The organism is Tessaracoccus pujii (assembly GCF_055326215.1).
The window spans coordinates 1-54,757 of record NZ_JBUZNP010000011.1; the positions used below are offsets into that span (position 1 = coordinate 1).

The window sequence follows — 54,757 nt, forward strand, 5'->3', positions numbered from 1 at the left end:
GGCTCATCACAATCCAGGGTGTAGTCGGGGTCTGAATCCGCCGGTCTCGAGCAGTGATCTGGCGATGTAGTTGGTGAGGTTCCGGAAGCCGAGTGCTGATCCGCGGAGATGTTCCAGGCGGCCGTTGAGGGCCTCGGTGGGACCGTTCGAGGTGCCGGGCCGGTCGAAATAGGCCAGCACGTCGTCGGCTCGCTTCTTCAGCGTTCGGCCGAGTGTGATCACCTCGCTCAACGCGGCGGGGACGCCCTGGCTGACCGAGGCGATCAGGCTGGTCATCAGGGCCCGGCCTCTGGTCCGATCGGGTTCGCGGTAGGCGGCGATCATGCGTTGGTAGATGCCCCAGGTGGCTTCGACCTCGACATGGTCATCGCCGGCGAACAGGGCGGTGAGCCGGTCCTTCTGTCGGTCGGTGAGGAGGTCGGTGCCGGTGTGGAGGGTGCGGCGCGCCGAGTAGAGCGGGTCGCTGGTGCGGCCTCGGTGTCCGTGGATGGCTTGTTGGACGCGTCGGCGGCATCGGTCGAGGGCGTCGCCGGCGAGGCGGACCACGTGGAAGGGATCCATGACGGCGGTCGCGTCGGGCAGCTCTTCGGCGGTGGCGGTCTTGAACCCGGTGAACCCGTCCATCGCGACGACCTCAACTCTGTCGCGCCATGCCTGGTCGCGTTCGGACAGCCACTGCTTGAACGCCTGCTTGGAGCGCCCTTCGACCATGTCGAGCAGCCTGGCAGGCCCTGTCCGGGTGCGGATGCCGGTCAGGTCGATGATGACGGTGACGTACTTGTCACCGCGGCGGGTGTGGCGCCACACGTGCTCGTCCACGCCGATGGCCGTCACCCCGTCGAACCTGGTCGGGTCGTCGATCAGGACCCGCTTGCCTTCGGCCAGGACCGCCGTGTTGGCGGTGTTCCACGACACCCCCAGCCCTTCGGCGACCCGGGCGACGGTGAGGTGCTGCACGACCAGACCCTCCAACGCCCACCGCAGCCCGCGGCGTGACAGCTTCGCCCGCGGCTCCGCGGCGAGGCTGGTGTCTTGCCGCCACACATGCCCGCAGCCGGTGCAGCGGTAGCGACGGATCGTGACCAGCAACGTGGTCGGCCGCCAGCCGAACGGCTCGTGCGCCAACGGCCGGATCACGGTGTCACGCGCGAGGCCCTCGCAGTCGCAGCGTCGGCACCACTGATCCGGTTCCACGACCCGGCAGGCGAGCACCGCACGGCCCGGCTCCAGCAGTTGGCCGGTGACCTCCAGGCCGAGCTCGTCGAGCCGGCAGAACCGGGTCAGGTCAGGGCAGGCGAACCCCGCCTCAGGGGTAGCATCAGACACGTCGAGGTCTTCCAGATGGGCAGTGTGAGAACTTCCATCATCGGGAGACCTCGACCCCTACCCGGCCCGACGCGCCGACCATGCCCTACACCCTCATCTGTGATGAGCCCGTTTGGCGGCGCTCCAGCACGTCGCCTACATGCCGCAGTCCGGCGCTGTCCCCCGCAATCTCTCGGCTTTCGAGTTTGTCAGCTATCTCAGTTGGATGCGCGGCCTGAGCCGGCCAGTGGCTGAGGCCCGCACGGCCGAGGCGCTTGAGGCGGTCGGGCTCAGCGCCCGCAGCGGAGACAAACTGGGCAAGTTGTCAGGAGGAATGGTCCGTCGAGTGTGGTTGGCGCAGGCCTTGGCCGCGGAGGCTACGGTCCTGCTGCTCGATGAGCCAAGCACAGGTCTGGATCCGCGCCAGCGGGCGACCATGGTTCAGCTGATCCGAGAACGAACGAGCGGCACCGTTGTGCTGTCCAGCCACCTGATCGAGGACGTTTTGTCTTTGGCGTCCTCTGTCATCGTGCTGCGGAGTGGTCACATTGTGTACCAGGGGGCCATCTGTCCTGAGATGAATGAGGAATGGCTCCTTGGCATGATCGGGGAGGCCGAGGAGTGAGTGCTATCGGCATGTGGCTCCGAGCGACGTGGAAGTTGATTCTTCCTGTCCTTGCTTTGGCTCAGTTGGCGGTGATGGTCAATGTGCAGCCCGTTGACGGAGTCCCCTTCGGCTGGAGGCTTGACTGGGCCTGGATGCTCTCGGTATGGAGTGGGGCGACACTCCTGCTGTCGCCTGCATCGGCTGCTGCGGTTGTGGCGCTTGTGCTGCTGAACATCGGCCCCGACGTTCAGGAAGGGCTCCCTGCGAGTGTGCCGCGTTGGCGCCCTGTGGCGCACATTTCGTTGGCAGTTGCAATCCAAGGTTTGATCGTTCAGGCCGTGGCGCTGGCTGTGGGTAGTCTTACCTGCTGGTTTTGCGCAGCTGACGCCCGTGGCATGACGCTGCCCTGGCAGTTCTTCACCGGGCCAGCAGCATTGCTGGCCGGCGTGTCAGTTGGCTCGGCAGTTGCCCTGCTTGTACCCACTTTCTGGAGCATCCCCGGGGTGCTGTTCGCCCTCTTCCTGGGGCATCGGACCTTCTTCTGGAGGGGTTGGCCCGAGTTGTTCACAACCGAGATGGCGACGTGGATGGTGACGGGAGGCCGACCGATCCCCAGATTCCTTGCCGCTACGACGTTTCTCAACCTCGTCACCGCCGTCGCGATCTGCTCCGGCCTGGTCTTCATTGTGCACAACGGCCGCCGTCACCGTCCCTGGGTGGCCTTGTTCCTGTGCATCGGCGCGATCGCCACAGCATTGGCGATCTACCTGCCGTTCGTGTTCTCAGACGCCATGGACACCTATGAGCCACAACAGTGACCGTGCAGATGTCGGCACGACTATGGCGCTGGCCGCTGTTCCTCGCCGCCGTGCTCGTGTCAATGCTGTGCGTGTGGCTGTTCAAAGACCAGTCGATGCACATCCCAGTTGCTGACGGGCCGCGCTATACGCGGCAGTTCGTCGTGGCCTGGATGCCCGTGTTCGGATCCATCCTGCTGATCGACCCAACGCCAGACATCACAGCCACATTGCCCAGGGCCCGCCTCGTCTATCTATGCCTGCGCTGCTTGATGCTCATCGGCACCCTCACCCCTCTCATGGTGGTCTGGAGCGACTCAACCGACATCAACCACAACCTCTACGACGCCTTCGCCGCCGGAGCGCTACTCACCCTGGCTATCATCACAGCCTCCCGCTGGCACGCAGCCGGCCTGTTGACATCATCGCTGGTGTCGGTCATCTGGCTCCTCATCGGTGACACCCTCGCCACGGCTCTCCGGTTCTCCGACATCACGGGCCAGCAGCTGACACCAGGACCCTTCAACTGGCTACTCGCAGCCAGCACCCTGGGCACGGCCGGACTCTTCGTCCTCAGAGGATCGGGATCAACCAACTGGCGCTGACAAGACGACACACACTCGCGGACAATAGACAACACCTCGCTAACGTCCGCTCATACCGCGGTGAGACGGTGGGTCGTGTTGACTGCACATGCTAGCAGAGTGCTAGCATGGTGTTATGACGACCCTATATATCCGTGACGTCTCCGACGATGTCGCCGCTACCTTGAAGGAAAGGGCGGCCTCAGAAGGCATGTCGTTGTCGGCCTACGTCGCCGCAGAGTTGGCCAAGATCGCCACACGGCCCACCAACGAGCAGATCGTTGCTCGGCTCAGGGCGCGGGACCGCTCCAGCGGGCCCAGTTCCGACGACATCGTCGCTGCCGTGCAGGCGGGCCGCCGGTGATCGTGCTAGACGCCTCCGCGATGGTCGAGGCGCTGATCGGCAGCGAGGTGGCCGACGAGCTGCTGGATGCTCTCACCGGAGACGTGCACGCGCCGCACCTGCTCGACGTCGAGGTGTTGTCAGTACTCCGGGGCCTGCTCCTGGGCGGCAAACTCGATCCCGCTGTCGCGGAGGAGGTTCGTCGCGACCACTTCGCGTTCGCCATCAATGGCTACGAGGTCGCCCCATTGGCTGATCGGATCTGGCAGTTGCGTCACCAGTACACGAGCTACGACGCCGCGTACCTCGCTCTGGCCGAGGCGCTTGATGCACCGCTGTACACCTGTGACGCGAAGCTCGACAGCGGCGGCCACCACGCCAAGGTGCATCTGCTCCACCGAACGCACTGATCTGCCGCCCTCGGTGGTGCCCGATTCGCTCGTCGAAAGGCGACCGCGTCCCGTCCGCGACATCGGACTGCTCGACTCCGCGGTCCACCGCCCTGCGTGACTGTGACCCCAGCACGGGAGACCCGCTGGTGTTCAATGCCAAGAAGCTAGGCGCGCCGACACTGCCCGATTATCGCGGTCGCGCCGACGACCGCGATAACCAGGTCGTTCGCCTCGCCGTCAGGCGCGTCGAAGTCGGTGCCAACGAAAGTGCACCTCGATGCCCGTATCACAGGGGCCTGGTGCCGCCTCCTGAAGCGTGCACGGTCGGAACAGCCGGCCAGTCCGCGGGAGATTGCCATGATTGCCCAGTCCACGGAATCCGCCCCCAGCGCTGCGGCGGACGTACCGGAGAGCCGCAGCAGGTTCACCACGTTGCTGGCGGTGAACCCGAACTACTTCGGCAAAGTCGTCGACGGTCCTTTCGACGTGGTCGACGAGCAGAAGTCCAACACCGTCTATGAGGAGATCGGCTGCCTCGGTTACCACCCGGAGCGCAACCGTCTCGAGGCGACGATCGTGATCAAGCGCGCCTTCGGCTATTCCGGTGGCCCGTGCACCCCAGGCTCGACGCAGTACGTGCGGTTCTTCGTGCTGGAGAGCGGGTCGTGGGTCGACGCCGGACTGTCGGCGACCCAGGTCCATGACATCTCGATCGGCAAGGATTGCACCGGCGATCCGGACCACGCCTTCAGCCACGTGGTCGGGGTGACCTACGCACCGCGCCGACGTTTCTGCTTCACCCCGCAACTCCCGCGGGTCCGCGCGATCTTGTCGTGGCAGCAGGTGCCGCCCGCAGGCGACCCGGACTTCGTGCCAGTGTGGGGGGAGGTGCAGGAGGACACCATCCAGGTCCGTCCGCGCCCACTGGTCCGCTGGCCGGAGTTGGTCGAATTGCACCCGGACCTGCTCGACAAGGTCAAGGACCTGAACCTCCTCGAGGAACTCATTCCGGACCTGGATTTCGATCTCTTCGGCCCGGTGCCTCCCTTGCCTGACCCCATCGGCCCTGTGTCGCTCAATCCTCAGCCCCTGCCCCCCAACCATGCCGGCGCCGCGTTGGACGCCGTCCAGCTGGCCAAGGTCTACAGCAAGGAGCGGTTGCGCAAGCTCTCCAAGGACGCCGTCGACAACTCGGTTGCCAAGCTCGTCCTCCAACCGCCGCCACCGTCGCGTCTGGCCGCGCTCGAGGCCGCGCAAGTGATGTCGGCCTCGTTGACCGCGTCAGAGCTGTCCAGCCTGTCGATCAAGCTCAAGGACGTCGGCATCGCCTGGCAGGACCTCTTCGAGGACAACGAGGGCCTGGGCAACACGAGCTACGAAGAGCTCACGTGTGTGGGCCTCGACAACAATGCGGCCGAGCTCGTCGCGGCCTTCAGGGTCAAGCTGCCCACCGGCTTCAGCGGCGCTCCTTGCACGGCGGGGAGCACCGAATACGTCGCGTTCTGGGCGGACTGGGATGACGACTGCACTTGGGAGTATGTCGGCACGGTCGAGATCAACGCCCACGACTTCGTCACCATGCCGGCCGGCGGCCTAGGCTACGCAGCCACCCTGCCCGTCGATCTGAACAAGGTGCGACGGCACTGCGACAAGCCGGGCATTCACAAGGTCCGGGCCGTCCTGTCGTGGAACGCCGCTCCGTCCACCACCGACCCGAACTGGACTCCGCACTGGGGCAACCGGCTCGACGCGCATGTCCACGTCCACCCTGGAGCGGGCTACGACGGCACCGCCAGAATGACGATCGTCGGCGGCGTGAACACGTCGTTCATCAACCCGTCAACAGGCGTGACCATCCCGGGCGCGGTGTCCGCCTACAACGGCATCGCGGCCGATGTCCGGGGCTGCCCCTTCGGCGGCCGGGTTGTCGTGCATGGTCCGACCGACCCGGCGCTCGCGGGCACGACGTACCGGTTGCAGGTCAGCAAGAACGGCGGTCTGTTCGAGCCGGTCACCACCAGTTTCTGGGCCAGTGACAACCTGGGCGGTGGGGCGTGGGTGACCCCGGCGGCCGACGGCTCAGTGCAGTGGCCCGTGTGGTGGACCAACGGGCTGGGCGTGCTCGGCTACGTCGACACCGGTGGCGAGGGCAGCTGGCTCATCCGGCTCGAGGTCGGCTCCCCCTTCCTGGTGGCGCAGACTCAGCGCATCCGGCTCGACAACACCGGGCTCGGGCGCGACGGAAACCTGGTCAACGGCGCCCACGTCGCCGTCAACCCGGGACAGCTCGGACTCCAGGCGTGCGGGAAGTTCACTCAAGGCATGGTCATCAAAGGGACCTTCGACGCCAACGACGAGTGGCTGGACCGCTGGAGCCTCGGCCTGACCCCCGGCGGCAGCGTTGTGGTGCCTCCAGGGGCTCTGACCACGTCCACGACGCTGACGACCGTTGGTGCGCCAGGAGGGTCGACCTGGAAACTCGACACCTCAGCCCTCGAGCCGTGCGGCTACGTGCTGCGGATCTCCACACACGACCGGGCGATCGTCAACTCGGTGGTCGGGAGCGGGCACTACGCGTACGACGACCTGGGCTTCTGCATCGACAAAGCGTGAGGACGCCCTCTGGTCGAGGCGCGGCGGTTTCCATACGCCTCAGGCCTCGGCCAGGGAGCCTCGCTCGGCGGAAGGTGGCGGTGAGTGTCGACGCTGCCCTGGCGGTGGTGGACAACCAGCGGCACCGACGCGGGATCCGCGCTTGCGAATCCTGCCCTACTGAAGAGGAGTAGACATGCCCCTGAGTAGCGGCTACGGCTTGGTCATCGGGGCCAAGCACGACTACTTCCGGGATCCGCCTGACAACTTCGGGAGGTATTACCACGGAAATCTCGTGGTGCACACGCCCCTCGGCAACTACAAGTGCGCGATCGACGTCGATCCCAAGAACTTGCCAGACGGCATCCAGTGGCGGAAGGTGAGGATCCGCACCAGCGACTTCAGTGGCCTCAAGACCCTCGCCGACGGATGGCACGACCTGACATCGACGCCGACCTCCGGTGCCCTTGACTACATCCGATCGGCCCCGCTGCATCCACCCATCCTGATCTACACCGTGCGCTACGCCAGTTGCCTGTCCCGCCTGCTCTCGTGGCTCCGCTGGAACCCGCGCTGGAACAGCGGCACCGGAATCCAGGCGCTCACCGATCTGGAAAAGATCATCAACCAAGGCATCCGCTTCTACGTGTTCGGCGAACCGTTCACGAGCGGCTTGGGAGTCCACAACATCCACCAGAATCAGGGCGACCCCATCGGCAGTGGCCACGACCTGGAAAACGCCATCTGGCAGGACGGCGCCACGATCGTCGAGACCAGTGCCGGAGAGTTCTGGGCGTTTTTGAACAAGTTCAAGACCCAGTCCTTCAAGACCGATTCCCTAGGCCGCCCACTCTGACCCGCGCGACGGCGTCACGCCGCCGTCGACATCGACGGGATCAAGCACATGCACGGGATCATGTCCTCACCCAACAGGCGGGCAACAAGTGGCAACCCCAGGTGCCTGCCGGACTTCATTCGAGAGACTCACGGTCAAGATCCGCAGTTGGGTCGCGCTCGCGAATGTTTCCAAAGGAGTAGATCATGAAGCGCTCAAAGCCGCTTTCCATCGGTGCCATTTCCATCCTCGTGCTCGGCCTCGCCGCATGTGGTGGCGGCAGTGGTGACGTGGTGGCCACGTCCGCGGCCCCCGAAGACGGTGGCGGCAAGGCCATGCGCCTGTCGCTCAACCAGACCGAGGAGCACCCCTCGACCATCGCGCTCGAGTCGTTCAACGAGCGCCTCTCCGAGGCCACCGATGGCCGCTGGAGCATCGAGGTCTACCCAAACGAGACCCTGGGCGCACAGCAAGAGGCGCTGCAGATGGTCTCCAACAGCTCCGTCGACATGGCCATCGTGTCGGGCACCCAGCTGGAGAACCTCAACGAGGACTTCCTCGTGTTCAACATGCCGCTGGCCTTCGACAGCGTCGAGCACCAGATGAGCGTCATACAGAACGAGGAGATCGTGGGCGAGCTCTTCACCTCGCTCGAGGACGAACAGTCCATCACTGTCCTGGGTGGCTTCACGCAGGGCGCACGCCACGTCTACAACACCGAGGGTCCGATTCAGACCCCCGTGGACCTCGCCGGTAAGAAGCTGCGCGTCCAGGAGTCCGACCTCCACTTGGCCATGGCCAAGGCGCTCGGCGCCGAAGGCACCCCGATGGCCTACGGCGAGGTCTACACCGGTCTCCAGTCCGGTGTGCTCGACGCCGCCGAGAACAACGAGGTCTCGTACTACACGGTCAAGCACTTCGAGGTGGCGCCGTACTTCTCCCGCACCACCCACCTGGTGGGCCTCGACTACCTGATCATCAACACCGACGTCCTGGCTTCCATGTCGGAAGAGGACCGCGCCACCTTCGACGAAGAGTGGAAGGCCACCATGGATGAGCACGTCGAGATGTGGAGCGAGAAGACCGAGGAAGCGGTGACCCAGGCTGAGGCCGGCGGTGCACAGTTCAACGACGTCGACACCCAGGCATTCGCCGCGGCACTTGAAGGGCTGCAGGGGCAGTTCCTTACCACCGACTCGCAGAAGGCCCTCTGGGACGCTGCGCGCGGCGCCGCCTGACGTAGCCCATCGCGTGCGGTGGTGACGGCCGGTGAGGTCGTCTCCACCGCATCATTGGAAGGAAACAAGTGACTGCAGTCAAGAAGGGGATCGACCGGCTCCTCGCCGTCCTCGTCGCTCTCCTGTTCGCTGTGCTGACCCTCGTGGTGGTGTGGCAGGTCTTCGCGCGCCAGGTGCTGAAATCGGCACCTGCGTGGACCGGTGAGGCCGCCAACTACCTGTTCGTGTGGACCTCCCTGATCGGTATCGCCTTCGTATTCGGCGAACGCGGCCACATGGCGGTGACCTTCGTCGCAGAGCGGGTCCCGAAGCCCGTGCGCTACGTCACCGCGGTGGTCATCCAACTCATCATCATCGGTTTCGCCGTGTTGGTGCTGATCCTGGGCGGCTGGGAGAGCGCGATGAACGCCTGGCTCCAGAACTCTGTTTCCCTTCCGGTCAACATCGGCTGGATGTACCTGATGATGCCCGTGGCCGGGTTGTTCATCGTGTTCTACGCTCTCAACCACATCCTCGAGGACCTCCGCGGAGAAGGACCGCTTACCGTGGAGGACCCCACCGCTGCGCTCGAGCCGAAGCTGCCCGTCATCGCCGACGAGACCGTCATCACCCTTCTTGAGGAAAGTCCCGAGGACACCACCACGAAGCTCGACGAGCTCGAAGAAGAATCCGCCCATCCCGAGGCCCACAGGGCCGATGAGGGTGACCAGGAAGGGGATCGCTGACCATGGATGCAGCAACACTTGCCACAATCGTGCTGGTCGCGGGCGTTGTCGTCGGAATCGTGATGTCGCTGCCCATCGGTGTCACCATCGGTGTGCCGTCATTCCTCGCCATGATCGTCGTCGTTGGCGACGTCACGTTGGCGGCCGAGAACTCCGCGTCCCGGATGTTCACCGGCATCAACAACTTCACACTTCTCGCCATCCCCTTCTTCATCCTCGCCGGTGTGATCATGAACAAGGGCGGCATCGCCGGCAGACTCGTGGATGCGGCAAAGGTCTTGGTCGGCCGGATGCCCGCCGGCCTGGCGCAGACCAACGTCGCCGCCAACGCCATGTTCGGCGCCGTGTCCGGAGCGGCCGTGGCGGCCGCTGCGGCCGTCGGTCAGGTCATGCACCCTCGCTTGGTCAAGGACGGTTACAAGCCCTCCTGGGCGGCCGCGGTCAACGTAGCGTCCGCTCCCGCGGGCATGCTGATCCCGCCCTCGAACACGTTCATTGTCTACTCGCTCGTGTCCTCGACGTCCATCGCGGCGCTGTTCATGGCGGGCGTCGGGCCCGGTCTCGTGTGGACCCTGTCGGTGGCGCTGGTCGTGTGGCTGACCTACAAGAACAACCGCGTGGCAGACGCCGCGGCCGACGTGCATCCCACGTTCAGTCAGGCGATGCTCGTCCTCTGGCGGGCCGTCCCGTCGCTGTTCATGATCTTCCTCGTCGTCGGCGGCATCCTGATCGGCTGGTTCACGGCCACGGAATCCTCCGCGATCGCCGTGGCGTACTGCCTGGTGTTGAGCTTCATCTACCGCACCGTGAAGGTGCAGGAGATCCCCGGCATCCTCATCGATGCAGGTCGGACGACCGCGATCGTCATGCTGCTCGTGGGTGTCTCATCGATCCTGTCCTTCGTGATGAGCTTCGCACGGATCCCCCAGATGATCTCGGAGGCCCTCCTCGGCCTCACGGACTCCAAGACGTTGATCCTGATCATCATGATGGTGATCCTGCTCCTGGTCGGCACCTTCATGGATCCCACCCCGGCGATCCTGATCTTCGTGCCGATGTTCATCGGCATCATCGACCAGTTCGGCATCGACCGGGTGCACTTCGGCACCATGATCGTCTACAACCTCTGCGTCGGAGTCATCACTCCGCCTGTCGGCAACGTGCTGTTCGTCGGTACACGTGTGGCGGGCATCCGGCTTGAACCGGTCATCGGCAAGCTGCTGTGGTTCCTGCTTGCCATCGTGCTCGGCCTGTTCGTCGTGGTCTTCGTCCCGGAGATCTCGATGTGGCTGCCGCGCACCCTGGGTCTCTGATCCTTCGCCGCGGGCTCTTCGGTAGCAGTGCGGCGACTTCCCAGAGTGGGCGACGAGCCGACCCGTCCATCTGCGGCTGGGAGCCAATTCGGTACAGTCGATCACATGCGATCCGCCCCGTTCGTGCCCGTCGGCTTCGAGCCACCGAAGTCCCTCGTGACGAATCAATTCGTGCTCGAGCCGCTCGGGCCTCAGCACAACGAGGCCGACCATGGGGCGTGGACCTCCAGCATCGAGCACATCCGCGCTACGCCCGGTTATCCGAAGGGCGACTGGCCGCCGGTCAATGCCATGTCACTCGCGGCCAACCACGCCGACCTGACCCGCCATGCCGAGGATTTCTCCTCTGGCAAGGGGTTCACCTTCACGGTTCTGGACCCAGCGGACGGGAGCGTTATCGGATGTGTGTATCTCTATCCGGCTGAGGGGGAGGGCGACGTCACCGTGCGGTCGTGGGTGCGCGCCGACCGGTCACATCTCGACCGACCGCTGGCTGACAGGGTCGCGGAGTGGCCCTGGCAACGCCCCGACCGTTGCGGCCGTTGACGGCCCGCTGAGCGTCACCCCGCCTGACCGATCTCCATCGGCCGACTGAGAGACCCAGGGGCGGAAGGAGCCGCCATTCTTGAAATCGGATCTGCCGGTCCCCCTGCGCTAGAATAGTGCGGGTGAGCGATTGAGTGCGGGACGGCGGGCAGCGGGACATCGCTGCGCTGTCGGCCTACTCCGCGGCGAGCGTTCCACCACCACCGAAGGCACGTTCCGGCGGTTCCGATGGGTGGCCGTGCTGATCTCCCTGGCCATCCTCGTGCTTGGCGTGGCACCCGAACTGGCGCGCGCCGCCGGGCTCACACCCCCTCAGCGTAGGGAGCGTCCTGCTGGTTCTTCTGATCGTGCTCGCCCACGACCTGACGGGGGTTTCCTCATGGAGCCGGACCCCGCTCCGGATCCAGCACGCCCCACGGAGCCCGGCGCGTAACCCGGCCACTCCGGAGGGGACATACGGCGTCGGCAGCCCCCGGACGGCTGCTCAGCCTGGCTGGTCGCCCCCCAGGACTTCGATCTCCACGCGGTGACGCCGCTCCCACGTCAACACCGCGCGAACGCCCTCAGGGCCCCGGCGCACGTCCGACAGCAGCACGGCCGCTCCACGGAGCACTGCGACTGCCGCGAAGCCCAGGCCGCCCCTGCCGTCACCTCGTGCCAGCACGGTGGTGCCGTCCGCGAATCGCAGCCGGACCGCGCCGTCGGAGCCGAAGCTCTCTGCGCCGCGCAGAGGGGTGCCGCGGTTCTTGACGCGGGACAGCGCCGCGAACAGGTGGGTGGCGAGCGCCGCACTGTGCTCAGCCGCAGTGGCGTCCAGCGCGGCGGATAAGTCGCGGTCGAACAGGTCGTCGAACGAACCGTGGGGAGGGCGTTCCCGCATGATCCAGTATTACCTCCGGCTCCCCGTCACAAAAGGGTCCGCGCGAAAGGGGTTCACAACGAAACGCCGTCGTGTGAGACTGATTCATGGCCCAAGACCCAGCCGGTCGACAGTCCGGCACCCTCTTCTCCCGTAGAGTTTTCTTCGTAGGCGGCGCCGCGGGAGTCCTGACGCTCTACAGCGTCGGCACGGGGGGAGTGCCCCAGGCAGTGGCCGCCCTCCCAGGTGGGACTCTCGCCCCGAACAAGATCAGGAAGTTCCGGACACCCCTCCTTGTCCCCCCTGCGATGCCGAGGGCGGATACATCCGCGGACATGGACGTCTATCGGATCTCGATGCGGCAATTCAGGCAGCAGATTCTTCCCGAGCCGCTGCCCAACACCACCGTGTGGGGATACGGCCCCACCGACGGCGGCATCTTCCACGCGCCGTCGCTCACCATTGAAGGCGTCGTCGACAAGCCCATCCGCGTCACGTGGGCCAACGAGCTGGTCTCCGCCGACGGGACGCCACTGCCGCACTTACTGCCGGTTGACCCCACCCTGCATTGGGCGAACCCGCCCGGCGGGCCTGAGGGGCGCGACACGGCCCCCGATTTCGACGACAAGACCTACGTACCCACCGGCACCAAGGACGAGGCCGACGCGCTGTCTGAGGACGAGTACACCCGCTACTGGGGCCCAGTGCCGATGGTGACGCACGTGCACGGCGCGGTCGGCGTGCATGAGGAGAGCGATGGGTACCCGGAAGCCTGGTACCTTCCGGCGGAGGTCGCTCCGGAGGGCTACGCAGCCGAGGGCACGTGGTACGAGACCTTCGCGGACGAGGCGAAGCAGCGCTACGGGGCGACGTGGGCCGCGGGGACCGCCGTGTGCCAGTATCCCAACCACAACCGGGCCTCAACGCTGTGGTTCCACGACCACACCTTGGGACTGACGCGCCTGAACGTGTACGCCGGACCTGCAGGGTTCCTGATCCTGCGAGGCGGCGACTCCGGCGAGGACCAGATCACGGTCGGCGGCAGCGGGAATCCGGCGGTACTGCCAGGACCTGCGCCACAGGTGGGCGATTCGCCGGACACCACCTACTACGAGATCCCGTTGGCCATCCAGGACCGCTCTTTCAACGCCGACGGCTCGCTGTTCTACCCCGACGCCCGGGCGTTCTTCGACGGCGTCACCACCGATTTCATTCCTGACGGTGAGATCCCACCTATCTGGAACCCCGAGTTCTTCGGCAACGTGATCATCGTGAACGGGCGCGCCTGGCCGTTCCATACCGTCGAGCAGCGGCGCTACCGGTTGCGGCTGCTCAACGGGTGCCAGTCGCGGTTCCTCATCGCGGACTTCTCTCCCGTCAAGGGCGTCTCCGTGTGGCAGATCGGCAACGAGGGCGGCCTCCTGGCGGCAGCAGTCGACCTGACCGCAGCCCGGAAGAACCAGGTCCTCCTCGGGCCTGCCGAGCGGGCCGACCTCATCGTGGACTTCACCGCGGTCCCGGTAGGGGATTACCCGCTGAACAACGCCGGCCCCGACGCGCCCTTCGGCGCCCCGAAGTTCAAGGCCGCCGACCGCGCCTCGACCGGCCGCATCATGCAGTTCCGCGTCCGCCCCGCAACGTCGACAGACCCGACGACGCCGCCGGCACTGCTGACGCTTCCGGCGGTGCCCCCGGTGCAGGGCGACCCCACCGTCCGACGCCTCGCGCTGCTGGAGGTGATGTCCGACGCGCTGGGCGTGCCGATCGCGGCGATGCTGGGCACACTCCACGAGGGGAACCCTGCTGAGGAGCCCGTCGAGGCCATGCACCACATGTGGGGCGAGGACGAGGTGGCGGTGACGGTCACGGCCGGCACCACCGAGATCTGGGAGTTCTACAACACCACGATGGACGCCCACCCGATGCACGTTCACGAGGTGACGTTCGAGGTGGTCGACCGGCAGGCCATCACCGTGGGCGTGGGGACCGGGATGTCTCCGACGGTCCGGCTCGTCCCGGGAACAGCCCGGCCACCCGAACCGTGGGAGACGGGGCGTAAGGAGACCGTGATCGCCTACCCCGGCGAGGTGACCCGCATCAAGGCCCACTTCGGCGTGGAGGGGCGGTTCGTGTGGCACTGCCACATCGTCGAGCATGAGGACAACGAGATGATGCTGCCGTTCGTCATCGAGCCGGCATGATCACCCGGGGCTGACGCCTGTCCCTGGAGACAGTGCGACCCCCCGCCGGACATCAGTCCGACGGGGGGTCGCGGTCAGGCAGACTCAGAGGGCCCGGATGTTCGCGGCCTGGAGCCCCTTGGGCCCGCGCTCGGTCTCGTACTCGACCTTCTGATTTTCTTCGAGGTTCCGGTGTCCCGAACCAGCGATCGCGCTGAAGTGCGCGAACACATCGGCCGAGCCGTCATCGGGAGCGATGAAGCCGAAGCCCTTGTCTGAGTTGAACCATTTGACAGTGCCAGTGGCCATGACATTTATTCCTTCTTGCCTGGACCACGTGTGTGGCCGCTGGTCAATCTTATGCCATCGGAGGCCCTTTGCGGTATCCGAGCAGTGAAGAGACCTAGAATCGGCGCATGCGGCTCACTCGATGGCTGGGTCATCCCGCCCGTGTCATCCCCGCCGTGTACCTCATCGCGGTGCTAGTGGGCACGGGTTTGCTCCTGCTTCCGGCCGCCACCGCGACGGGAGAATCCGCCCCGTTGATCCATGCCGCATTCACGGCCGTGTCGGCGATCTGCATCACCGGATTGACCACCGTTGACACCGCCGTCTTCTGGAGTCCGTTCGGTCAGGTGCTCATCATGGGCCTCATCCAGGTGGGCGGTTTCGGCATCGTGACCCTGGCCAGCCTGCTCACCCTGGTGGCGACGGGGAGGATCTCGCTGCAGGGCTCCCTGGTGGCAGGTCAGGAGCTGCACGGGGGGGTCGGTTCGGTCCTCCGGGTTCCCAAAATGATCGCGCTGGTCATGCTGACGGCTGAGGCGCTGACCGCCGCCGTCCTCACCTTCTCCTTCCGCCCATACACCGACGGCTGGGCCTCTGCCGTATGGCAGGGCACCTTCCACGCCGTCTCGGCGTTCAACAATGCCGGGTTCGCGCTCTACAGCGACAACCTCATGAGCTTCGTCGGCGATCCGGCCGTCATCGTTCCCATCTGCGTGGCGCTCATCGTGGGCGGCCTGGGCTTCCCGGTGATCCTCGAAGTGGGTCGACGGATCTTCCGGCGCGGGCGCCGCACCACCGGGTGGAGCGTGCACACGCGGCTCACGATCCTCGTCACGGTGTCGCTGCTGGTGCTGGGGGCTGTGGTGTTCGCGCTCGCCGAATGGAACAACCCCCGCACTCTCGGCGGCATGCCCGTCGATGACCGGGCCATGGCCATCCTGGCAGGAGCCGTCTTCCCGCGGACGGCCGGGTTCAACTCGATCGACTACGGGACCGTCAACGAATCCACCCTGGGCCTGTACTACGTCCTGATGTTCATCGGAGGAGGCTCGGCCGGAACCGCGGGTGGGATCAAGGTGGGGACGATCGGCATCATCCTCGCCACCGTCGCGGCTGAGTTGCGCGGTGAGCCACAGGTGGTGGTGGGGAACCGAGCCATTCCCGCGACGGTGCAACGCGCGGCCCTCGCCGTCGTGATGCTAGGTGCGACAGCGGTGGCCCTGGCTACCTTCTTCATCGTCGTCCAGGAGCGCTTCACCCTGCAACAGGTCCTGTTCGAAACCATCTCGGCGTTCGGTACGGTGGGCCTCTCCACAGGCATCACGGCACACCTCACACCGCAGTCGCTCGTCGTCCTCATGGTGCTGATGTACCTCGGCCGCGTGGGCACCGTCTCAGTAGCCGCGGCTCTGGCCATCCGCGCGCGCCACCGTCGTTACGTCCTACCGGAGGAGAACCCCATTGTCGGCTAGAGCAGATCGCAGAATCTCCGACGACACCGTCCTGGTGGTAGGCCTGGGCCTGTTCGGGTCCGCCACTGTCCGGGCGCTCGAGGACATGGACGTACCCGTCATCGCCGTCACGGACGACCACGCGTTGGCGACCCGGTACGCCGATGAGTTCACCCACGTCATCGAGATGGACTCCTCGGACCGGGACGCGCTCGACCAGATCGGGGTCCAGCAACTCCGTAAGGCGGTGGTCGCGCTCAGCAAGGTGGAGCTGTCGATCATGACCGTGCTCGCGCTGTCCGAGGCGGGCGTCCAGGAGATCTGGGCGCGCGCAGCCACCCGCGAGCACGGTGCCATCCTGGAGAGGATCGGCGCCCACCACGTCGTGTACTCCGAGGCCTCCACAGGCCGTCGGGTGGCGCACGCCGTGTCGGGCTTCATGATCGACTACTTCGAGTTCGAGGACGGGTTCGCCATCGCACGCACGCGCGCACCGAAGATGACGCTGCACAAGACGTTGCGGGAGTCCATGGTGCGCACCCACAACCGGATCACGGTGGTGGGGGTCAAGCGGCCCGGACAGGACTTCATCTACGCCATCCCCGAAACCGTCATCGAGGAGGGCGACGAGCTGATCGTCTCGGGCCGCGTCGACCACGTGGACGCGTTCTGCCGGCTCAGGTGAGCGTCAGCTGAGGCCCTCCTCCACCAGCCAGGTGGCCGCGATGTCGGCGGCGGGGAGCTGTTCGCTCACGCTGCGGGCGTTGAGGGCGATCAGCTCATCGGGGCTCATGGCCGCGCTGACCTCGTCGATGATCGCTGCAGCGTTCTCGTCGACGTCCTCGCTGGCCAGCGGAACCACGTGGGAGGCCAGGAACAGGCCCTCGTTGTCCTCCAGGGAGACCAGGTCGTTCTGGGCGATCGAGGGGTCAGCGGTGTAGATGATGGCCAGCTGGATGTCGCCGTCCTGCAGCGCCTTGACCGTCAGCGGGCCACCGCCATCCTCGATGGGTGTGAAGCCCACCTCGATGCCGTACTTCTCCGCCAGCCCTGACGGACCGTTGGGCCGGGTCTCCGCCTCGGAGTTGGCGCCCAGCGTGAGGGGTGTGGTGACCTTTTCGAGGTCGGCCACCGTCACCAGATCCCACTCGTCCGCAAACGCCCGGGTCACCACATAGGAGTCCTGGTCCGTGGCCTCGGACTGGGCCAGCACGCGGAGGCCATCGGGCACCACGCCCTCGAGCTCGGCGTACACATCCTCGGGCAGCCGCGACGTGGCTCCCGGCTTCCAATACTGCAGCAGCGGGCCGCTGTACTCGGGGAAGAGGTCGATGCTGCCGGACTCGATCTCGGGCAGGTACGCCTCACGCTGCCCGATGCGCAGCTGGCGCTCCACCTCGTATCCCTCGGCCTCCAACGCCTGGGCGTAGATTTCGGCGATGATCTCGTTGGAGTAGTAGTCCTGCGAGCCGACCACGATAGGGCCGGACTGTTGCGCGGAAGTGGTGGTGGCCGGCGCCGCGGATCCTGTGGCGAGGGGGTCACCCGCGGCGCACGCCGTCAGGGCGAGCACCCCGGCGACGGCGAGCGGTACGAAGCGGGACACTGTGCGATTCATGAGGATTCCTTTTCTGTGGGACTCGGTGAGGGGAAGGTTCGGGGGGAGGCGCCAGCCGGATGGGCCACGCGTGAGGACCAGCGCTGTGCCGCTGCCAGGGCCACCTCCAGTGTGAGGGCGAGAACGATCACGATGAGGGAACCGCCGAGCATCTGCGCGTAGTCGCGGGTCTTGAGTCCGGCGAACAGGTAGCGGCCCAGCCCGAAGTCCGCGGTGTAGGCGGCCAGGGTGGCCGTGGCCACCACCTGCAGGGTGGCCGCCCGCAACCCACCGAGGGCCACTGGGAGCGCCAGCGGCGCCTCCACCTGCATGACGACCTGCATGGGGCTGAAGCCGATGGCGCGCGCCGCCTCTGGGACGGCCGCGTCGATGGCCTGAACCCCGGAGTAGACGCCCGCCAGCAGCGACGGGATGGCCAGCACCACCAACGTGAGCAGCGGCGCCTCGAGACCGATCCCCAACCACAACCCGAACAGCGTGAGGAGGCCGAGGGAGGGGATGGCGCGGGCGGCTCCGGTAACGGCCGCCACCGCGCCGGAACCCCGCCGGGTGTGTCCCACGGCGGCCCCGACAGGGACCGCGATGAGGGCGGCCAGCGCCACCGCGGCCCCCGTGATGAGGAGGTGCTCGGCCACTCGCCGCGGAATGCCGCCGGGGCCTTGCCAGTGGCTGGGATCGCCCAACCATGCCAGGGCATCAGCGACGAGGGTCATCGGCGCACCTCCACGACGGACACGCGCCGGGGGGACTGAGCGACCCATGGCGTGATCATCCGCCCAGCGGCGATCAGCACCGCGTCGAGCAGCAGGGCCAGGACCACGGTGAGCACCACTCCGGTGGTGACCTCCGCGACGATGCCGCGCTGGAACCCATCGGTGAGGAGAGTCCCCAGGCTGGGCACGCCGATCAGGGCGCCGATGGTCACGAGCCCCACGGTCGAGACGGTCACCACACGTACGCCGGCCAGGATGACGGGCGTCGCCAGCGGCAGGTCGACACGCCACAGGATGCTGGAGGGGGAGTGCCCGACGGCGACCGCTGCGTCGCGGACCTGCCGGTCCACGGACCCGAAACCGTCCGCGACACTGCGCACCAGGAGCGCGACCCCGTAGAGGCTCAGCGCCGCGATCATGGTGGCAGGCGAACGCAACGGCGTGCCGAACACCACCGGGATCACGATGAGCAGTGGAAGAGCGGGCACGGCGTACAGCAGGCTTGCGACCGCCAGGAGCGTCCCTCCGGCGCGCGGACGGCGGAAGGCCAGTCTCCCCAGCGGGAGAGCCAGCGCGATACTGATCGCCACGGACGGCACGGTCAGCAGCAGGTGGCCGAGCACCAGCTCAAGGACCTGCGGCCAGTTGTTCGTCGCCCACCTCACGTGATGATCCCGACCGCCTGGCCGCCGGCGTCCACCGCTACGCGTCGGCCCTGGATCTCCACGATGCGGAGGCTGCGCTGACCCCGGTCCGCCCCGATGAACGTGCGCACGAACAGGTCAGCTGGGTTGGCCATGATCTCGACGGGCGTGCCGCGTTGGGCGACGTCGGCCTGCGGCCGAAGGACCACCACCTCGTCTCCCAGCCGGAACGCCTCGTCGACGTCGTGGGTGACGAACACGATCGTCTTGCCGAGCTCGGCTTGCAGGCGGAGCAGCTCGTCCTGGAGATCACGTCGCACGAGCGGGTCCACGGCGCCGAAGGGCTCGTCCATCAGCAGGATGTTCGGATCCGACGCGAGCGCCCGCGCCACCCCCACGCGTTGCTGTTGGCCACCGGAGAGCTGCGCCGGGTAGCGGCGGGCGAGAGACGCAGCCAGCCCCACCCTCTCCAGGAGCGCCAGAGCACGGGCGTGCGCGTCCCGCCGGCCGGCGCCGTTGAGAATCGGCACGGTGGCCACGTTGTCGGCGACCGTGCGGTGGGGGAGCAGACCGCCGCTCTGCAGCACGTAGCCGATGGAACGACGGAGCTTCACCGGGTCCGCGTCGCGCACGTCCTCGTCGTCGATGAGGACGCTGCCGGAGGTTGGTTCGACCATGCGGTTGACCATGCGCAGGAGAGTGGTCTTCCCACTGCCGGAGGATCCCAGCAGCACCACGGAGCGGTGCGACGGAACTATGAGCGAGAAGCCTCGAACAGCCACGGTGCCGTCCGGGTAGGCCTTGGACACGTTGCGAAACTCGATCACGCCGCCAGCATACGAGCCGCTTTCACCTCGGCACCCGGGTTTCACCACTGGCTGACGGCAGGCGGGCTCGCTGAGGCGCCGACTCCACTAATCTGGGACACACCATGTGGCCCCGGCGCGAGGATGCGGACACGGCGCTCGAGCGGGAGCGCACTTTCCTCCTGCCCGAGGGAGCCGCACCGCCGCCGCTGGACGCGCTGGGGCCGTCGTCGCCGACCAGGACCCTGCGGCTGCGCGCGGAGCACTTCGACACTCCGGCTCGAGATCTTGCCCACTCAGGCATCACCCTGATGCGTCGCACCGGCGGCGAGGATGACGGCTGGCACCTCACGACGCCCGGCGCTGACGGTGCTCGGCTGGAGCATCACCTGCCGATAGGCTCCCCACGCCGCGTGCCGTCGTCACTGCGTGCCACCGTTGCCGACGTGGTGGGCGATCATCCCCTCCTCCCCGTGCTCCGCCTGCGGACCCGGCGCCGCGTGACCTCACTGTTCGGCGCGGGCGGGCGGGTCCGGCTGGGATTGGTGGTCGAGGAGGTCAGTGCCAGATTGCTGGGGGAGCCGACCAGCCGCGCGCGGCAGTGGCGCGAGGTCGAGATCGAACTGGCCTCCGGCGAGCCGGCGAGCACCCTCGACGATGCCGAGGGGCTGATGCTGGCCGCCGGATTGCTCCCCGCCGCCCACGGGTCGATGGCCCAGCGCGCCTTCGACCCGGATTCCCGCGGAGGCCAGAGCAGGAAGACCGCCTTCGACGCCCTCCTGGCGGCGCTCTGCCGCGAATACGGCGCATTTCAGGCCCTTGAGAGCGCCATCGCCTCGGATGAGCCGGATGCGGTCCATCAGGGCCGCGCGGCCCTGCGGAGGATCCGCAGCCTCCTGACCGTCTTCGCTCCCACAATCGAGTCGCGACAGATGCCCGCGCTCATGAGCGAGCTGAAGTGGGCTGGAGCCCTGCTCGGCGTCCCACGGGACCTCGAGGTACTTCGTGCCCTCGTTGACGACCTTGTTGCGGGGACGGGCATCGCCGAGGAGTCCGTCGGCCCACTCCGCACAGCCCTCGAGCATCGTCACGATGACGCCCGGGCGGACCTTCTCGCGGCAATGTCCACGCCACGCTGGGACGCCCTGCACGAGCGGTTGGTGGCTCTCCTGCTCACCGCGGGGGCCGGTCGGGTCGGTCGGCGGCCTGCGGCGACAGAACTGCGTCGACTCGCGCTCCGCGCCGAAGCCCGTGTGGAGCGACGCCGCCGCCGCGCTTCCCTCGACCCGTCGGATCCGACGCTGTGGCACTCCGTCCGCAAGGCGGCGAAGGCGGCACGGTACGCGCACGACCTGCTGGCCGACCTGCCCCACGCCCGCCCCGCGGACCGTGAGGCAGCGGAGTTCTGGAAGACCGTGACCGCCGCGTTCGGGCGCGTTCAGGACCTCGTCCTCGCCGCGCAGACGCTGAGTCAGGTGTCGGCGGAGATCCCGCCCGCCCTGACTGCGCTCGTCGCGGAACGCACCGAGGAGCGGCGTGCGGCCGCCGTGGCCACCCTGGGGTAGGTGATCCTGCCGTCGGGCAGGGAGCATTGGCGCTCCATCACCGATCAGGTGGGTGCGAGCGCCGCCGCCACGGCCTCGTCGACGGTGCGGTGCCGGAAGGAGAAGCCGGACGCCTCCAGCACGCGTGGCCGGACGTCGGCGTCGGAGGTCAGGAGCGAATCGGCTGCGTCGCGCCCCAGGAGGAGTCTCAAGGCGAATTCGGGGGCGGGCAGCCAGAAGGGCCGTCTGAGCGTCCGGGCCACGGCGCGGCCCAGATCCGACGCCGTGGCAGGGGTGGGGCCCGTGAGGTTCACGGGTCCGTCGATGTCGGAGTCGATGACGTGCCGGATGGCGCGGACCTCGTCGTCGAGGGAGATCCACGGCCAGACCTGCGTCCCGCGCCCGATCGGGCCACCCAGCCCGAACTTCGTGAGCAGGATCAGGGGTTTGAGTACCGCATCGGGGTGCACGAGCGGGGCAGTCCGCACCGCCGCGACCCTCGCGCCCCCGGCACCCTGCCTCGCCTCCGCCTCCCACGCGACGCAGAGCCGGGCCAGGAACGTGTCGCCGGCCGGCGACGACTCGTCGAGCACCCGGCCCGGCGCAGAGCCGTAGTAGCCGACGGCGGAGGCCGAGACCAGAGCCGGAGCGTCCGGCCCCAGGGCCCGCACCGCTGTGGCCGCCACCCTCGTCGGCACCAGACGCGACTGCCACAGGGTCTGGCGGTAGCTGGGGGTCCACGGCAGACGCCCGATGCTCGCCCCGTTGAGCACCACGACCGCGCGTGCTCCCTCGAGCACCCGCGGATCGAGCGCGTCCGAGGTCAACCACTGCGCCTCGTCCGGTGTGCGGGGAGGGTGCCGCACCAGCGTGGTGACGGGGATCCCGTCGGCCCTCAGGTCCTGGACCAGCGTCCTGCCGATGAGCCCCGAGGCCCCGGCCACGACCACTCTCTGGCCGGTCATGCGCGCGTCCCATGTCGATTCCTCATGCCACCGACCATGCCACTTTTTACGATCATATGGTTGTCAAACGGCTCGGCCCGTGGCAGTGTGGAGGCAAGACAGAGCGGTTCAACCCACGTGCCGACTCCGACTCACTGCAAAGGCGAGTTGATCATGGCACGTGTCAGCAACCCCGTCCCCGCACCCTTCACCGATCGCGACGAGCGCGCTTTGGACCTGCTTCAGCGGCTCAGTTCGGCACGCAGCCCGCGCGTCCGGCAACGCCTCTTCGACGAGGTGGTGGTCCTGCACCTGGACCTCTGCGAGTCCCTGGCCAGGCGCTACGCCAACCGGGGCATCGACCTGGACGATCTTGTCCAGGTCGCGCGCGTCGGCCTGGTCTGCGCGGTTCAACGATTCCGCCCGGAGGCGGGGAAGTTCGTCCCCTTCGCCGTGGCCACCATCACGGGCGAGATCAAGCGTCACTTCCGCTCCGGGTGGATGATCCGGCCCCCTCGTCGGCTCCAGGAGCTCAAGCCGGATGACGACGGGCCCCGCTCGGCCGAGCGTGAAGGCCTGGCCCTCGCCTTCCGGCCCCTGTCGCTGGACGCGGCGTCGCCCACGGGCGAGGCCCCCGCGGCCCTCCAACTGCCGGCGGAGGATCCTGACCTTGAGCTCCTGCCGGATCTGGTCACGCTGCATTCGGCCATGCGGCGCCTCGGTCCCCTGGAGCGGCGCGTCCTGCACCTGCGGTTCGTCGAGGATCTCGCCCAGGCCGACATCGGGCGCAGGCTCGGAGTGAGCCAGATGCAGGTCTCCCGCATCCTGAGCCGCGTGTTGGCCGACCTTCGTCAGGAGATGGGGTCTGAGGCGGCGTGACGAGTCACCGCCGGTTCTCCGAGTCGCCGTAGCGCCGCCCTTCGGGGCGCCTGCGCCTGATCAGCATCGGCAGGCCCCACCACAGCACGAGGCACACGGAGGACGCGACGGTTGCCGCCACGACGCCTGGGACCGGTCCCGCGACGAATCCGAAGACGAGTGCGGCCACCAGGACCGTCGTGACTGCCAGGAGCGTGAGCCCGATCCTGGTGAGCACGTCCGCCGTGTCCACAAGCACGTCCTTCTGATGGCTGCGAAAGAGCGCGCGGTGCATCGCCACGGGTGCCAGCACGCAGAACGTGGACAGGGTGGCGGTGACAACAGCCGTGAGGAACACCAGCGTCAGCCCCGGCCCCAGGTCTGCGAAGCGTGATTGGAACGGCAGGATCAGCAGGAAACCACCGAGGAGCTGGATGCCTGTCTGGGTGACCCTGAGCTCCTGAAGGAGCTCGCTCCACTGGCGGTCCAGCCGCTCCCCGGGTGCTTCGTCTCGATCGTTGTCCTCCGGGACGTCCCTGACCATCAAATCCCTCTTCCATCGGCACCTACCCAGGTCCTGTTTGAAAGCCTCGCAACTGGGTACGTGGAGGATAAGACACCACTCGCACCGGCGGGTGGAGCCGTTTCGAAACCGAGGAGGAATCATGGGAATCGAAGAGAGCATGCGCAGGGCCGGAGACGAAGTGGGCGGACGCGCCAAGGAGGCGTGGGGAGATCTCACGGACAACGAGCGCCTCGAGGCTGAGGGCAGGGCCCAGCACACGGGCGCTGACCGTCACGTCACCGAGAACCGCTTCGGCGACGACCGCGTCGAGGGCGACCGGCTCGACGACACTCGTGTGGACCATCTGAACGACGATGTGGCCTACGATCCGCGCGCCACCACGGGCGACGACGGCACCCTCCGCGACGCCCTGCGGGATGACATGGGTCAGGATCAGGTCCGAGACGTTCACAACGACGTCCCTGGTACCCCTGGTGACGACGGCACGCTGCGGGACTCGCTGCGCGACGACATGGGCCAGGGGCTCCACTCCAACGACGACCCGATCACGGGCGACCTCCGCGACGACCCGCGTCGCGACCAGATCTGACACCTCACCCCAGAGAAGGAGAACACCATGGGTACCATCTTGTGGATCATCGCAGCAGTGCTGGTCATCGCCGGCATCCTCGCCATCGTCAGGAGCCAGCTGGTGTGGGGAATCGTCCTCATCATCCTGGGTCTTCTCGTGGGCCCTGGCGGAGTGAGCCTCTTCACCTGAGTCCGTGAACGGCCTGTGCGCTTGACTGATCGGCATCACGCGGTCAGAAAACGGGCTCCATGACCGACGACAGATCGGCGCCTTCCCTCGGCCTGCGGGAAGGCGCCGATCTGTGTGACGACAGGGCCCACTCCTGTCCACGCGCTCGGCTCAGACGAAGATCACCTGAGCGCCCTCGGCCAACTCGATGAAGTCGGAGGCGCTGATGACGTCCTCGACGCCCTCGTAGAGGTCCGCCCGGGTCAGCCGGTTCATGTCGAAGCTGAGCTTGCAGCCCCATAGGTGCCCGCCGGAGGCGACGATGATGTCGAGCATCTCGCGCACGCCCGGGATCTCCAGGTCGTCGAGCTGCTTCCTCATCATCTTCGTGGCCATCTTCGTCATGCCCGGGATGGCGCCCATGCCTGCCCAGAGGGGCATCGAGGGGGCCATCGGCAGGTGCATCGCGGTGTTGCCGAGCATGGTGAACTTCAGGTCGTCCATCGTCCGCTCGGTCACCAGGTCGAAGCCCCAGAAGGTGAAGAAGATGTGTGTCTCGATACCCTCACCGAGAGCTGCGTTGGCCATGATGAGTGCCGGATAGGCCATGTCGAGGTTGCCCTTGGAGGCAACGAAGCAGATCTTGCGGGGCGCGGCCTCGCCAGAGGGCGGGGCTACGAAGTCCGCCGGCTTGGCCGCGGTGGGCCGCGCGGGGGAGCTGCTGGACGTCGGGGTGGCGGCCGGGCGGGCGCTGCCACCGAAGTCGGGGATGATCGGGGTGTCAGTGGTATCTGTCATGGTCAGTGTCCTTCTTAGACGCAGCCCTTGGGCTTGGGCAGCCCGGCGATGTAGGCCATCTTCTTGGCGGGTTTGCCGGGGAACAGGGTGAACAGCTGCTTCATGTCGAAGCCGCCGACGCTGGAGACGCGACGGAGGGTGGCGGTCTCCTTGCGGGCCGGGTAGTCGGCGCGCAGGAATCGAAGCACCTTCCAGTGTTCCTCGGTCAGGTCCCCGACGCCGGCGTAGCCGGCCAGGGTGGGGGCGATTTCCTCGTCCCATTGGTTGTACTCGGTGAGGAAGCCCTCGTCGTTGACGTCGACGGCTCGGCCAGCGATGCGGGTGGTGGGCACTGCGTTCTCCTTAGAATTTGGGGACGATCGGATCGGGAAGCACCGACGCTGGGTCGGTTGTTGAGTCAACGCCCTTGGCGGGGACATATTCCGGCACGGGCGCGGAGTCCCGGGCGGGTGCAGCGGCCCGCGGAGGTTTCACCGCGGGGCGGGCGCCCTTGGCCGGCCGGGCTGAGGGTTTCGGTGCCTTGCGCGGAGTTCGAGCGGTGGGCGCGGCGTGGGTTCGCTTGCCGAGCAGCCCCAGGACGAGGTCCTTGTTGGAGGTGCCGGACGCGTCGCCCTCCACCCGCTTGCCCAGGAGATGCATGTCCGTGGTGAAGGGAAGCGGCCGCCCGCGGAGCAGGAACTCCCAGTAGATGAAGCGGAAGGCCAGTTTGGCGAGATGGTTGCTGCGGGACTCGCCGAGCAGCTTCATCGGGCCCACGGTTGGCAGCGGGAAGTTGCCGGTGTAGGGCTGGGTGCCGTAGTTGAAGTCCAGCAGCATGCCCTTACCGTGGCCGGTCTCGATGAAGCAGTTGGCGTGACCGTCGAAGTGGTGCGGCAGTTCCTCGCCGGCGAGGTAGTGGGGCCAGTTCTCCATGAACACATCGACAGAGAAGTGCGCCACCGAGCCGGCCTTGGACGTCTGCAGGGTGCCGCCGTCGCCCAGGACGAAGATGTCAGGGTGCTCGAGGGACCGCATGGTCTTCTGGTCACACGGGACCAGGTTCATGTCGTCACCCAGCCCGGAGCGGGCCACGTATTCAGCGCCGAAGTTGAGCGGGATGGACACCAGCAGGTCGTAGGGGACCCGGCGGTCGTCGTAGGACACCAGTTCCTTGGCCTCGGTGTCCACGCGTTCGACGGCGAAGTCCGCCTCCAGCTTGATGTCGCGGTCCTTGAACATGGTGCCGAGTTCCCGCGAGGCGATGGGCTTGGTGAAGGCTCCGTCGAGGGGGGTGACGTAGACGATCTCCACCTTCTGGCGGGCGTTGCGCTCCCGGAAGTACGCGTCGGCCAGGAAGGTGAACTCCAGCGGCGCCACCGGGCACTTGATCGGCATGTCCGTCAGATGGACGACCAGCCGTCCGCCGCGGAACTCCTTGATGGCCTCGGTGAGAGCCAGTGAGCGCGGCAGGTCGTAGAAGTGGTGGACGTCCTCGGCATCCGCGCCGGGCGTCAGGTCCGGGCGCGGCTCCACCCCCGTCGCGATGACCAGGGTGTCGTACTCCAGTTCCCGGCCGTCGGCGAGGTGCACGCGCTTGGCGGGGGCGTCGACCCTGTCGATCTCCGCCAGCACCAACTCCACACCGTCGGGGATGAAGTGGTGACGCGAGCGCACGATCTTGCTCTCGTCGTAGATGCCGAACGGCAGGAACAGGTAGCCGGGCTGGTAATGGTGGTCGTCGTCGCGGTCGACGACGGTGATCTCGAGCTCCGCCGGCGGGTACGCCGACCGCAGCTTGTTGGCGACCATCGTGCCGGCGGTGCCGCCGCCCAAGATGACAAGTCTCCTCATTGAGGCTCCTCCGAAGAAGTGGTGTTACCCATAGCCTATACGGGTCGGGGTATACGTCGGGCAGAGACCCCCGATAACTACGACGGAGCGTCGTAGTTCAGGCGGGGACTAGTCTGGGCTGCATGGGTGGCTGCTACGTGTCAGCGTTGGACATGTTCTCGATCGGCATCGGTCCGTCGTCGTCGCACACCGTCGGTCCCATGCGGGCGGGCGCGGATTTCGCTGCGCGCCTCGCATCCCGGCCAGGCCCCGTGGCCCGCCTGGAGATCGTGCTCTTCGGGTCTCTGGGGGCCACCGGCATCGGCCACGGCACCCCGGACGCCTTGGTGGCGGGTCTGCAGGGGATGCGGCCCGAGACGTGCGAACCGGAGGCCGTGAGGGGGGCGTGGGCGCGGCACCCCGACGGTGAGCCGATCGACCTCCCCGGCACCGGCCGGGTGGCGTTCACCCGTGACGACGTCCGCTTCGCGCCACTCACGCGCAAGCCGGCCCATCCCAATGCTGTCACCCTGCGTGCCCTCGGCGACGCCGGAACACAGGTACTGGAGGAGACCTACTACTCAGTGGGCGGAGGATTCATCCGCCGGGAAGGCGACGACGACGACCGCACGGGGCCCGGCCAGGGGGGAGTGGCGTTCGAGACCTCGGCGGAACTCATGCGGGTGTGCGCGGAGCATGGGCGGAGCGTCGCCGACGTGGCGCGCGCCTGCGAGCAGTCGATCAGGTCCGACACCGCCACCGACGCAGGACTCGACGCCATCTGGGACGCCATGATGGGCAGCATCGACGCGGGCCTCGGCGCCCGAGGAACCCTGCCGGGACCGCTGCGGGTGCCGCGCCGTGCCGCCGGCGTCATGGAGCAGCTTCAGGCCGAGGAGCAGGGCAGGCAGCGTGGGGCCGAATGGCTGCAGGTCTACGCGTTGGCCGTCAACGAGGCCAACGCCTCCGGCGAGCGCGTGGTCACCGCCCCCACCAACGGAGCCGCCGGCATCATCCCCGCCGTCGTCCACTACTTCCTCGACTCCCATCCGGCGGCCGGGGCTGCTCAGGTCCGCGACTTCCTGCTCACCGCCACGGCCATCGGCAGCCTGATCAAGGCCAACGCGTCCATCTCGGGCGCGGAGGGAGGGTGCCAGGCCGAGGTGGGTTCGGCCTGCGCCATGGCCGCCGCCGGCCTGTGCGCCGTCCTGGGCGGCACACCGGCGCAGGTGGAGAACGCGGCCGAGATCGCGATGGAGCATCATCTCGGCCTCACCTGCGACCCCATCGGCGGTCTGGTCCAGGTGCCCTGCATCGAGCGCAACGCCATCGCAGCCAGCACCGCGGTCACCGCGGCGAGGCTAGCGCTGCACGGGGACGGACGTCACATCGTCTCCCTGGACGCCGTCATCGCCACCATGCGGCAGACCGGCCTGGACATGCACAGCAAGTACAAGGAGACCAGCACCGGCGGCCTCGCGGTCAACGTCGTCGAGTGCTAGCGCGGCGCGGGGGACCCCGGTAGCGTGTCAGCAGGAGGTCACCGATGGACATCATCCTCATCCCCGGACTCTGGCTCGACGGCTCGTCGTGGGACAAGGTCGTCCCGTTCCTGGAGAGGCCGGGGCACCGTGTCGTGGCGCTCACCCCGCCCGGCCATGACGGCCGTGACCCGGAGTCGGTGACCTACGGGGACCTGGTGGCGGCCGTCGTCACCGAGATCGACAACTCGTCGGGGCATGTGGTGCTGGTGGGCCACTCGGCGGGTTGTGCCGCGGCGTGGGCCGCGACCGACCGTCGTCCGGACAAGGTGGCCAGCGTGGTGCTGGTGGGCGGTTTCCCCATCCCGCACGGTTCCCCCATCCTGGACGGGTTCGAGCCCGTCGACGGCGTGGTCCCGTTCCCGGGATGGGCGGCGTTCGACGGCCCCGACACGGCAGACCTCGACGACGCGGCCAAGGCCGAACTGGAGAGTCACATGACTCCCGCACCCGGGGAGTTCGCGGTGGGGATCCAGGAACTGGGCGACGAACGGCGCTACGACGTGCCGGTCGTCAACGTCTGCACCGAGTACAGCGCCGACGAGTTGCGGGGCTGGCAGGAGAAGGGTTTCGAGCCCGTCAGCGAACTGAGGCGGCTCCACCATGCCGGGTACGTGGATCTCGAGTCTGGCCACTGGCCGCAGGCCAGCCGGCCCCAGGACCTCGCCGAGGTGATCCTGCGGGCCGCGACGGTGCGGTGAGTCCGCTGACGGCGAAACGGACACCCCTTCCCGCGTCGGCGCCGGTGCCGCTAGCTTGGGGGCGACCACACCCGGCCCCGAGGAGTCACCGATGACCTACCGCCCCGAAACGCTCGCCGTCCACGCAGGCCAGGAGACGGCGGACCCCGCCACCAACGCGCGGGCGGTGCCGATCTACCAGACCACCAGCTTCGTGTTCGACGACGCGCAGCATGCCGCGGACCTCTTCGCTCTGGCGCGGCCCGGGAACATCTACACCCGCCTCATGAACCCGACGCAGAGCGTCCTCGAGACCCGCGTCAACGCGCTCGAAGGGGGTGTCGGCGCGCTGGCCACCGCCTCCGGGGCAGCCGCCGTCACCTACTCGGTCCTCAACCTCACCTACAGCGGAGACAACATCGTCGCGCTGTCCACCCTCTACGGCGGCACCTACGCCCTTTTCGCCCACACCCTCAAGCAGTTCGGCATCGAGGCCCGGTTCGTGGACCCCGCCAAACCCGAGAAGCTGGCGCAGCACGTGGACGCGCGCACGAAGCTGGTGTTCGGCGAGACGGTGGGCAACCCCGCCCTCAACGTCGTGGACCTCGACGCCTGGTCCGCGGCGGCACACGCGCTGGGCCTGCCGTTCATCGTGGACAACACGGTCCCCACGCCGCACCTCACCAAGGTCTTCGACCACGGCGTGGACATCGCCGTGCACTCGGCCACCAAGTACCTGGGCGGGCACGGCACCTCGCTCGGCGGGGTACTGGTGGACTCGGGCCGGTTCGACTGGTCGGCCCACGCGGAGCGCTTCCCCGGGCTCACCCGGCCCGATGACGCGTACCACGGCGTGGTGTGGACCGAGGCGGCCGGCCCGGCCGCCTACGTGATCCGCGCCCGCACCGTGCTGCTTCGCAACACCGGCGCCGCGATCGCTCCGATGAACTCGTTCCTGCTCCTGCAGGGCATCGAGACACTGCACCTGCGGATGGAGCGGCACAGCGAGAACGCCATGAAGGTGGCCCAGTTCCTCAGCGACCACCCGAAGGTGGCATGGGTCAACTACCCGGGGTTGGAGTCCAGCCCCACGCACGAGATCGCCACCCGCATCCTCAGGGGCGGTTTCGGCGGCCTGGTGTCCTTCGGGGTGGAGGGCGGCCGGGATGCGGGGACTACCGTCGTGGAGTCGTTGGAGCTGTTCAGCCACCTGGCCAACATCGGCGACGCGAAGTCCCTGGCCATCCACAACGCCTCCACCACGCACTCGCAGCTCTCCGACGAGGAGCTCCGCTCGGCGGGTGTTCCGGCGGAGATGGTGCGCCTCTCGGTGGGCATCGAGCACATCGACGACATCCTGGCCGACCTCGCCCAGGCACTGGAGAAGATCTAGAGCTGGCGGGGATCCGCCTCCTGGTGGCTGATGTCGGCCTCGATGTCCTCCTCGGCGATCGAATGGTCCGAGGCGTGCAGATGCTCACCCTCGTCCGGGCCTTCGGTGGGGCGCTGAGTCAGCTCGGTGTCGTCGATGACGGCCTCATCGGTGGGGCCGGGGGTGGAATGTTCGCTCATGAGTCCTCCAGACGCGGGTGGATCGATGCTCGTCAGGGTAGCCTTTCCTGTCTGGACGGCGGGCCGAAACGGGTGTCGAATGGGCCTATGAGCGCCACTGTCACCACCGCAGACCGCGTCGAGTCAGCAGAGCTCTCGGGCCGCCTCAACTGGCTGAGAGCCGGCGTGCTCGGCGCCAACGACGGCATCGTGTCCATCTCCGCCACCGTGGTGGGCGTCGCCGCGGCCACACCGACCGTCACGCCGGTCCTGCTCGCCGGGGTCGCGGCGGTGGTCGCCGGTGCCATCTCGATGGCGCTGGGCGAGTATGTGTCCGTGTCCAGCGCCGCGGACTCGCAGCGCTCCCTGATCGCCTCGCTGCGCACCCTCCTCACCTCGAACCGGCGCGCGGCCGACGAGGAGTTGACCACCGCCTACCAGAGGCAGGGCCTGACCAGGGAGACGGCGGAGCGGGTGGTCGCCGAGATCGGGGAGAGCCACGCGGTCAAGGCCCACCTGTCCCAGCGCTTCCATCTAGCCGAGGACGAGATCGTCAACCCCTGGCATGCGGCCCTCGCCTCTGCCGTCGCATTCCTCGCCGGGGCCGTGCTGCCGCTGCTCACCATTCTGCTGACGCCCATCCCGCTGCGGATCCCGGTCACCGTCGTCGCCGTCCTCATCGCCCTGGCCACGACCGGCGGCCTCGGGGCCCGGCTGGGCGGCGCCCCCGCGGGCAGGGCCGTGCTGCGCGTGGTGTCAGGTGGGCTCCTCGCCCTGGGCACCACCTACGCCATCGGTCTGATGCTGGGCGTCTCCGGGATCTGAACTCCCCGGCCTGCTGCAAGAATGGGGGGGTGAACCGCCCTCCCCACAGCAGCGTCGGCCTCGTGGAGACGAGACAGGTGACGGTGTTCGACGACGCCCGCCCCTTCACGTTGCGCAGTGGAGCCACCCTGCCCCGGGTCGACGTGGCCTACGAGACCTACGGCGTGCTCAACGCGGACCGCAGCAACGCCATCTACATCTGCCACGCCCTCACCGGGGACGCACACGCCGCCGGTGTCCACGCGGGCGATACGCGCCCCGGCTGGTGGGACACCATGATCGGCCCCGGGAAACCGGTCGACACGGATGTCTGGTTCGTGGTGTGCTCCAACATCCTCGGCGGCTGCCAGGGGACCACGGGTCCGTCGTCGACGAACCCGGCCACGGGTGAGGCGTACGGCCTGGACTTCCCGCTGCTGGACATGGCGGACTTCGTCGAGGTTCACCGCGGGCTGGCCCGCCATCTGGGGATCGAGCGGTTCGCTGCCGTCGTCGGGGGCTCGTTGGGGGGTATGCAGGTGCTCCAGTGGGCGATGACCCATCCCACCGAGATGGGCAGGGCGCTGATCTTCGCGGCGTCGTCGCGTCTCACGGCACAGAACATCGCGTTCTCCGCCGTCGGGCGCCAGGCGATCATGCGCGACTCGCACTTCATGGACGGCCGCTTCCTCACCGCCGGCACGTCGCCGCGGAAGGGGCTGTCGGTGGCCAGGATGATGGCCCACATCACCTACCTGTCCGAGGGCGGTTTCGAGGAGAAGTTCGGCCGTACGGCGCAGCGGGGTGAGCTGGCGAAGAACTTCGGCGTGGACTTCGCCGTCGAGAGCTACCTCGAGCATCAGGGCGAACGATTCCTCTCGCGCTTCGACGCGCTGAGCTATCTCTACCTGACCCGGGTGATGGACTACTTCGACCCCTTCGCCGACGATCACGCCCTCGCCGCACTCATCGACGACCCCGTCCGGTTCCTGATCGTGAGTTTCGACACGGACTGGAGGTTCTCGACCGAGCACTCCAGGCGGATCGTCCGGCACCTGGAGGGTGCGCGCCTGCCCACGTCGTTCCGCGAGATCAGGTCCCCGTGGGGGCACGACTCCTTCCTGCTCGACGTGCCGGACTACTTCGACACCGTGCGGGCCTATCTGGAGCGCGCAGCGGAGGACCTGACATGAGCGACACCCTCCGCCCCGACCTGTGGCTCATCGCCAAGCTCATCCCCGAGGGGTCGCGCGTCCTGGATCTGGGCTGCGGCGACGGCGAACTCCTGCGTCTCCTCACCCTGAAAGGCTGCTCCGGGACCGGGGTGGACATGGATCCGGCCAATCTCGTCACCGCGCTGCGCAGCGGGGTAGACGTGATCGAGCTCGACCTCGACACGCAGCTGGGGGAGTTCGGCGACGATTCCTACGACTTCGTCGTGCTGTCCCGCACCCTGCAGACGGTGCGCCGGCCGCGCCAGGTCCTGCAGGAGATCGGCCGGATCGCCGTTCACTCGGTGGTCTCGATGCCCAACTTCGCCCACTGGCGCAACCGGGTGCGGCTGCTGTCCGGGCGGATGCCCATGTCCAGAGACCTGCCCTTCGAGTGGTACGACACGCCCAACCTGCACCACTCGTCGCTGCCGGACCTGGAGCCGCTGTTCGCGAGCCTCGGGATGGCGATCGACTCCCGGATCGCCCTCGACGCGGTCGGGCGCGCGCATCCGATGGGAAACGTCGCGGCGAACCTCCTGGCCAGCTCGTCGCTGTATCTACTGCACGCTAGGAGATGAGCGCACGCAGGCGAGCCGCGGAGCCGCCGAGCCCGAGGTCCTCCGTCAGTGCGTCCAGCCGCGCCCCGTCGATCGGTGACCGGTCCAGGCTGGGCAGCGCAAGGGTGTCCACGCAGGTGACCACCTCGCGGGCCCTGGCCAGGTAGTCGACGTCGGCCAGCAGCTTCGTGCGCACCGACGGCGACATCCCGGACGCTGGGTCGACCGCCGCCGCCACCATCGCCTCGAGCGACGGGTAGGCCGTCACGAGGGTCGCGGCGCTCTTCTCCCCGATGCCCTTCACCCCGGGCAGGCCGTCCGAGGGGTCCCCCCGCAACACCGCGAAGTCCACGTACCGCTCCGGGGTCAGGGCATACCTGGAGGCCAGCCATTCCGGGGTCACCAGCTCGTGCTTCGCCACGCCACGGGCCACGTAGACGACGCTGGTGTGGTCGTCGACCAGCTGGAACAGGTCCCTGTCACCGGTCACCACCAGGCTGGTCCCGTCGTGCTGGCGGGCGAGGGAAGCCAGCACGTCGTCGGCCTCGTGGTGCGCCGCGCCGACGACGGGGATGCCCAGCGCCTCGAGGCACGCACGGATCAGGGGTACCTGAACCGTGAGGTCGTCGTCGACCAGTTCCTGGTCGCCGCCGGCCGCCTCGATGACGCGGTGCGCCTTGTAGCTGGGGATCAGGTCCACCCGCCAGGCCGGTCGCCAGTCGTCGTCCCACGCGCACACCAACGCGTCCGGACCGTACTGGGCCGCGAGCCGCGCGATGAAATCCAGGGTGCCTCGCACCGCGTTGACGGGGCGGCCATCGGGCGCGCGGAACGTCGACGGCACGCCGAAGAAGGCACGGAAGTAGAGGTAGGAGGTGTCGAAGGCCATCAGCGAGCTCACCCGGCCATCCTGACACAGGGCTTCGGGAGCGGGGCCGGGTACCCTTGGGCCTCGTGATCTTCCGCCCCCCGCTGCCGATCCAGGCATCCCTGGTGCTCGCCGTCGCCACCGGACTGCTGATCGGTGCCGGTCAGGCCCCGATGGGCCTCTGGCCGGCCACCATCGCCGGCCTGGCGTTGTTCACGTGGCTGATGGCCGGGCGCCGTCCCCGGACGGTCTTCGGGCTGGGATACCTGGTGGGTCTCGCGATGAACACGCTGACCGTCTCCTGGGTCTCGGTGCTGGGCGCCGGTGTGGGTGTGGCGCTCGTGGCGTTCGTGTCCCTGTGGTGGGGACTGCTCGCGGTCGCCGTGAGCCTCCTGACGCGCCTGCGGCTGTGGCCTGTGCTCGTGCCCGCCGCCTGGGTGGCCATGGAGTTCGCCTCCGGCAAGGTTCCGTTCGGCGGATTCTCGTGGACCCGGCTCGCCTACACCACCGTCGATCAGCCCATGTCGGGGCTGCTCGCCTGGGTGGGTGTGACGGGGGTCGGGTACCTGGTGGCGTTGGTGGCGCAGGGCGCCCTCGTGGCCCTGGTGGCTCCCGGCCGGCGGCTGGTCGCGGCGGCGGGGATCGCGGCGGTGTTCGGCCTCGGTGGGCTCGCCCACCTGGTCCCCACCGAGGACCCCGAGGCGTTCGTCACCGTGACCATGGTGCAGCCGGGCGTGAATCGGGCCGAGAAGGGCAGCGCCACCTACGCCCGCTCGGTGACCAACAACGCGCTCAGCGAGACCGTTTTCGCGCTCGCGGAGGCCCGCGCGGCAGATGCGGAGGTGGATTTCGTGCTCTGGCCGGAGAACGCCACGGATGTCGATCCGATGGCGGATCCCGCCACGCGCGGCCTGGTGGAACTGGCCGTGCGGCTCGCGGACACACCCGTGTTCGTCGGCGCCGTCACCGACGGTCCGGTGCCGGACTCCCGGCAGACCTCGAGCATCTGGTGGGATCCGGTGAGCGGCCCGGGCGATGTCTACCACAAGCGTGACCTCGTCCCGTTCGGGGAGTGGATCCCCTTCCGTGAGGTTCTCCTCCCGCGGCTACCGATCCTGCAGCAGATCGGGCGTCAGTCCATTCCCGGTGAGGGGCCGGGCGTCGTGGCGGCTCCCACGGCCAGGTTCCCGGGGCTCGTGGTGGGCACTCTGATCTGCTTCGAACTGGCCTACGACGACACCAGCTACGAGATGATCAGGGGTGGCGCTGAGGTGGTGGTGTCGCAGTCCAACACCAACACCTACGCAGGCACGTTCGAGCCGCACCAGCAACTGGTCATCAACCGGGTGCGCGCGATGGAACTGGGCCGGGAGGTGGCCGCGTCCACGCTGAACTCCCTCTCCGCGATCATCGACACGCGGGGCCGCGTGCAGGACATCACCGCCGAGTACGACGCCGCGAGCGTGACCACGGTGCTTCCACTGCGGTCCAACATCAACCTCTCCGTGCACCTCAGCCCGTGGTTGGCGTGGGCGGCGTGCGCCGCCACGCTTGCCGGCGTCGGCCGAGTAGCATGGCGGGGACGTTCCAAGCAGAGAGAAGATGCATGACCAGCCAGGACGCGCTCGACCGAGTTCTCGTGATCATCCCGACGTACAACGAGTCGCAGAACATCGAGAGCATCACAACCCGGTTGCGCCGTGCGGTACCGCACGCCCATGTCCTCATCGCCGACGACAACTCGCCTGACGGCACCGGGGAGGTGGCGGACCGCCTGGCCGAGGGCGACGACCACGTCCACGTCATGCACCGCAAGGGCAAGGAGGGCCTGGGAGCCGCGTACCTCGCCGGGTTCCACTGGGGGCTGGACCAGGGCTACGGGGTGCTGGTGTCCCACGACGCCGACGGTTCCCACCAACCCGAGGAGTTGCCGCGCCTGCTGGAGGCCATCGAGGACGGCGCCGACATGGTCAAGGGCTCGCGCTGGGTCAAGGGCGGCTCGGTGGTGAACTGGCCCAAGTCGCGCGAGTTCATCTCGAAGGGTGGATCGCTGTGGACCAGGCTGTGGCTCGGCATCCCCGTCAAGGACGCCACCGGCGGCTTCAACGCCTATCGCGCCTCCACACTTCGCGGCATCAGCCTCGACGAGGTCGCCTCGGCCGGCTACTGCTTCCAGATCGACCTCGTCTGGCGCGCCCTGAAGAGCGGGTTCCGAGTGGTCGAGGTGCCCATCGAGTTCGTCGAGCGCGAGTTCGGGGACTCCAAGATGAGCCGCAACATCGTCGTGGAGGCGCTGGTCCGCACCACGCTGTGGGGGATCGATCACCGTCTCGGCCAGGTCGCGGGCATGGTGCGCCGCGTCCTCGGCCTCGGCAAGGCGGGCTGATCGCGTGGCCGTGCGCAGAGGGGCCTTCCAGTTCGGCCTGATGGCAGTGACCGTCTTCGTTCTCGTCTTCGCCGAGATCGGGGCCATCCTGTGGGTGGCCGGGGAGATCGGCTGGTGGACCCTGGCCATCCTCCTGGCCACGACCCTGCTGGGCATCTACCTGCTGCAGCGCGAGTGGCGGAAGGCATGGGGGGCGCTGGCGGAGGCGCTGAGATCCGGCGAACTGCCGTCAGGGCGGCTGGCCGACGCGTCGCTGATCCTGGTGGGAGGCGTGCTCCTGGTGCTTCCAGGGCTGCTCACCGACGTGCTGGGCCTGCTGCTGCTGTTGCCCTTCACCCGGCCGTTCGTGCGCTCGGCCATCGTCTGGTGGGCGTCGAAGACGATCCAGCGCTCAGGTGCGGCCATCACCGTCATCAAGGGCGACGTGGCACCTCACGGACAGACGCTGATCCCGGGGATCGACGCGTCGGAGGCGAGCGGTGCCGGACATGACACGATCCGCGGCGAGATCGTCGAGGACGACAACACCACGGACCGTGGGGGGAGTTCGGATCAGTAGATCCGGTCGGACTCGCGCAGCTTGGTGAGCTGCTCGTTGAGGATGTCCTCGAGCTCGGGGATGGAACGCCGCTCACGCAGCATGTCCCAGTGGGTGCGGGCCGGTTTGGTGGCCTTCTCCTCGCCCACCACGCCGTCCGCCCGGACAGCGGTGGATCCGCACTTCTTGCACTCCCACTCGGTCGGCAGGTCCGCCTCGAGCGCGAACGTCACCGAGAAGTGGTGGCCCTTCGGGCAGTCGAACGCGAGCTGACGCCGTTCGGCGAACTCGATCCCCTGCTCGTCCTCGAACGTCTTGGAGCCCAGCCCCATACCGCGCAGTGCACGATCAGCCATGTTGCCTCCTTCGTCTGCCTACCAACGAATCGGGCTCCCGATTCGTTCCTCAGCCGTTACCGAGTAGACCACATCCCTCGTGCACGGAGCACCTCTTTGAGCAAATCGGGCCGGTCCGTCACAATGCCGTCGACGCCCCAGTCGAGGAGCCTGTGCATCGTGGTGGGGTCATCGATGGTCCACACGTGGATCTTCCGGCCGGCCCTGTGGATCCGCTCAATGTTCTTCGGCGTGACGATATCGATCGACATCGGACCCAACGCATGCCTGAGGGGAACCTGGAACACCTGCCCGCCGCCGGGCATGGCCCCCAGCGCCATCCCCGCGACCCCGGTGGTGGAGACGGCCGTGGCCACGCGGGGCAACAGGGACCTGAAGCGCTGGATGTTCGAGCGCGAGAAGGATCCGACGCACACGCGACGCTCCGCCTCGTGGCGCCCGATGACCTCCGCCAGCGGCCGCACCGCCGACGCGTGCTTGATGTCGATGTTGAAGCTGCAGTCCGGGAAGGTCTCCAGCAGTTCGTCGAGCGTGGGAATGGGCTCGCGGCCTCCGACGCGGAGCTGGCCCACCTCGTCGAGCGTCACAGTGCGCAGGGCGCCGTCCATGTCCGTGACGCGGGAGAAGTCGTCGTCGTGGAAGGCCACGACGTGACCGTCCACGGTGGCGTGCACATCGGTCTCGAGGTAGCGGAATCCCAGCGAGACGGCGTTGGCGAAGGCGCGCACAGTGTTCTCGATGCCCAGGTTGTCGGTCAGCAACGCCCCGCCCCGGTGGGCCATCGGAATGAACTCAGGCGACAGGTAGTCGTCGTGCACACCGGCCATAGCTACGAAGCTTAGTGTCCTCGCGGAACGCTTCGCCAGCGCGCCGCCGGGGTGGTCAGGCCAGCTTCGGTGCAAGGATGACCCAATGACCACGGTTGTCTCGATCCAATCCGCCGTCGCCTACGGCCACGCCGGGAACTCGTCGGCAGTCTTTCCGCTGCAGCGCTCGGGTGTGGACGTCTGGCCCGTCTACACCGTGAACTTCTCCAACCACACCGGCTACGGCGCGTGGCGCGGGCCCCTCATCCCCGCCTCGGACGTGTGGGACGTGGTCCAGGGCATCCACGACCGCGGGGTCCTCGGTGCGGTGGACGCGCTGCTCTGCGGATACCAGGGCACACCGGAGGTGGGAGCGGTGATCCTGGAGGCGGCCGAGCTCATCCGGCAGCAGAATCCGCTCGCGGTGTTCTGCGCCGACCCGGTGATGGGCGACGTGGACCGGGGCTTCTACGCCCGCCCCGGAATCCCCGAGTTCTGGCGCGATCACGTGGTGGCAAGGGCCGACATCATGACGCCCAACCTCTTCGAGCTGGAGTTCCTGACCGGCCACCCCACGCGCACCACCGCCGACGTGCTCGAGGCCGTCGAGGAGCTCCGCAGCCGTGGCCCGCAGGTGGTGGTCGTCACGTCGGTCGTGGGCTCGGACGCCCCGGACGACGCGATGCGGATGATCGGAGTGGGTCCCGACGGCGCGTGGCAGGTTGAAACTCCGGTGCTGGATCGGACGTTCACGGGCTCCGGGGACCTGACCACGGCCATGTTCCTGGCCCACTGGCTGCGCTCGCGCGACGTGGGCGCCGCGCTGGGATCCACCGCCTCGATCGTGTACTCCGTGCTGGAGGCCACCACATCGGCCGGCCATCCGGAGTTGCGGCTCGTGGACGCGCAGAACGACATCGTGGACCCGCGCTTCACCTTCGAGGCCGTGCCCCTCGCCTGAGCGGGCTCAGTCGTCGGTCTCGGGCGTGCCCCAGAAGACGTTGATGGAGGCGCCCAGCTTGTTGAGCCGCTGGGGGAGGTCCTCGTAGCCACGGTTGATGACGTAGACGTCCATCAGGTTTGTGGTGCCGCGGGCCGCCAACGCCGCGAGCAGCAGGCACACCGCCGGACGCAGCGCCGGCGGTGACTCCACCTCGCGGCCGCGCCACTTCGTCGGACCGATGATGAGCAGCCGATGGGCGTCCATGAGCTGGATGTTGGCGCCCAGGTCCGACAGCTTCTTCAGGTGGATGGCCCGATTGTCGTAGACCCAGTCGTAGATCATGCTCTGCCCGGTGGCTGTGGCGCAGATGACGGCGAAGAAGGGCAGGTTGTCGATGTTGAGCCCGGGGAACGGCATGGGGTGGATCTTGTCCAGCGGCGCGACGAGGTCCGAGGGCTTGACGGTGACATCCACCAGTCGCGTCTGGCCGTTGCGGCTGCGGTACTCCTCCGACAGCTCCAGCTCCTGGCCCATCTCGTCGAGGACGGCGAACTCGACCTCGAGGAACTCGATGGGGCATCGCCGCACCGTGATCTCCGACTTCGTCACGATGCCGGCGGTGAGCAGGCTCATGGCCTCGATGGGGTCCTCGGAGATGTGATACTCGACGTCGACCTCGATGTGCTCCCGCCCGGTGACCGTCAGGGTGGTGGTGCCCACGCCGTCGATCTGCACCCCGAGCAGCTGCAGGAAGAAGCACAGGTCCTGCACCATGTAGTTGCCGGAGGCGTTGCGCAGCGTGGTGACGCCGGGCGTCCGGGCCGCCGCCATGATGGCGTTCTCCGTCACGGTGTCGCCGCGTTCGATCAGGGTGATGGACCGGGGCTCGTCGGAGATACTGCGCACGACCGCGTGGTAGTTCCCCTCGGTGGCCTCGACGGTCAGCCCCATCTTGTGCAGCGCCGACAGGTGGGGATGCACGGTGCGTGCGCCGAGATCACAGCCGCCGGCGTAGGGGAGCAGGAACTGGTCGAACTCGTGCATGAGCGGGCCCAACAGCATCAGGATGCTGCGGGTGCGCTTCGCGGCACGTGCGTCGATGGTGTCCGGGGTGAGCACGGCGGGGCGGACGATCTCAAGATCGTTGTCGCCGGTCCACGTCAGCTGGACGCCGATGGAGGCCAGGACCTCACTGATCCGGTCGACCTCCTCGATCCGTGCGATGCCCCGCAGCACGGTACGGCCCTGGTTGAGCAGGCTGGCGCAGAGGATGGCCATGGCGGCGTTCTTGCTGGTGCGCACGTCGATCTCGCCGGCCAGGCGGCTGGGGCCCTTGATCTCGAAATTGACGCTGCCCTGGGTGGCCGTCTGGATCAGGGGCATGTCCAGCGCCTCGGCGAGGCGGTTGATCATGCTCAACGACAGGTTCTGCTGCCCGTTCTCGATGCGGTGCACCGCACTCTGCACACTGCCCAGCTCGTCTGCCAGCTTCTGCTGGGACCACCCCCTGGCCGTCCGGGCCTCACGGATCATGCGTCCGATGGACTCACTCGTTGCGCTCATCGGGACAGATTATCTCATGGGTGAGATAACGTCCCGGAAACCGCCGCGGGTGCCCCGCAGGCCAGGAGGGAGGGCACTACAGTGAAGCCCATGAGCTCTGAATTTGACGTCGTTGTCCTCGGCGCCGGCCCCGGAGGCTATGTCTCTGCCATCCGCGCCGCCCAACTGGGACTCAAGGTCGCCGTGATCGAGAAGCAGTACTGGGGCGGGGTCTGCCTCAACATCGGCTGCATTCCCACCAAGTCCCTGCTGCGCAACGCGGAGTTGGCGCACATCTTCACCCACGAAGCCGCGACATTCGGTATCGAGGGTGAGGTGACCTTCAACTACGGCAAGGCCTACCAGCGCAGCCGTCAGGTGTCGGAGCGGATGACCAAGGGCATCCACTACCTCATGAAGAAGAACAAGATCACCGAGATCGACGGGTGGGGCTCGTTCCTCGACGCCCACACCATCGAGGTGGTCGGCGACGGCGGGCAGAAGCGCAGCGTCACGTTCACCAACGCGATCATCGCAGTGGGAGCAACCACCCGCATGCTGCCCGGCACCCGGACCTCCGCCAACGTGGTGACCTACGAGGAGCAGATCCTCTCCGACTCGGTCCCCGGATCCATCATCGTCGGGGGCTCCGGCGCGATCGGCACCGAGTTCGCCTACGTGCTGAGCCAGTACGGGACCAAGGTCACCATCGTCGAATACCTGGACCGGATGGTTCCGACGGAGGACGCCGAGGTTTCCGCGGAGCTGGCCAAGGCCTACAAGAAGCTCGGCGTCACGGTGCTGACCTCCACCAAGGTCGAGGGCATCGAGGACACCGGAACCGGAGTCAGGGTCACGGTGAGCCCCGCCGCGGGCGGCGAGCAGACGGTGCTGGAGGCGGACCGCTTCCTCTCCGCCATCGGGTTCGCGCCCCGCCTCGACGGCTACGGGCTGGAGGCCACCGGGGTCGCGGTGACGGAGCGCAAAGCCATCGGCATCGACGACTACATGCGCACCAACGTGCCCCACATCTACGCCATCGGAGACTGCACCGGCAAGATGATGCTGGCACACACGGCCGAGGCCCAGGGTGTCGTGGCGGCGGAGACCATCGCGGGCGTGGAGACCCACCCGATCAACTACGACATGATCCCGCGCGCCACCTACTGCCAGCCGCAGATCGCCTCGTTCGGCTACACCGAGCAACAGGCCAAGGACAAGGGCTACGAGGTGAAGGTGGCCAAGTTCCCCTTCGCCGCCAACGGCAAGGCGTGGGGCCTGGGCGAGGGCGCCGGATTCGTCAAGGTGGTCGCGGACGCACGCTACAACGAGATCCTCGGCGCGCACATGATCGGCCCGGACGTCACCGAACTGCTTCCGGAACTGACGCTGGCGCAGGCCTACGACCTCACCGCCGACGAGGTGGGGCGCAACATCCATGCGCACCCCACGCTGTCCGAGGCGCTCAAGGAGGCCGTCGAGGGCATCGCCGGCCACATGATCAACTTCTGACGGCCGTGCCCGTCTCGTTCTCACTACGTGACCAGGTGGCCCTGGTCACGGGCGCGTCCAAGGGCATCGGCCAGGCGATCGCGGTGGCGCTCGCCGAGGCCGGCGCCCGCGTGGCCTGCACGGCGCGCAGCGCCGAGCACCTGAGCGAGACGCTGGAGCTGATCACCCGTTCGGGGGGCGTGGGCCTGGCAGTTGCCTGGGATGTCCGCGACCCCCAGGCCGCGGGACCGGCCGTCGCCGCCGTCGAGGAGCGCCTCGGTCCTCTCCGGCTTGCGGTCAACAACGCCGGCGTGGGGGCTGGTACCCCCGCGCTGGACATCACGGCCGAGCAGTGGCGATCCGTCTACGCCACCAACGTCGACGGGGTGTTCTGGTCCTGCCAGGCCGAAGCACGAGCGATGAGCGCCCACGCGGCCGGGGGCGCCATCGTCAACATCGCCTCGATCTCGGGGCACATCGCCAACCGCAACCTCACCCAGGCGCAGTACAACTCCGGCAAGGCGGCAGTCAGCCACCTCACCCGATCGCTGGCCGTCGAATGGGCGGGGCTCGGCATCCGGGTCAACGCCGTCAGCCCTGGCTACACCATGACTCCGATGAACCAACGCCCGGAGGTGGCCGATCTGGTGACCGAGTTCGCCGACACGACCCCGCTGGGGCGCCTGGCGATGCCGGACGAGATCGCGGGCCCGGTCCTCTTCCTCCTCAGCCCCGCGGCCAGTTACGTCACGGGCGCGGACCTGCTCGTGGACGGAGGGTACTGCTGCTGGTAGAAGCCGGCGGACACGTCTAGGTTGGGTGGATGCAGCAGCGAAACGCGGGTGCCTCAGAACTGCGGGTCAGCGTCGTGGGGATGGGGTGCAACAACTTCTCCCGACCCAGGACCGCCACGGAGTCGCTTGAGCAGAGCGTGCGAGTGATCCACGCCGCCATCGACCAGGGCATCACGTTCTTCGACGGCGCGGACATCTACGGCGGCACCCCGGGGCGCAGCGAGGAGTTCCTCGGCGAGGCGCTGGCGGGCCGGCGGGATGAGGTGGTGCTGGCCACCAAGTTCGGCCACCAGGACTTCGCGATGCCCGGCGCCGAGGCGTGGGGGCCGAAGGGCGGGGCACGCTACGTCCGCTCCGCCGTGGAGGCCTCGCTCACTCGGTTGCAGACCGATCGCATCGACCTGCTGCAGATGCATACCCCGGATCCCGACACCCCGATCGGGGAGACCCTTTCCATTCTCTCGGACCTCGTCGAGGAGGGGAAGGTGCGCTACATCGGGCACTCCAACTTCACTGGCGACCTCGCCCGGGAAGCGGCAGAGGTCTCGCTGGAGGAGGGCCACGAGTCCTTCGTCTCCGCCCAGAACGAGTACTCCCTGCTGGCGCGCGACATCGAGCGCGACCTCCTCCCCGCAGCGATCGAGCTGGGCTTGGGCGTCTTCCCCTACTTCCCGCTGGCCAATGGTCTGCTCACCGGCAAGTACACCGCCGACGGCGGAGGGGAGGGGCGCATGCGCTCCATCAAGGCGGCGCAGCTGTCCGGGGTGGAATGGACCCAGCTGGAGCGCTACCGGCGGCTGTGCGACCAGGCCGGGCACACCATGCTCGAGGTGACCTTCCAATGGCTGCTCGGCCAGCCCGGCATCTCGTCGGTCATCGCCGGCGCCACCCAGGTGGAGCAGGTGCTGCAGAACGCGGCCGCGGGTGCGGCGCTCGTGCCCGACGACGTCCTGGACGCCGTCGACGAGTTGTTCGCCCCCTGAGCCGGCGGCCTCACCCAAACCGGTCAGGGCTGCGTGATCGTCACGCTCTGCGTGAGGTGGTCGATGCGGAACGTCACCCCACCCCGCGTGACCTGCTCGGTATCGCGGGGAGGCGCCGGGCGGACCGGCTCCGCCACGAAACGCACCAGGCTGCGCAGGCCCGCATCGTCAGGGATCGTGGCCACGTAGACCGCGCGCCCGTCGCCCTCGGCCCGGACCGTGACGGCAGGCGTGGCGTCTGCCCGGCCGCCGCGGAAGCGGGCCACCACGTCGGCATCGTGCACGAGGATCTCCTCGGCGACATGGGTGCCCTCGAAGTCCCCGAGCTCGCCGGTCACGGCGCTGCTCCGCTGGCCAGGCGGGGTGAGCGCCAGGGCCCCGAACTCGATCACCCGCACGCCGAGGAGGTCACCCAGCAGGGTGGTGAAGCCTCCCGGCCTGAAGCGGTCATGTTCGTCGACCACATCGCTGAAGGGACCGGTCAGGACGGATCCACCCCGGTGCACCACCCCGCGGAGCCCGGCGGCCGCCCGCTCGGTCAGCAGGTACAGCAGCGGCGCGAACACGGTGTCGTAGCCGCTCAGGTCCGCCTCGGCGTCGACGACGTCGACGGTGATCCCCTCGTCGAGCAGGGCGGAGTGCCACCGCTGCACGTGGGCCAGGTAGTCCAGCGTCACCGGGTGATCGGGCTGCTCGACGGCCCACCTGTTCTCCCAGTCGTAGATCAGGGCCACCCGGGCCTCGACCCGCCCCAGCACGGGCAGGCCCTCCAGAGCCCCGCCGAGCTCCACCACCTCCTGCCAGGAGCGGGTGGCGGTGCCGGCGTGCGGCAGCATCGCGGAGTGGAATTTCTCCGAACCGGCCCTGGACTGGCGCCACTGGAAGAACATCACCCCGTCGGCTCCGCGGGCCACCGCCTGCATGCTCAGGGCGGCCATCTGCCCTGGCGCCTTGGGCGCATTGCTGGGCCGCCAGTTGACGGCGTTGGCCGCCTGCTCCATGAGGATCCAGGGCGTGTCCGGCTTGAGCGCCCGCATCAGGTCGCGGGTGAAGGCCGCGCCGCGCCACGCCGCCGGATCGTTGGGGTCCGGGTAGCTGTCGTCGGCGATCACGTCGAGGTGCGGTGCCCACCGGTGGTAGTCCGCCGGCTCGAACGCCCCCATGAAGTTGGTGGTGACGGGGTGCGCGGCCCCCGATTCCCCGATGAGGCGCTTCTCCATGAGGAAGAGGTTCAGCAGCGAGTCGGAGGTGAACCGCTTGAAGTCCAGCATCCCGGCGGGGTTGAGGCTGTAGGGCGCCTTGCGCGGGGGGACGATCTCGTCGAACGAGGCGTAGCGCTGCGACCAGAAGGCCGTGCCCCAGGCGTCGTTGAGGGACCCGACGTCCCCGTAGCGGTCCGCCAGCCAGACGCGGAAAGCGCGGGCAGCGTTGTCCGAGTAGTCGGCTGGAAGGTGGCAGCCGAATTCGTTGTTGACGTGCCACAGGCGCACCGCCGGATGCCGGGCGTACCGACCGGCGATGGCCGTGACCAGCTCGGACGCGAGGCGCCGGTAGTCCGGTGAGGTGGGGGAGTAGGCCTGACGGCTGCCGTGCCAGAAGATGCTGCCGTCCCGGTCGCGGGGCAGGAGCCCGGGGTAGTTCACGCCCGCCCACGGGGGCGGCGAGGCGGTGGCCGTGGCCAGGCACACCCCCACGCCGTGTCCATGGAGCAGATCCAGGACCCGGTCCAGCCAGTCGAAGTCGAAGACGCCCTCGGCCGGCTGGATCCGGGCCCAGGAGAAGATGCCGACGCTGACCAGGTTGACCCGGGCCTCCCGCATCAGGCGGGCGTCCTCACGCCACACCTCTTCGGGCCACTGCTCCGGGTTGTAGTCCCCGCCGTAGAACATGGCCGTCCTCCCTCAGTCCCGCGCTGTGACACGCCCGTCCCCCGCGAGACTACCGAGGAGGTGGGGCTGGTTTCGACGCAGGTCCGCCCACCGGCGATAGGGTCTGTTTCACATCGACATCCGAAGGAGTGTGTGTGATGCAGATCACCGCGCCGTGCGCCGGCCGCGTCATCGCGATGCGGGACGTGCCCGATCCAGTCTTCAGCGCCCAGACCGTCGGCCCCGGCGTCGGGATCGAGCCGGGGGACGGTCGGCAGAGCGTCGTCTCGCCGGCCGCCGGGCGCCTCCTCAAGGTGAGCCCGCACGCGTTCATCGTCCTGGCGGGCGATGATCTGGGCATCCTCGTCCACATCGGGATCAACACCGTCCGGCTCGCGGGCGAGGGGTTCGACCTGCTCGCCCGCCAGGGTGACGAGGTCGCGGCAGGGTCCCCCGTGGTGTCCTGGGATCCCGGCGCCGTGACCGATCCGGACATGTCGCGCACCGTGGTGGTGGCGGTGATGGACGGTGCACCCGATTCGGTGACCGACGCCGCCGTCGGCCGCGATGTCGCGGCGGGAGACGCGCTGTTCAGCTGCTGACCGCCCGAGCCGCGGCGCTACTTCTTCCTGCCACCGCCCTTGACCGGTGCGGGCTCGGCGACCGGCTCGTCCGCGACGCCGTCGGTGTCGAGTTTGACCGAGCGGTAGATCGTCCCCCCGGTGGATCCGGCGTAGATGTAGCCGTCGTGCACGACGATCGACGTGCCGGAGACTCCCGTGGCGATGATCCGGGAGGCCAGGGTGTCGGGGTCGACGCGCACGACGGTGGTGCCGGCCAGGTAGAACAGGGCGCCGTCGACTCCGACGTAGAAGTCCTTCACCGTGTTCTCCAGGCCGAGGCCGGCGGGGTAGCTCAGGGCCGTCTGCTGTCGCGACGCGGGGCTGCCGGTCCACGACACGTAGTAGGGCCGCGATCCCGACACGGTGACGTATCCGTCGGCGAACCGCTCTGCGAGCCGTGGTTCCATCGGCAGCGGGCTGTAGTCCTCCTGCCATTGAGTGCCGTCGAACGCGAAACCTTCGATGAAGCCGCCCATCCCGCCGGTCAGCACCGTGCCCACCGGGGTGACCATGCCCGTGTAGAAGCGCGACCAGTCGGCGCTGTCGCCCCCGTAGCGGTGGGTGTAGGACTGGCTCCACGTGCTCCCCTGGTCGGTGGACCGCGCCACGACGCCCGAGGCACCCACTCCGGAGACGTCCTTCGACCCGAACAGCCACAGGTCCCCACCGGCCTTCTCAGCCACGTCGAAGGTGTGGTACATGTTCTGGCCGTCGGCGATGTGGCGCCACGTGCCGCCGCGGTCGGTCGCGACCCCCGAGCTCCTGCTGGAGGGGTCGGTCATGGGGATCCAGAGGGAGCCGTCCGCCGCGCGCCGGATGACGCCGACCGCCTCGGTGCCCAGCAGGTAGGCTGCGCCCCACTGCGCGGTGGGGGTCAGGCTCAGCGGCACCGCCGCCACCTTGCCCGCCGCGCCGGTGTTGCTGTCGGAGTTGGTGCCCCAGTCGCCGTAGCCGGCGATCAACCTCCCGGAGGCGTCCACGTTCATGTCGGTGATGGTCTGGCCGGAGGCGCACAGCTTGCCCCCGTCGCAGGTGATGAACGATTTCGACGCCATCGGGTGCGTCGCGAAGAGGGTCATCCCGGCGGACGGTCCGGACGGCCCGGTCACCCGGTTCCTCGGTGCGGCGTCGGCGCCCGGTGAGAGCGTCAGGATCGTGAGTGACACGGCGGCGAGCGCCGCCGCAGCGCGACGAGAGAACATGCGAGGGATCCTTCGAGATGGGGGAGGAAGAGGCTCCAGGGCGACGGTAGACCCGAGCCCTCCGTCGCGGGAGGGTGCAGGTGGTCCTGACTGCGAGCTCTGGCCGGGAGTTAGTGTCAGGTCCGACCGATAGTGAGCCAGTGGGCGGGCTCGGTAGTGTCAGCACCGTGCGCCGCATCCATCCAGTTGCCCTGATTCTGGTGGCGATCGCCTCCGTCCAGTTCGGCGCGTCACTGGCCAAAGGCGTGTTCGATGCGGCGCATCCCGCCACTCTCGCGTTCCTGCGCGGCGCGATCGCGAGCGCGCTGTTGCTCGTCATCGCCCGCCCACGCTGGCGCGGCCGCTCCCGCCTGGACTGGCTGGTGGTCGTCGGCTTCGGGCTGTGCCTGGCCGGGATGAACCTGCTGATCTACCTGAGCTTCGCGCGCATTCCGATCGGTCTCGCGGTGACCCTGGAGTTCGTCGGGCCCCTGGCACTGGCGGTGGCCGGCTCGCGCCGCGTGGCGGACCTCGTCTGGGTGGGCATGGCCGCCCTGGGGGTGGTCCTGCTCGGCGCCGGCCCGACGATCCTCGACCCAGCCGGCATCGCGCTGGCCCTGGGCGCGGGGGCGTTCTGGGCCGGCTACATCGCATTGGCCGGTCCGCTGGGGCGGCGATGGGAGGGCACCAGCGGACTGTCGACCGGGTCGCTCATCGGAGCCACCGCGCTCGCCGGTCCGGGGCTGGCCCTCGCCGACCGGTCGATCGGTGACCCTCGCGTGCTGCTGGTCGTCTCCCTCGTTGCGCTGCTCAGCACGGTCATCCCCTACGCGCTGGAACTGCATGCGCGCCGCAGCATCGCCGCCGGCACCTTCAGCATCCTGATGAGCCTGGAGCCGGCGGCCGCGGCGCTGTTCGCGTGGCTGGTCCTGGGGGAGTGGCTCCAGGCCACCGAATGGGTGGCGATGGCCGCCGTGATCACGGCATCGATGGGCGCCGTCAGCACAGCACAGAGGAGGTTGCATGGCGCGGCCGCTGGGAGCCACCCCCGCACTGAGAGCCCTTGACGCGGCGAGCGTGCCGTACGTGACCCACGAGTACGCCCACGACCCACGCGCCGTCAGCTACGGGCTGGAAGCCGCGGAACTGCTGGGCGTGCCGGCGGACCGGGTGTTCAAGACCCTCGTCGCCTCTGACGGGGACCGCCTCGTGGTGGCCGTGCTGCCGGTGAGCGCCCGGCTGGACCTCAGGGCGTTGGCCACCCTGCTGGGCGCGAAGAGGCTGACCATGGCCGAGCCGGCGGCCGCCGAGCGCTCCTCAGGCATGGTCGTCGGCGGCATCAGCCCCGTGGGCCAGAAGCGACGTCTGCCCACTGTGCTGGACGACTCCGCGCTGCGCCACGACACGATCCTGGTCTCGGCCGGGCGCCGTGGCCTGGACGTGGAACTGGCGCCCCAGGACCTGATCCGCCTCACCCACGCGCTGGTCGGCCCCGTGGCCGCCGGGTAATCTCTCGGTATGACCGAAGAACCCACACAGACGAAGAACGCGAGCCGCAACCGCTACGAGCTCCACCTCGGTGGCGAGCTCATCGGCCAGATCGACTACCGGCTCGCGGACGGAGTGGTGGACATGTTCCACACCGAGGTCGACCCGGCTCACGGTGGCAGGGGATACGGCCACCGAATCGTCGCGTTCGCGCTGGCCGACGCCGCCGACGCCGGCCTGAAGGTCCGCCCCACCTGTCCGTTCATCTCCACCTTCATGGACCGCAGCGAGGAGTTCCGCCACCTGCGGGCGTGAACCCCGAAGATGACGCGTGTGGCCGTGAGGGGCACAATGGGCGAGTCACCCGCCCCGCCACACCACAGGGAGCCACGATGAGTGGAGCTATCACCGTTCGCCGTACCGATCACGCTGAACAGGTGACGCTGACCACCACCACGACCGGCCTCGACCTGTTCGGCGAGGACCGCAGCGTCGTGGCCATGCGGGTCGGGGGAGAGCTTCTGGACCTGGCCCGCGAACTGGGGGACGGCGACGAGGTGGAGCCGGTCTCCGTGGAGACCCCGGAGGGCCTGAGCATCCTGCGGCACTCGGCCGGTCACGTCACCGCCCAGGCCCTGCAGGGCCTCTTCGCCGACGCCAAGCTGGGCATCGGACCCCCCATCACGGACGGCTTCTACTACGACTTCGCCACCGACCCGCTGACGCCTGAGGATCTCACCGCCATCGAGAAGCGGATGGCGCAGATCGTCAAGGAGAGGCAGCGCTTCGTACGGCGCGCCGTCTCCGACGACGACGCCCGCACCGAACTCGCCGGTGAGCCGTTCAAGCTGGAGCTGATCGCCGACAAGGGATCCTCGTCGGACGACGACGGTTCCAGCGTGGAGGTGGGCGCCGGGGAACTGACCATCTACGACAACGTCCGCCGCGACGGTAGCGTCGCCTGGAAGGACCTCTGCCGCGGCCCCCACGTTCCCCACACCGGCTACCTCGGCAACGGGTGGGCGCTGACCCGCACCTCGGCCGCGTATTGGCGCGGGGACCAGCGCAACGCCGGCCTGCAGCGTGTCTACGGCACCGCCTGGCCGTCGAAGGACCAACTGCAGGCGTACCGGACCCGGCTCGAGGAGGCGGCCAAGCGCGACCATCGCAAGCTGGGCGTCGAACTGGACCTGTTCAGCTTCCACGAGATGGTCGGCTCCGGCCTGCCGTTGTTCCACCCCCGCGGTGGGGTGATCAAGCGCGCCATGGAGGACTACGTGCGGGCCCGGCACATCGAGGAGGGCTTCGACTACGTCGGCACGCCGCACATCGCCAAGGAGGAGCTGTTCTACACCTCCGGCCACCTGCCCTACTACGCCGAGGGCATGTTCCCGCCACTCCTCGAGGACGCCGAGCGTGACGAGCACGGTGCGGTGATCCGCGGCGGCCAGGCGTACCGGCTCAAGGCCATGAACTGCCCCATGCACAACCTGATCTACTCGTCGCGCGGTCGTTCGTACCGGGACCTGCCGCTGCGGTTCTTCGAGTTCGGCACCGTCTATCGAGACGAGAAGTCGGGCGTGGTCCAGGGGCTCACCCGCGTCCGGTCGATCACGCAGGACGATTCGCACAGCTACTGCGCGAAGGAACAGGCACCCGACGAGGTGCGGCACCTGCTCAGGTTCGTCCTGTCGCTGCTCACCGATTTCGGGCTGACGGACGTGGCGCTCGAGGTGTCCACCCGCGATGAGGACGGCAGGAAGAAGGACAAGTTCATCGGCTCGGACGAGCAGTGGGCGGAGGCCACCGCCATCCTGGACGCGATCGCGGCCGAGTCCGGGCTGCCGATCGTGGCGGACCCGGGGGGCGCGGCGTACTACGGCCCGAAGATCTCCATCCAGGCCAAGGACGCCATCGGCCGCACCTGGCAGATGTCGACCATCCAGTACGACTTCAACCAGCCTGAGCGCTTCGAGTTGGAGTACACCGCCTCGGACGGCAGCCGCCAGCAGCCGGTGATGATCCACTCGGCGAAGTTCGGCTCCATCGAACGCTTCATGGGGGTACTCATCGAGCACTACGCGGGCGCGTTCCCGGCCTGGCTGTCGCCCGTGCAGGTGATCGCGATCCCGGTCGCCGCGGAGTTCGACGCCTATCTCGGCGGCATCGTGGCGAGGCTCCGCGCCCAAGGCGTGCGGGTGGACTTCGACGACTCCGACGACCGGTTCGGCAAGAAGATCCGCAACGCGGCGAAGGAGAAGGCGCCGTTCGTGCTCATCGCCGGCGGCGACGACAGGGACGCGGGCGCAGTGTCGTTCAGGTTCCGCGACGGTTCGCAGCGCAACGCGGTGCCGGTCGACGACGCCATCGCCATCGTCGTGGACTTCATCGCCTCGCGGTCGAACGAGTCGCCGACGGCCGATGCCTGAGCCGGAGACCAGCGACACGTTCGCGGGGATCCCGGACGCCTTCCAGCGGCTCTGGACGCCCCACCGGATGGTCTACATCCGCGGTGACGGCAAGCCCAGGCACGACGGGGAGTGCCCGTTCTGTTCGTCCCCGCAACGCGACGACGTGGAAGGGCTCATCGTCGCCCGGGGCGAACAGGCCTACGTGGTGATGAACCTGTTCCCCTACGCCCCCGGGCATCTCCTCGTGTGCCCCTACCGGCACGTCGCGGACTACACGGACCTGACCGCGGCCGAGGCGCTGGAGGTGGCCACGCTGACGCAGCGGGCCATGCAGGTCGTGAGGCAGGTGTCGCGGCCGGACGGGTTCAACCTGGGCATCAACCAGGGCGCCGTCGCGGGGGCCGGCATCGGCATGCACCTCCACCAGCACATCGTGCCCCGATGGTCCGGCGACATGAACTTTCTCCCCATCGTGGCGCAGACCCGAGCGTTGCCCCAGCTTCTGGGCGAGGCGCGGGACCTGCTCGCCGAGGCCTGGCAGGCCTGACGTGCGCCTGTCCGGTGCCCTGTGGGCGATCGGGGGCCGGCTCCCGCGCAGGTGGGGCGACGCCCTGGCGCGGCTGCTCGCCCCCCTCCTGGGGGCCCGGCCGACGCAAGGGCTCGTCGCCTGGGAGGCCACCGTCGAACGGGCCACCGGCGCCCGCCCCACGGCGCGCCAACGCCGCATGCTGGTCGAGAACTGGCTGCGCAACCTGCTGTGGTCCCTCAGCCTCGCCCGGTGGTCCGATGACGAGGTGCTCAGCGTCCTCGACGTCACCGACGAGGACGTCGCCAAGTTGCGGGTGTCGCTGGCCGGGCCGGGCCTGGTCATGGCGCTGCCGCACATGGGCTCCTGGGACTGCGCCGGCGCGTGGGCGTCGCGCGTGGGGATCGACGTGGTCAGCGTCGCCGAACGGCTCCCGGCGGGCATGTTCGAGCGGTTCCGCGACGCGCGCCGGGCCATGGGCATGGAGATCTATCCGCTGGACCAACCGGACCTGCGCCGGATCCTGGCCGACGCGGCCATGTCCGGGAAGATGGTGTGCCTGGTGAGTGATCGCGACCTCTCGGCCCGGGGGCTGCGGATCCCCTGGCCCGGTGGGGGCGAGATCGGCGTGCCCCCGGGACCCGCCCTGGTGGCCCTGCGGACGGGCGCCGATCTGAGAGTCGCGACCACCCGGTTCGAGGGAGAGCGCCTCCGGCTGGAGATCTCCGACCCCGTCCGCGGCAACACCGCGGAGGAGCTGATGGGCGGTGTGGTGGACCGGTTCGCCAAGGCGGTGCGGCAATCGCCCGAGAACTGGCTGATGCTGCGCCGGGTCTTCTCATGAGCCTCCGCGTGGTGCTGGTGTGCCCCTACTCCCTCGATCAGCCCGGGGGAGTGGCCACCCACGTCCTCAGCCTCGCGCGGTGGCTGCAGGAGGACGGGCACCGCCCCCTGGTGTTGGCGCCCGGGGAACAGGCAGGGGAGTGGGGCGTCCCCGTGACCCTGCTCGGCGCGCCGCGCGCATTCCGGTTCAACGGGTCCGTTGCGCGCCTCGCGGTGCGCCCCTCGCAGGCTCGGCGGGCGATCGCCGCCGCCGCGGACGCCGACGTCGTCCACGTCCACGAGCCCCTGACGCCGGGGATCGGATTCGCGTCAGCGCGGGCGGCCCGGCACCTGGTGGTCACCCATCACGCGTCGTTCGATCCCGGCCTCCTCACACCCCTCCTGCGGCTCCGCGCAACCCGCCTGCCCGCACGGGTCTCGATCGCCGTCTCCACCGCGGCCGCGCGCACCGCGACGTCGGTCACGGGCGTGATTCCCGACATCATCCCCAACGCCATCAACGCACCCGCCCTTCCCGCGGGCGGCTCCGCGGCGCGCGGGGCGACGCCGGTGGTGGCCTTCGTCGGCAGGCTCGACGAGCCACGAAAGGGGTACCCACTCTTCGAGGCGGTCGCCCGCAGCCTTCCGGAGGCGACCTTCGTCGCCGTCGGCCCGGGCGGACGGGGCTCGGGCCACGTGCGCGAACTGGGGCAGCTCGACGAGGACGCCAAGACGCGCGTCCTGCATTCCGCCTCCGTGCTGATGGCACCCAACCGGTTCGGGGAGTCGTTCGGGCTCATCCTGGTGGAGGCTCTGGCGCACGGGTGCGCGGTGGTGGCCAGCGACCTCCCAGCCTTCCGCGCCGTCGTCGACGACCCGGCGGCCATGTCCTGGTTTCCCGTCGACGACGTCGCCGCCGCCCGCGACGCCCTGCAGCGGCGGCTCGCGGAGCCCGTCGACCCGTCAGCCGCCCGGGCGCTGGCGGAGCCCTACACCTGGCCCCGGGTCGGCCCGAGGGTGCTGGAGGCCTACGAGAGCGCGTTGCGCCGACCGGCGCCCCCGTCGCTGACGTAGGCTGAGGATGTGCAGAGCTCGCCCCCGGTCCCGGTTCCCCAGTGGGACACCGAAGCCGTGCTCACCGTGCCCAATGCCTTGTCGTTCATCCGTCTGCTCGGGATCCCGCTGTTCTGCTGGCTCATCCTCGCAGGCCACGACGCCGCCGCCGTCATCATGCTGGCCGTCTTCGCCGTCACGGACTGGTTCGACGGCTACCTGGCCAGGGCGCTGAGGCAGCGGAGCCGGCTCGGCACCCGGCTGGACCCGATCGCGGACCGGCTGTACATCCTGGCGGCCGTCGTGGTTCTCCTCCTACGTGGCATCGTCCCCTGGTGGTTCGTCGTGGCCCTCGTGGCGCGGGACCTGATGCTCGCCGCCCTCGTGCCGGTCCTCCGGCGTCACGGGATGCTCGCCCTCCCGGTGAACCTGATGGGCAAGGCGGGCACCATGCTGCTGCTCCTGGCCCTGCCCCTGATCCTGCTCGGCTCACCCACGTCCCTGGCCCTGGCCTGGGCCCACTACGCGGGTTGGGTGCTCGGCACGCTCGGGGCGGTGGTCTACTGGGCCGCGGGACTGCTGTACGTCCGCGAGACGGTCCGGCTCCAGAGGAGCGCTGCGTGAGGCGTCCCGACGCCAGCATGAGTCTCCTCACCGACCTGGCGGAGGGAGCCCTC

Annotated in this window: 60 protein-coding genes (1 of these 60 cut by a window edge); 41 read left to right on the forward strand and 19 right to left on the reverse strand. The window is 68.4% G+C overall.

From position 1 onward, the window contains the following. Positions 1-6: 6 nt before the first annotated feature. A complete protein-coding gene (locus ACZK5N_RS12785; protein ID WP_463625094.1) occupies positions 7-1,326 on the reverse strand; it encodes an ISL3 family transposase in 1,320 nt (439 codons plus the stop codon). A gap of 112 nt (positions 1,327-1,438) precedes the next feature. Here ACZK5N_RS12785 and ACZK5N_RS12790 point away from each other — a divergent pair, with 112 nt between their 5' ends. The 11 genes from ACZK5N_RS12790 (at position 1,439) to ACZK5N_RS12840 (ending at position 11,277) form a co-directional block, all read left to right on the forward strand. Then, the gene (locus ACZK5N_RS12790; protein WP_459019733.1) at positions 1,439-1,930 is read left to right on the forward strand and encodes an ATP-binding cassette domain-containing protein; all 492 of its coding nucleotides are present in this window, start codon (positions 1,439-1,441) and stop codon (positions 1,928-1,930) included. Further along, positions 1,927-2,730, forward strand: coding sequence for a hypothetical protein (locus ACZK5N_RS12795; protein WP_459019734.1), 804 nt, complete (start codon positions 1,927-1,929; stop codon positions 2,728-2,730). Before ACZK5N_RS12790 ends, ACZK5N_RS12795 begins: the two co-directional genes overlap by 4 nt. Then, positions 2,727-3,314 carry a hypothetical protein gene (locus ACZK5N_RS12800; protein ID WP_459019735.1) on the forward strand — a complete coding sequence of 196 codons (588 nt, stop codon included), beginning with the start codon at positions 2,727-2,729 and terminating at the stop codon, positions 3,312-3,314. Before ACZK5N_RS12795 ends, ACZK5N_RS12800 begins: the two co-directional genes overlap by 4 nt. A gap of 115 nt (positions 3,315-3,429) precedes the next feature. Further along, the gene (locus tag ACZK5N_RS12805; protein ID WP_459019736.1) at positions 3,430-3,657 is read left to right on the forward strand and encodes a FitA-like ribbon-helix-helix domain-containing protein; all 228 of its coding nucleotides are present in this window, start codon (positions 3,430-3,432) and stop codon (positions 3,655-3,657) included. Then, on the forward strand, positions 3,654-4,046 hold the full coding sequence (locus ACZK5N_RS12810; RefSeq protein ID WP_459019737.1) for a type II toxin-antitoxin system VapC family toxin: 393 nt from the start codon (positions 3,654-3,656) through the stop codon (positions 4,044-4,046). The genes ACZK5N_RS12805 and ACZK5N_RS12810 overlap by 4 nt, the downstream gene beginning before the upstream one ends. A 339-nt stretch (positions 4,047-4,385) precedes the next feature. Beyond that, positions 4,386-6,641: a hypothetical protein gene (locus tag ACZK5N_RS12815; RefSeq protein ID WP_459019738.1), complete on the forward strand. Its 2,256-nt coding sequence runs from the start codon at positions 4,386-4,388 to the stop codon at positions 6,639-6,641. Positions 6,642-6,816: 175 nt separating this feature from the next. Further along, complete coding sequence (locus ACZK5N_RS12820; protein ID WP_459019739.1) at positions 6,817-7,476, forward strand: DUF2278 family protein; 660 nt, start codon at positions 6,817-6,819, stop codon at positions 7,474-7,476. Between the two features lie 185 nt (positions 7,477-7,661). Further along, on the forward strand, positions 7,662-8,693 hold the full coding sequence (locus ACZK5N_RS12825) for a TRAP transporter substrate-binding protein (RefSeq protein WP_459019740.1): 1,032 nt from the start codon (positions 7,662-7,664) through the stop codon (positions 8,691-8,693). Between the two features lie 68 nt (positions 8,694-8,761). After that, entirely contained in the window at positions 8,762-9,418 is a 657-nt protein-coding gene (locus ACZK5N_RS12830) for a TRAP transporter small permease (protein WP_459019741.1), read from the forward strand. Positions 9,419-9,420: 2 nt separating this feature from the next. Further along, positions 9,421-10,731 (forward strand): TRAP transporter large permease, encoded by a 1,311-nt coding sequence (locus ACZK5N_RS12835; RefSeq protein ID WP_459019742.1) that lies wholly within the window; start codon positions 9,421-9,423, stop codon positions 10,729-10,731. 105 nt (positions 10,732-10,836) lie between these two features. Beyond that, complete coding sequence (locus tag ACZK5N_RS12840) at positions 10,837-11,277, forward strand: GNAT family N-acetyltransferase (protein WP_459019743.1); 441 nt, start codon at positions 10,837-10,839, stop codon at positions 11,275-11,277. Between the two features lie 484 nt (positions 11,278-11,761). On the opposite strand, the gene ACZK5N_RS12845 is transcribed toward ACZK5N_RS12840, so the two are convergent. After that, positions 11,762-12,157 (reverse strand): hypothetical protein, encoded by a 396-nt coding sequence (locus ACZK5N_RS12845; protein WP_459019744.1) that lies wholly within the window; start codon positions 12,155-12,157, stop codon positions 11,762-11,764. 314 nt (positions 12,158-12,471) lie between these two features. Here ACZK5N_RS12845 and ACZK5N_RS12850 point away from each other — a divergent pair, with 314 nt between their 5' ends. Beyond that, positions 12,472-14,337 carry a multicopper oxidase family protein gene (locus ACZK5N_RS12850; RefSeq protein WP_459019745.1) on the forward strand — a complete coding sequence of 622 codons (1,866 nt, stop codon included), beginning with the start codon at positions 12,472-12,474 and terminating at the stop codon, positions 14,335-14,337. Between the two features lie 84 nt (positions 14,338-14,421). On the opposite strand, the gene ACZK5N_RS12855 is transcribed toward ACZK5N_RS12850, so the two are convergent. Further along, positions 14,422-14,625 carry a cold-shock protein gene (locus tag ACZK5N_RS12855; protein ID WP_459019746.1) on the reverse strand — a complete coding sequence of 68 codons (204 nt, stop codon included), beginning with the start codon at positions 14,623-14,625 and terminating at the stop codon, positions 14,422-14,424. Between the two features lie 107 nt (positions 14,626-14,732). On the opposite strand from ACZK5N_RS12855, the gene ACZK5N_RS12860 reads away from it, so the two are divergent. Together ACZK5N_RS12860 and ACZK5N_RS12865 are read left to right on the forward strand one after the other, a co-directional pair. Continuing rightward, entirely contained in the window at positions 14,733-16,076 is a 1,344-nt protein-coding gene (locus ACZK5N_RS12860) for a TrkH family potassium uptake protein (protein ID WP_463625095.1), read from the forward strand. Further along, positions 16,066-16,740, forward strand: coding sequence for a potassium channel family protein (locus ACZK5N_RS12865; RefSeq protein WP_459019748.1), 675 nt, complete (start codon positions 16,066-16,068; stop codon positions 16,738-16,740). The genes ACZK5N_RS12860 and ACZK5N_RS12865 overlap by 11 nt, the downstream gene beginning before the upstream one ends. Positions 16,741-16,743: 3 nt before the next feature. On the opposite strand, the gene ACZK5N_RS12870 is transcribed toward ACZK5N_RS12865, so the two are convergent. From ACZK5N_RS12870 to ACZK5N_RS12885, 4 genes are read right to left on the reverse strand one after another with little or no spacing between them, the layout of a single operon-like run. After that, the gene (locus ACZK5N_RS12870; RefSeq protein WP_463625096.1) at positions 16,744-17,673 is read right to left on the reverse strand and encodes an ABC transporter substrate-binding protein; all 930 of its coding nucleotides are present in this window, start codon (positions 17,671-17,673) and stop codon (positions 16,744-16,746) included. Next, on the reverse strand, positions 17,670-18,386 hold the full coding sequence (locus tag ACZK5N_RS12875) for an ABC transporter permease (RefSeq protein WP_459019750.1): 717 nt from the start codon (positions 18,384-18,386) through the stop codon (positions 17,670-17,672). Before ACZK5N_RS12875 ends, ACZK5N_RS12870 begins: the two co-directional genes overlap by 4 nt. Next, positions 18,383-19,051: an ABC transporter permease gene (locus tag ACZK5N_RS12880; RefSeq protein ID WP_459019751.1), complete on the reverse strand. Its 669-nt coding sequence runs from the start codon at positions 19,049-19,051 to the stop codon at positions 18,383-18,385. Before ACZK5N_RS12880 ends, ACZK5N_RS12875 begins: the two co-directional genes overlap by 4 nt. Further along, positions 19,048-19,857 carry an ABC transporter ATP-binding protein gene (locus tag ACZK5N_RS12885; RefSeq protein WP_463625097.1) on the reverse strand — a complete coding sequence of 270 codons (810 nt, stop codon included), beginning with the start codon at positions 19,855-19,857 and terminating at the stop codon, positions 19,048-19,050. Before ACZK5N_RS12885 ends, ACZK5N_RS12880 begins: the two co-directional genes overlap by 4 nt. A 104-nt stretch (positions 19,858-19,961) precedes the next feature. On the opposite strand from ACZK5N_RS12885, the gene ACZK5N_RS12890 reads away from it, so the two are divergent. After that, positions 19,962-21,401 (forward strand): CYTH and CHAD domain-containing protein, encoded by a 1,440-nt coding sequence (locus tag ACZK5N_RS12890; RefSeq protein WP_463625098.1) that lies wholly within the window; start codon positions 19,962-19,964, stop codon positions 21,399-21,401. A gap of 44 nt (positions 21,402-21,445) precedes the next feature. On the opposite strand, the gene ACZK5N_RS12895 is transcribed toward ACZK5N_RS12890, so the two are convergent. Next, positions 21,446-22,345, reverse strand: coding sequence for a TIGR01777 family oxidoreductase (locus ACZK5N_RS12895; protein ID WP_463625099.1), 900 nt, complete (start codon positions 22,343-22,345; stop codon positions 21,446-21,448). Positions 22,346-22,498: 153 nt separating this feature from the next. Between ACZK5N_RS12895 and ACZK5N_RS12900 the strand changes: the two genes are divergently transcribed. Further along, entirely contained in the window at positions 22,499-23,203 is a 705-nt protein-coding gene (locus ACZK5N_RS12900) for a sigma-70 family RNA polymerase sigma factor (protein WP_463625100.1), read from the forward strand. 4 nt (positions 23,204-23,207) lie between these two features. Here ACZK5N_RS12900 and ACZK5N_RS12905 read toward each other — a convergent pair whose 3' ends face one another. After that, entirely contained in the window at positions 23,208-23,726 is a 519-nt protein-coding gene (locus ACZK5N_RS12905; RefSeq protein WP_463625101.1) for a DUF6328 family protein, read from the reverse strand. Positions 23,727-23,847: 121 nt separating this feature from the next. On the opposite strand from ACZK5N_RS12905, the gene ACZK5N_RS12910 reads away from it, so the two are divergent. Further along, entirely contained in the window at positions 23,848-24,297 is a 450-nt protein-coding gene (locus tag ACZK5N_RS12910) for a CsbD family protein (protein WP_463625102.1), read from the forward strand. 27 nt (positions 24,298-24,324) lie between these two features. Further along, complete coding sequence (locus ACZK5N_RS12915; RefSeq protein ID WP_182799952.1) at positions 24,325-24,468, forward strand: GPGG-motif small membrane protein; 144 nt, start codon at positions 24,325-24,327, stop codon at positions 24,466-24,468. Between the two features lie 150 nt (positions 24,469-24,618). On the opposite strand, the gene ACZK5N_RS12920 is transcribed toward ACZK5N_RS12915, so the two are convergent. From ACZK5N_RS12920 to sqr, 3 genes are read right to left on the reverse strand one after another with little or no spacing between them, the layout of a single operon-like run. Then, positions 24,619-25,245, reverse strand: a complete 627-nt coding sequence (locus ACZK5N_RS12920; protein WP_459019758.1) for a DsrE/DsrF/DrsH-like family protein — start codon at positions 25,243-25,245, stop codon at positions 24,619-24,621. 14 nt (positions 25,246-25,259) lie between these two features. Then, positions 25,260-25,577 (reverse strand): TusE/DsrC/DsvC family sulfur relay protein, encoded by a 318-nt coding sequence (locus ACZK5N_RS12925; protein ID WP_459019759.1) that lies wholly within the window; start codon positions 25,575-25,577, stop codon positions 25,260-25,262. A gap of 10 nt (positions 25,578-25,587) precedes the next feature. Then, positions 25,588-27,075 carry a type III sulfide quinone reductase, selenoprotein subtype gene (sqr, locus tag ACZK5N_RS12930; protein ID WP_459019760.1) on the reverse strand — a complete coding sequence of 496 codons (1,488 nt, stop codon included), beginning with the start codon at positions 27,073-27,075 and terminating at the stop codon, positions 25,588-25,590. Positions 27,076-27,197: 122 nt separating this feature from the next. On the opposite strand from sqr, the gene ACZK5N_RS12935 reads away from it, so the two are divergent. The 3 genes from ACZK5N_RS12935 (at position 27,198) to ACZK5N_RS12945 (ending at position 30,668) form a co-directional block, all read left to right on the forward strand. After that, positions 27,198-28,556 (forward strand): L-serine ammonia-lyase, encoded by a 1,359-nt coding sequence (locus ACZK5N_RS12935; protein ID WP_463625103.1) that lies wholly within the window; start codon positions 27,198-27,200, stop codon positions 28,554-28,556. Between the two features lie 44 nt (positions 28,557-28,600). After that, entirely contained in the window at positions 28,601-29,296 is a 696-nt protein-coding gene (locus ACZK5N_RS12940) for an alpha/beta fold hydrolase (protein ID WP_459019762.1), read from the forward strand. Positions 29,297-29,387: 91 nt separating this feature from the next. Further along, a complete protein-coding gene (locus ACZK5N_RS12945; RefSeq protein WP_459019763.1) occupies positions 29,388-30,668 on the forward strand; it encodes an O-acetylhomoserine aminocarboxypropyltransferase/cysteine synthase family protein in 1,281 nt (426 codons plus the stop codon). Here the strand turns inward: ACZK5N_RS12945 and ACZK5N_RS12950 are convergent. Further along, complete coding sequence (locus tag ACZK5N_RS12950; protein WP_459019764.1) at positions 30,665-30,847, reverse strand: hypothetical protein; 183 nt, start codon at positions 30,845-30,847, stop codon at positions 30,665-30,667. The two genes, ACZK5N_RS12945 and ACZK5N_RS12950, sit on opposite strands and share 4 nt — an antisense overlap. An 87-nt stretch (positions 30,848-30,934) precedes the next feature. On the opposite strand from ACZK5N_RS12950, the gene ACZK5N_RS12955 reads away from it, so the two are divergent. Genes ACZK5N_RS12955 through metW form a run of 3 tightly spaced genes read left to right on the forward strand, consistent with a single transcriptional unit; the run spans position 30,935 to position 33,422 of the window. After that, entirely contained in the window at positions 30,935-31,651 is a 717-nt protein-coding gene (locus ACZK5N_RS12955) for a VIT1/CCC1 transporter family protein (protein ID WP_459019765.1), read from the forward strand. Between the two features lie 29 nt (positions 31,652-31,680). Then, a complete protein-coding gene (gene metX, locus ACZK5N_RS12960) occupies positions 31,681-32,823 on the forward strand; it encodes a homoserine O-acetyltransferase MetX (protein ID WP_459019766.1) in 1,143 nt (380 codons plus the stop codon). Next, a complete protein-coding gene (gene metW / locus ACZK5N_RS12965) occupies positions 32,820-33,422 on the forward strand; it encodes a methionine biosynthesis protein MetW (RefSeq protein WP_459019767.1) in 603 nt (200 codons plus the stop codon). The genes metX and metW overlap by 4 nt, the downstream gene beginning before the upstream one ends. Here the strand turns inward: metW and ACZK5N_RS12970 are convergent. Beyond that, entirely contained in the window at positions 33,412-34,302 is an 891-nt protein-coding gene (locus ACZK5N_RS12970; protein WP_459019768.1) for a 5'-3' exonuclease, read from the reverse strand. The genes metW and ACZK5N_RS12970 overlap by 11 nt on opposite strands. Positions 34,303-34,355: 53 nt before the next feature. Between ACZK5N_RS12970 and lnt the strand changes: the two genes are divergently transcribed. From lnt to ACZK5N_RS12985, 3 genes are read left to right on the forward strand one after another with little or no spacing between them, the layout of a single operon-like run. Further along, a complete protein-coding gene (gene lnt / locus ACZK5N_RS12975; protein ID WP_459019769.1) occupies positions 34,356-35,879 on the forward strand; it encodes an apolipoprotein N-acyltransferase in 1,524 nt (507 codons plus the stop codon). Continuing rightward, positions 35,876-36,655 (forward strand): polyprenol monophosphomannose synthase, encoded by a 780-nt coding sequence (locus tag ACZK5N_RS12980; RefSeq protein WP_459019770.1) that lies wholly within the window; start codon positions 35,876-35,878, stop codon positions 36,653-36,655. Before lnt ends, ACZK5N_RS12980 begins: the two co-directional genes overlap by 4 nt. A 4-nt stretch (positions 36,656-36,659) precedes the next feature. Further along, positions 36,660-37,214: an FxsA family protein gene (locus tag ACZK5N_RS12985; protein ID WP_459019771.1), complete on the forward strand. Its 555-nt coding sequence runs from the start codon at positions 36,660-36,662 to the stop codon at positions 37,212-37,214. Here ACZK5N_RS12985 and ACZK5N_RS12990 read toward each other — a convergent pair. Continuing rightward, a complete protein-coding gene (locus ACZK5N_RS12990; RefSeq protein ID WP_459019772.1) occupies positions 37,208-37,549 on the reverse strand; it encodes an RNA polymerase-binding protein RbpA in 342 nt (113 codons plus the stop codon). The genes ACZK5N_RS12985 and ACZK5N_RS12990 overlap by 7 nt on opposite strands. Before the next feature lie 56 nt (positions 37,550-37,605). Beyond that, entirely contained in the window at positions 37,606-38,376 is a 771-nt protein-coding gene (locus ACZK5N_RS12995) for a glycerophosphodiester phosphodiesterase family protein (protein WP_459019773.1), read from the reverse strand. An 85-nt stretch (positions 38,377-38,461) separates the two neighbouring features. Here ACZK5N_RS12995 and pdxY point away from each other — a divergent pair, with 85 nt between their 5' ends. After that, a complete protein-coding gene (gene pdxY, locus ACZK5N_RS13000) occupies positions 38,462-39,316 on the forward strand; it encodes a pyridoxal kinase PdxY (RefSeq protein ID WP_459019774.1) in 855 nt (284 codons plus the stop codon). 6 nt (positions 39,317-39,322) lie between these two features. On the opposite strand, the gene relB is transcribed toward pdxY, so the two are convergent. Continuing rightward, a complete protein-coding gene (relB, locus tag ACZK5N_RS13005) occupies positions 39,323-40,861 on the reverse strand; it encodes a type II toxin-antitoxin system RelB family anti-toxin (RefSeq protein ID WP_459019775.1) in 1,539 nt (512 codons plus the stop codon). Positions 40,862-40,951: 90 nt separating this feature from the next. Between relB and lpdA the strand changes: the two genes are divergently transcribed. The 3 genes from lpdA to ACZK5N_RS13020 are packed head-to-tail and all read left to right on the forward strand — an operon-like array spanning position 40,952 to position 44,108. Next, a complete protein-coding gene (gene lpdA / locus ACZK5N_RS13010) occupies positions 40,952-42,352 on the forward strand; it encodes a dihydrolipoyl dehydrogenase (RefSeq protein ID WP_459019776.1) in 1,401 nt (466 codons plus the stop codon). Positions 42,353-42,357: 5 nt separating this feature from the next. Continuing rightward, positions 42,358-43,125: a glucose 1-dehydrogenase gene (locus ACZK5N_RS13015; RefSeq protein ID WP_459019777.1), complete on the forward strand. Its 768-nt coding sequence runs from the start codon at positions 42,358-42,360 to the stop codon at positions 43,123-43,125. 29 nt (positions 43,126-43,154) lie between these two features. Further along, positions 43,155-44,108, forward strand: coding sequence for an aldo/keto reductase (locus tag ACZK5N_RS13020; protein WP_459019778.1), 954 nt, complete (start codon positions 43,155-43,157; stop codon positions 44,106-44,108). Positions 44,109-44,131: 23 nt separating this feature from the next. Here the strand turns inward: ACZK5N_RS13020 and ACZK5N_RS13025 are convergent, their stop codons facing one another. Next, entirely contained in the window at positions 44,132-45,997 is a 1,866-nt protein-coding gene (locus tag ACZK5N_RS13025; RefSeq protein WP_459019779.1) for a beta-galactosidase, read from the reverse strand. 137 nt (positions 45,998-46,134) lie between these two features. On the opposite strand from ACZK5N_RS13025, the gene ACZK5N_RS13030 reads away from it, so the two are divergent. Then, positions 46,135-46,578 carry a PTS sugar transporter subunit IIA gene (locus ACZK5N_RS13030; protein WP_459020387.1) on the forward strand — a complete coding sequence of 148 codons (444 nt, stop codon included), beginning with the start codon at positions 46,135-46,137 and terminating at the stop codon, positions 46,576-46,578. 17 nt (positions 46,579-46,595) lie between these two features. Here the strand turns inward: ACZK5N_RS13030 and ACZK5N_RS13035 are convergent, their stop codons facing one another. After that, positions 46,596-47,801, reverse strand: a complete 1,206-nt coding sequence (locus ACZK5N_RS13035) for a hypothetical protein (RefSeq protein WP_459019780.1) — start codon at positions 47,799-47,801, stop codon at positions 46,596-46,598. A gap of 167 nt (positions 47,802-47,968) precedes the next feature. Between ACZK5N_RS13035 and ACZK5N_RS13040 the strand changes: the two genes are divergently transcribed. From ACZK5N_RS13040 to ACZK5N_RS13080, 9 genes are all read left to right on the forward strand, one after another. Next, positions 47,969-48,847: an EamA family transporter gene (locus ACZK5N_RS13040; protein ID WP_459019781.1), complete on the forward strand. Its 879-nt coding sequence runs from the start codon at positions 47,969-47,971 to the stop codon at positions 48,845-48,847. Beyond that, entirely contained in the window at positions 48,804-49,289 is a 486-nt protein-coding gene (ybaK, locus tag ACZK5N_RS13045; RefSeq protein WP_459019782.1) for a Cys-tRNA(Pro) deacylase, read from the forward strand. The genes ACZK5N_RS13040 and ybaK overlap by 44 nt, the downstream gene beginning before the upstream one ends. 9 nt (positions 49,290-49,298) lie before the next feature. Continuing rightward, positions 49,299-49,583, forward strand: coding sequence for a GNAT family N-acetyltransferase (locus ACZK5N_RS13050; RefSeq protein WP_459019783.1), 285 nt, complete (start codon positions 49,299-49,301; stop codon positions 49,581-49,583). 77 nt (positions 49,584-49,660) lie between these two features. Then, complete coding sequence (gene thrS / locus ACZK5N_RS13055; protein ID WP_459019784.1) at positions 49,661-51,697, forward strand: threonine--tRNA ligase; 2,037 nt, start codon at positions 49,661-49,663, stop codon at positions 51,695-51,697. Beyond that, entirely contained in the window at positions 51,690-52,226 is a 537-nt protein-coding gene (locus tag ACZK5N_RS13060; RefSeq protein WP_459019785.1) for an HIT family protein, read from the forward strand. The genes thrS and ACZK5N_RS13060 overlap by 8 nt, the downstream gene beginning before the upstream one ends. A gap of 1 nt (position 52,227) precedes the next feature. Next, a complete protein-coding gene (locus ACZK5N_RS13065; protein WP_459019786.1) occupies positions 52,228-53,049 on the forward strand; it encodes an LpxL/LpxP family acyltransferase in 822 nt (273 codons plus the stop codon). Continuing rightward, complete coding sequence (locus ACZK5N_RS13070) at positions 53,046-54,101, forward strand: glycosyltransferase family 4 protein (protein WP_459019787.1); 1,056 nt, start codon at positions 53,046-53,048, stop codon at positions 54,099-54,101. Before ACZK5N_RS13065 ends, ACZK5N_RS13070 begins: the two co-directional genes overlap by 4 nt. A gap of 9 nt (positions 54,102-54,110) precedes the next feature. After that, entirely contained in the window at positions 54,111-54,704 is a 594-nt protein-coding gene (locus tag ACZK5N_RS13075) for a CDP-alcohol phosphatidyltransferase family protein (protein ID WP_459019788.1), read from the forward strand. Beyond that, positions 54,701-54,757, forward strand: the 5' end (the start) of a protein-coding gene (locus ACZK5N_RS13080; RefSeq protein WP_459019789.1) for a DUF881 domain-containing protein. It continues 711 nt past the right edge of the window; the window shows 57 of its 768 coding nt (coding positions 1-57); it begins with the start codon at positions 54,701-54,703; its stop codon lies off the right edge, out of view. The genes ACZK5N_RS13075 and ACZK5N_RS13080 overlap by 4 nt, the downstream gene beginning before the upstream one ends.

Bases quoted from the DNA above. Each gene is read 5' to 3' on its own strand.
- ACZK5N_RS12805 (WP_459019736.1), top strand. From the start codon at position 3,430: ATGACGACCCTATATATCCGTGACGTCTCCGACGATGTCGCCGCTACC.
- ACZK5N_RS12815 (WP_459019738.1), top strand. From the start codon at position 4,386: ATGATTGCCCAGTCCACGGAATCCGCCCCCAGCGCTGCGGCGGACGTA.
- ACZK5N_RS12820 (WP_459019739.1), top strand. From the start codon at position 6,817: ATGCCCCTGAGTAGCGGCTACGGCTTGGTCATCGGGGCCAAGCACGAC.
- ACZK5N_RS12825 (WP_459019740.1), top strand. From the start codon at position 7,662: ATGAAGCGCTCAAAGCCGCTTTCCATCGGTGCCATTTCCATCCTCGTG.
- ACZK5N_RS12835 (WP_459019742.1), top strand. From the start codon at position 9,421: ATGGATGCAGCAACACTTGCCACAATCGTGCTGGTCGCGGGCGTTGTC.
- ACZK5N_RS12840 (WP_459019743.1), top strand. From the start codon at position 10,837: ATGCGATCCGCCCCGTTCGTGCCCGTCGGCTTCGAGCCACCGAAGTCC.
- ACZK5N_RS12845 (WP_459019744.1), bottom strand. From the start codon at position 12,157: ATGCGGGAACGCCCTCCCCACGGTTCGTTCGACGACCTGTTCGACCGC.
- ACZK5N_RS12850 (WP_459019745.1), top strand. From the start codon at position 12,472: ATGGACGTCTATCGGATCTCGATGCGGCAATTCAGGCAGCAGATTCTT.
- ACZK5N_RS12855 (WP_459019746.1), bottom strand. From the start codon at position 14,625: ATGGCCACTGGCACTGTCAAATGGTTCAACTCAGACAAGGGCTTCGGC.
- ACZK5N_RS12860 (WP_463625095.1), top strand. From the start codon at position 14,733: ATGCGGCTCACTCGATGGCTGGGTCATCCCGCCCGTGTCATCCCCGCC.
- ACZK5N_RS12870 (WP_463625096.1), bottom strand. From the start codon at position 17,673: ATGAATCGCACAGTGTCCCGCTTCGTACCGCTCGCCGTCGCCGGGGTG.
- ACZK5N_RS12875 (WP_459019750.1), bottom strand. From the start codon at position 18,386: ATGACCCTCGTCGCTGATGCCCTGGCATGGTTGGGCGATCCCAGCCAC.
- ACZK5N_RS12890 (WP_463625098.1), top strand. From the start codon at position 19,962: ATGTGGCCCCGGCGCGAGGATGCGGACACGGCGCTCGAGCGGGAGCGC.
- ACZK5N_RS12895 (WP_463625099.1), bottom strand. From the start codon at position 22,345: ATGACCGGCCAGAGAGTGGTCGTGGCCGGGGCCTCGGGGCTCATCGGC.
- ACZK5N_RS12900 (WP_463625100.1), top strand. From the start codon at position 22,499: ATGGCACGTGTCAGCAACCCCGTCCCCGCACCCTTCACCGATCGCGAC.
- ACZK5N_RS12905 (WP_463625101.1), bottom strand. From the start codon at position 23,726: ATGGTCAGGGACGTCCCGGAGGACAACGATCGAGACGAAGCACCCGGG.
- ACZK5N_RS12910 (WP_463625102.1), top strand. From the start codon at position 23,848: ATGGGAATCGAAGAGAGCATGCGCAGGGCCGGAGACGAAGTGGGCGGA.
- ACZK5N_RS12915 (WP_182799952.1), top strand. From the start codon at position 24,325: ATGGGTACCATCTTGTGGATCATCGCAGCAGTGCTGGTCATCGCCGGC.
- ACZK5N_RS12920 (WP_459019758.1), bottom strand. From the start codon at position 25,245: ATGACAGATACCACTGACACCCCGATCATCCCCGACTTCGGTGGCAGC.
- sqr (WP_459019760.1), bottom strand. From the start codon at position 27,075: ATGAGGAGACTTGTCATCTTGGGCGGCGGCACCGCCGGCACGATGGTC.
- ACZK5N_RS12935 (WP_463625103.1), top strand. From the start codon at position 27,198: ATGGGTGGCTGCTACGTGTCAGCGTTGGACATGTTCTCGATCGGCATC.
- ACZK5N_RS12940 (WP_459019762.1), top strand. From the start codon at position 28,601: ATGGACATCATCCTCATCCCCGGACTCTGGCTCGACGGCTCGTCGTGG.
- ACZK5N_RS12945 (WP_459019763.1), top strand. From the start codon at position 29,388: ATGACCTACCGCCCCGAAACGCTCGCCGTCCACGCAGGCCAGGAGACG.
- ACZK5N_RS12950 (WP_459019764.1), bottom strand. From the start codon at position 30,847: ATGAGCGAACATTCCACCCCCGGCCCCACCGATGAGGCCGTCATCGAC.
- ACZK5N_RS12955 (WP_459019765.1), top strand. From the start codon at position 30,935: ATGAGCGCCACTGTCACCACCGCAGACCGCGTCGAGTCAGCAGAGCTC.
- metW (WP_459019767.1), top strand. From the start codon at position 32,820: ATGAGCGACACCCTCCGCCCCGACCTGTGGCTCATCGCCAAGCTCATC.
- ACZK5N_RS12980 (WP_459019770.1), top strand. From the start codon at position 35,876: ATGACCAGCCAGGACGCGCTCGACCGAGTTCTCGTGATCATCCCGACG.
- ACZK5N_RS12990 (WP_459019772.1), bottom strand. From the start codon at position 37,549: ATGGCTGATCGTGCACTGCGCGGTATGGGGCTGGGCTCCAAGACGTTC.
- ACZK5N_RS12995 (WP_459019773.1), bottom strand. From the start codon at position 38,376: ATGGCCGGTGTGCACGACGACTACCTGTCGCCTGAGTTCATTCCGATG.
- pdxY (WP_459019774.1), top strand. From the start codon at position 38,462: ATGACCACGGTTGTCTCGATCCAATCCGCCGTCGCCTACGGCCACGCC.
- relB (WP_459019775.1), bottom strand. From the start codon at position 40,861: ATGAGCGCAACGAGTGAGTCCATCGGACGCATGATCCGTGAGGCCCGG.
- lpdA (WP_459019776.1), top strand. From the start codon at position 40,952: ATGAGCTCTGAATTTGACGTCGTTGTCCTCGGCGCCGGCCCCGGAGGC.
- ACZK5N_RS13020 (WP_459019778.1), top strand. From the start codon at position 43,155: ATGCAGCAGCGAAACGCGGGTGCCTCAGAACTGCGGGTCAGCGTCGTG.
- ACZK5N_RS13025 (WP_459019779.1), bottom strand. From the start codon at position 45,997: ATGTTCTACGGCGGGGACTACAACCCGGAGCAGTGGCCCGAAGAGGTG.
- ACZK5N_RS13030 (WP_459020387.1), top strand. From the start codon at position 46,135: ATGCAGATCACCGCGCCGTGCGCCGGCCGCGTCATCGCGATGCGGGAC.
- ACZK5N_RS13035 (WP_459019780.1), bottom strand. From the start codon at position 47,801: ATGTTCTCTCGTCGCGCTGCGGCGGCGCTCGCCGCCGTGTCACTCACG.
- ybaK (WP_459019782.1), top strand. From the start codon at position 48,804: ATGGCGCGGCCGCTGGGAGCCACCCCCGCACTGAGAGCCCTTGACGCG.
- ACZK5N_RS13050 (WP_459019783.1), top strand. From the start codon at position 49,299: ATGACCGAAGAACCCACACAGACGAAGAACGCGAGCCGCAACCGCTAC.
- thrS (WP_459019784.1), top strand. From the start codon at position 49,661: ATGAGTGGAGCTATCACCGTTCGCCGTACCGATCACGCTGAACAGGTG.
- ACZK5N_RS13060 (WP_459019785.1), top strand. From the start codon at position 51,690: ATGCCTGAGCCGGAGACCAGCGACACGTTCGCGGGGATCCCGGACGCC.
- ACZK5N_RS13070 (WP_459019787.1), top strand. From the start codon at position 53,046: ATGAGCCTCCGCGTGGTGCTGGTGTGCCCCTACTCCCTCGATCAGCCC.